General features: G+C 65.9%; 6 protein-coding genes and 1 pseudogene. All 7 read right to left on the bottom strand.

Annotation, left to right across the window (positions count from 1 at the left end; all coding sequences use genetic code 11):
• Positions 1–243: 243 nt before the first annotated feature.
• A complete protein-coding gene (locus EU800_RS20605) occupies positions 244–31,260 on the bottom strand; it encodes an LEPR-XLL domain-containing protein (RefSeq protein ID WP_165354775.1) in 31,017 nt (10,338 codons plus the stop codon).
• Between the two features lie 352 nt (positions 31,261–31,612).
• Positions 31,613–32,434: an efflux RND transporter periplasmic adaptor subunit gene (locus EU800_RS20600; RefSeq protein WP_129635284.1), complete on the bottom strand. Its 822-nt coding sequence runs from the start codon at positions 32,432–32,434 to the stop codon at positions 31,613–31,615.
• On the bottom strand, positions 32,431–34,416 hold the full coding sequence (locus tag EU800_RS20595) for a prepilin peptidase (RefSeq protein ID WP_129635282.1): 1,986 nt from the start codon (positions 34,414–34,416) through the stop codon (positions 32,431–32,433). Before EU800_RS20595 ends, EU800_RS20600 begins: the two co-directional genes overlap by 4 nt.
• Positions 34,417–34,428: 12 nt before the next feature.
• Positions 34,429–35,232, bottom strand: coding sequence for a SapC family protein (locus tag EU800_RS20590; RefSeq protein WP_129635280.1), 804 nt, complete (start codon positions 35,230–35,232; stop codon positions 34,429–34,431).
• A 39-nt stretch (positions 35,233–35,271) separates the two neighbouring features.
• Positions 35,272–37,443 carry an efflux RND transporter periplasmic adaptor subunit gene (locus tag EU800_RS20585; RefSeq protein WP_129635278.1) on the bottom strand — a complete coding sequence of 724 codons (2,172 nt, stop codon included), beginning with the start codon at positions 37,441–37,443 and terminating at the stop codon, positions 35,272–35,274.
• A 16-nt stretch (positions 37,444–37,459) separates the two neighbouring features.
• Positions 37,460–39,262 carry an HlyD family efflux transporter periplasmic adaptor subunit gene (locus tag EU800_RS20580; RefSeq protein ID WP_165354774.1) on the bottom strand — a complete coding sequence of 601 codons (1,803 nt, stop codon included), beginning with the start codon at positions 39,260–39,262 and terminating at the stop codon, positions 37,460–37,462.
• Positions 39,263–39,673: 411 nt separating this feature from the next.
• A pseudogene (locus EU800_RS20575) lies at positions 39,674–40,378 on the bottom strand (IS6 family transposase); the annotation flags it as partial.
• Positions 40,379–40,386: the final 8 nt, after the last annotated feature.

Below are 40,386 nucleotides of genomic sequence, written 5' to 3'. Positions count from 1 at the left end.
AGAGCATCACCGCCAGGCGGATGATCTCAGGGCTGGTCTTGAAGTATTTGAACGGGTCGCGTTTGGTCATCCGGGGACGCTACTCAGCCCCCTGCCCCATCTCAAGCCACGTTCTTCTGACACCACCCCCTGCCCCTCTCAAGTCGGGTACTTCTGAGAAGACCTCCGGGCGTGATGGGCCACCCCTCGCCTGTCGGCCGCGGCAGCCCATCGAATCTCCCTTCTCCCAACGGTCACCGCGAGTCAGGCCCTCCGCACCCATCTCGACAGGCGCGCCGCGAACCCTTCATTGGCAGCGTCCCGAACGACCTTCGGCGCCGATCCTGGCCGCCGGGGGGCCGCCCTGTTCGACGGCTGCGACGACAACCCGTTGCGTCCCAGTGCGGCGACGGAGGCAACGGCGACAGAGGCAATCGCCGGACGATGGTCGCGAACCCGCTCAAGCATTTCCGCTTCCCTGGCCGGGATCAGATCGCCCGACTCCGGATCGAAGACCAGGCCTTCGGCGGAAGCGAACGGTTTCGCCTGGCCATTGCCTTGGTGTCCGCTGCCCACGTCGCTGCCGTTATAGGTGGTCTCCGTCAGGACCACGTCACCTGACCCTTCGGCAGCGATTCTAACCAACTCGCTGTGCTCCTCCTCGAGGAGATCGCCGAGCTGCTGGTTCATCACCGACAGCGTCTCGGTATCGCTCGAAACGCTCTCGCTGCCGTCGATCGCCACGCGCACGCCGTCGTCGGCCTCGCTGCGCATCACACCGTCATCATCGTGGCCGAAGCCCAAAAGATGCCCGATCTCGTGCCTGAGGACGGTCAGCAGATCGATCCCGCTACCGATGTCATCATCGGTTTCCGGCGTCTCGTCGACGAACCATCCGAGCCCGGCGGCCGTCACGTCGAGAACGATGGTCGAGTCGTCCAGTGTCCGCGCCAACGTGTCGCTTTCGAGATCGGCCACCACCAAGGTGACTTCCGAAAGCGTGGCGATCTCGCTCTCGGACACCAGCCCGCTCTCGGCCCAGTCGGCCAGCGCGGCGTCGTAGAGCGCTTGGAGCGTTGACGCGTCGGCGTCGAGCGCCTCGGCCTCGCCGGTGACGTAGGCCTGGCTTTCGATCGACAGGCGCATATTCTCGGCAAAGGCGTCGTCGTTGGTCGCAACACGGAATTCGTCGAAAGTCGCTTCCCCATCGAAGACCGCGATGCCGAAGCCACCATCCACCAGCGCGGCGTTGAAGCCGTAGGTAGAGAGGGTGGCGCCATCCACCTTGATGGCAATCCCCGCCCCCTGCATCGTCACCTGCAAGTGATGCGCCGTGGCCGCGTCGAGATCCACCGAGATCCGGGCATCGACGACGATCCCGTCCTTGCCGGTCGCATGGCCGATGACCAACTCGCCGCTCGCCACGTCAAGCGCAGCAAACTTGTAGTTCTCTGCATCGTAGCGGTCGAAAACCAGCCCGGCCATGCCGCCGGTGGTGATGTCGACTTCCAGCTCAAGGATGGAGTTGGACCTCAGCTTGGCGCTGAGATCCACCGTCTGTACGGCGGGGCCACTGGCGTCGGCGGCACCGACCAGCCGGCCGGAACTTTCGATCCAGGCGCCGCTCGCCTCGAACCGCGGCACCTCGGCGACCGGCGGCATGAAGTCGTCGGTCACGTCGAGCGTCCAGTCAGGCGGCAGGATCTGCACGGTGAAATTGTCCACCGCGCCCTTCGAACCGTCCATTCCGACACCGACCAGGCCGCCGTTGAGCGGGATCGGGTCGCCGCGGGCGTCGAGCCGCGGAGTGTAGTCATAGGTGAACCAGTTCACCCCGGCCACCGCCACGGTAACGTTGTTGCCGTTGACGGCGACGGTCACGGTGTAATTTTCGCCCGGCTTGATCCGCACCGGCTTGTTCGACTGCTGGACGTAGTGCCAGCCGGTCTCGTCGACATAGCCCATCTCGATCTTGTTGGTCGACACGTTGATGCCGGCGAACTTGAAGTCGATATCGCTATAGTAGTCGAAGATCACATAACCGTTCGATTTCCAGCCGCCGGTCGGCTTCTCGAGGTTGAAGGTCGCCATCACCTCGAAGTAGCTCGGCAGGTAGTCATCGAGCATGAAGACCGCGGAAGCCGTTTCGCTCGAGGTCGCAGAGGAGACCTGCATCTTTCCGCCGGTGGGAGTGAAGTTGCCGCGGTCCGGCGCGAAGGCATCGAGCGAGCGATCGTCGAAATCGGCCGTGCGCAAGATGTCGCGGCGCCCGCCCGGGATGTTGCCGGCCTGCGGGTCGGTGGGCGGCCCGCTCTGATCCTGCCAGAAGCCATGATCGCCCTGCACCACCAGGCCAAGCTCGCCATAGGGCTCGCCCATCTGGTAGTGGACGTTGGAATACATCGACCGGGAGTTGTGGTTGCCGGTATCCGTCGTCCGCGTCAGGTCCACGCCGTCGCTGGCCGCCTGTGCCGTGAGGAAGTCCCAGAGCTGCGGCGGCACCTGCCGGCTGACCGTCGAGATGCCGAAGGGCGCGAAGGGCACGATGTAGGAGTTGAACTCGCCCAGGTGATCGATCAGCCGGTCTCCGCCGGTATTGCCGATCAGGATGTCGAGCCCGGCCCCGCCGAAGACGCGGTCCTCCCAGCTCAGGTGGGTTTCCGGCGTATTGTTGAGCGCGAAATCGCCGCCTTCGGCATCCGCAGAGCCGAAGGTGCCGTTGTCGTGGCTCATGCCCGGGCCGCCCAGAACGTCGTCGGCATTCATCAGGTCGTTGCCGAAACCGCCATAGATGTGGTCACGGCCCGTCCCGCCGACGATCCAGTCGTTGCCCATGTCGCCGAAGATCCGGTCGTCACCGTCGGATTCGACCGCCACCTCAACCCCGACCGGCGTGCCGTTCGGCTCGAACTCGACATAGCTCGAGACCGTCGGCCCCTCGTTGTCGAACTGGTTGAGGAAGAAGTGCTTGAGCGTCGTCGGATCGATGCTGTCATCCTTCCAGACGGATCCGTCATCGTGGAACAGGATCGTCCGCCGCGGGTCGTATTCATCGTAGAGATAGAATTCGCCCGTGCGCGACTGAACCGGCGTCGGCTCGTTCCAATGCGGCTCTCCGGTGTTGAAGAGCAGGATGTTGCCCGGGTTCCACGGACGCGTGAAGTCGGTCCGCACGAGGCCCGTAGGCTCGACGAGGTTGTTCTCGCTGTCCTGCGATTCCTCCGGCACGGCCGTGAAGAGCTGGATGTAGCTCTCCGGAAGCGCCTCGCCGCCGGCAATCGCATCGTCGCCGGACCCGCCGTGGAGGAAGTCGTCCCCCAGCCCGCCGAAGATCACGTCATCGGCGAACAGCGGGTTATGGGTGTTGGGGTCGGCGGAGTCGCCCGGCAGGAGCGACTGCCCCTCGACCACGTTGAACGGCGAGAGGTCGACAGATTTCAGCAGCTCGCCCTCGATGTTGGCGGTGGTCTGCTGGACGTTGCCCGGGGTCGCGATGACCTCGTTGAGCACGATACCCTGGCTGGTGCGAGTATCGGGATCCTCGTTGAGCAGGCTGTAGACCCCGTAGAGCGATTCCGCATACTCGGTGCCGTAGTTGCCCCAGGATTGCGTGTTGCCCTTCAGGCTGACGTTGCCATCGTCGCTCAGCCCGGTGTTGCGGCTGGTGAAGATGCGTCCGTCATCGCCGAGCACGCCGTCGATACCGGTGCCGCCGGAGATCCAGTCATTGCCCCAGCCGCCGATGATGTCGTCGTTCTGGGCGTCGCCGAAAGCGATGTCGTTGCCGCCACCGAGATAGATGGTGTCGTCATCGGTCTCGCCGTGGACCTCGTCATCGCCGCCGATATCAACGCTGGCACCCATGCCGAACATCTCGCGATACTCGCCGCCGGCCGCGTCGGAGAAGAGCCCGGACTGGTAGTCGGGTCCGCCCGGCGTGTAGTCGAGCAGGGTGACACCGCGGACGATGATCCGCTCCTCGCCGGCGAAGGTATCGTAGTCGTAGGAGAGGTAGAGGCCGTTCCGCGAGTTGTAGAGCGCCTCGTAGAGGTCCTTGTAGACCGGCACGCCGTCGTTGTCATAGAGCTCTGACTCGTCCGCCGCGCTTGGCTTGACGTCTGGGATGCCATCGCCATTGGTGTCCAGCAGTTCGACCTCGCCATCCTTGTCTGGATCGAGCAGATCGAAGCCGTTGATGCCGATAAGGCGAATGATGTTCGCGTTGTCGCCGGCGATCGTGTCGGAATCCCGCGCGTGGCTGTCGGCCAGGTCGTCGGGCTGCTGCAAGAGATTGCCATTGGCATCCACCGGAACGGTGTCGAGATCGTCGCCATCATTGCGGCCGATCCGCTCGCCGCTGCCACCGAAGATGGTGTCCTTGCTGTCGGGACGGTTGTCCGGGTCGACCAGGCTGAAGAAGCTCGACGAGCCACCCACCAGGTCGTCCTGGCCGAGGCCGCCGAAGATCACGTCGCAGCCGCCGCCGCCTTCGATGTAGTCGTTGCCGTCGCCCTCCGAGGAGGTCTCGTTGGCCGCGATCACCGTCAGCGGGCCGACCGGATCGGTCTCGTCGCCCGGATCCCGCGCGGCGCCGACATGGCGCAGCCCGTCCACGGCGCCCTGAATGGTGCCGTCGCCCTGGATGACGTCGTCGCCGAGTTGGCCGAAGATCTGGTCATTGCCCGCCCCGCCGGCAATGTAGTCATTGCCGAAGGAGCCGACGCCCTCTGCGCCGGAATCGTAGGCGAAGGTGTGCCAGGCGGCATAGTCGATCTGGTATTCGGCCCAGTAGCTTGGCCCGTTCGGGTCGCGGTAGTCGCGCGCGATCGGGTTGCCAAACTCATCGAGCGAGACCATGAGCACGCCGCTGGTGTCGGGCGTGATCTCCCAGACGCCCGGAGACGTCTCGACGCCGTACCCCTCCTCGGCCGGACGATCGGTGCGCGAATACATCAGCGCGCCCATCAGCGTCTGGAACCGCAGGCTGGCGATGTCGTCGAGCAGGTTGCCGTCGGAGCCGCCGGTGCGGGTCAGCACCACGTTGTCACCGAAGATCAGGTCGTCGCCCTCGCCGCCGTCCAGCATGTCGTTGCCGGCGCCGCCGATGATCACGTCGTCGATCTCGGAGCCCACAATCGTGTCGTCGCCGCCGGTCTGCGGGTTGATCGAGGTGATGACCAGCACGGTGTCGAGTAGCGTGGTCTGGATCTTCTGCTTCAGCCCGTTGGTGTCGTCATAGGGCAGGACCGGGTCCGGCAGGTTCGGGTTGACCACGTTCTGGATCACCTGGCCATGGTCGCCGAAGATGATGTCCGGCCGGCCGTCGGCGATGCCGCTGCCATTGCCGACGATCACGTCGTTGCCGGCACCGACTTCTGCCGTCTCGTCTCCGAGCGGGTCGGCCACGGGCGAGGCCACGGCCTGGAAAGTGCTTGCGGTCGCCGGGATCGAGTCATCCCCGGTCGGGAGCGGGCTGTTGTCGTTGGTCGCGATCAGCAGGGTCCGGGTTAGGATATCGACGTTGACGCCGCTGTCGCCATAGATGTGGTCGACGCCGCGCATACCGATGATCGTGTCGTTGCCGGAACCACCAGCGAGGTGGTCGCCGGTCTGCGAGCCGATGATGAGGTCATCGCCGACTCCGCCATAGGCGGTGATGCCGACCGAGCGGAAGATGCCCGCATCGGCCTCGTCAGCATAGAGCGCGCTGGCGTCGATGATGTCGTGGCCGTGATAGGCGAAGGGGTTCGCGAGCGGGAAGATCCACTCGTTGTCCTCGTTCTCCTCGTCGGTCAGGTGCGGGAAGGGATCGAACGGCTTGTCGCCGAATTCAAGTCCCAAAACGTCGTCGCTGTGGCCGGAATACCAGATGCCGTCCTGACTGGTGTCGCCATAGAGCACGAGCGGGCTGTCAGGCCCTGCCCCGCCGGTGACCACGAAGTGGTCGCCGCCGATGCGCTGGCCGTCCGAGGTGGTGATGTCGGTGCGGGTGATCGTCACCGTCACGCCCGGCTCGTCGCAGGGATCGAGCGCGGCGTCGAGCAGAGTAATCGTGTCGGCCGTGACCTCGGCGATGGTGAATCCACCGGCGATACCGTCGATGAAGATCACCTGGCCCTCGGCAAAGCCGTCTACGATCCAGCTGCCGCCATCGGCACGGATCAGCCGGTCGACGCGGATGTCCACGTCAGTGACCGTCACGGTCGTGACCTCGGGCTCCGCCACGTAGAGCGTGAACTCACCCTGCTGCTGGGCATAGGTCGCCCCTGCCCCGGCAAGCTGCTCGGAAAGCACGATCTGCGAATTGGTGCCTGCGGTCAGGAAGTCCGCCATTCCGGCATAGTCGGCCGGATCGACGCTGTTGATCGCGAGGATGACGCGGGTGTGGTCCTCGCCCGCGAGTTGCACGACCTGCCCGACTTCGAACCGGTCGTCATTGAGCGCCACGCTGGCGTCGAGCGCGAAGCTGCGGCCGTCGAGGCGGGTGAGAATGGTCTCGGTGCCCGGGTTCGGATCGACATCCTCGGAGACGATGTCAAAGAGCCCGGAGGAGGCCACCTGAAGGTTGCCGCCGCCGTGGACGACGGTCAGCGAACCATGCGGGCCCTGGACCCAGAAGAGCTCGGTCACGATGGAGCCGCCGCTCAGGTCGAAGGTCTCCTCGAGCGCCACGCCCTTCAGTTCCATAGTCAGGCCGTCTTCGGAGATTTCGACGACGCGGTATTCGGCCGCGGTCTCGTCGGTGTCGACAGAGATGATGCCGTTGACGCCGACATGGACAAGGTGGCCTTCGAGGAAGCCGCTATCGGACCAGCTGCCGATCGACCGGGACACGGTGCCGCCGGTGGCGGTGGAGACGACGTCGACCGTCACCTCTTCGATTACCAGTTTGTCGCGGGCGATGATCCTCTGCGCGACAGTCTCGTCGAGCCCGGCCGGGAAGTCCGGCCCAGAGAGCACGAGGATCGAGTTGTCGTTCGGGTCGCGATAGGGCAGCCCGGTTTCGGCATCGATCAGCGGATTGCCGAATTCGTCGTAGTAAGCGTTCGCATCCTCGATAGCGACCACGGTCCAGTTCCAGGTCTCGGGATCGAGCCCGTCGATCAGAATCGTCTGGCCGATAAGGAAGCCCTCGGCTTTCCAGTCGAACCCATCGCGGCGGATCGTCAAATCGCTTGCGAAGCGCTCATAGGCTTCGTTGCCTGCCGGCAGGCTGGCATCCGGGTCCTCGCCCGGGTTGTGGAAGTCGAAGACCTGTTCGGCGGAGACGAACTCGGCGGGGTTCAGCGTTCCCTCGATCAGCAGGAAGTCGTTGCCCTCGCCGAGCATCAGGTTGAGCACCTCAATGGTGCTCGCCGCGCCGTCGGTCGCCGCGCCGCCGGCGCCGAAGTTGATCTTACCGAAGCTGATGCCGCCCGGATAGATCAGGTCCTGCGGAATGGCGCTGTCCGCGCCCTCGCCATAGAGCGGGCCGGTCACGTCTGGGAAGACGAGATCCTCGGCCATGCCGAAGCCGCGCAGGGTGGTCTCGGTCATCACGCCTTCGCCGTCGGCCTTGGATCCGTCGTTGAAGATGTTCAGGACGTCGATCTGCTGGCTCTCCGGCGGCTGGGTGGCGATGGCGATCAGGAAGTCGTCCGCCTCGCCCGGCAGTTTGACGCCATTGGTGAGCGAGCGGTCGGCGCCGGTGGTGCCGCCCTCGACAGCCAGCGGGCCGCGCAGGTCGGACAGGCGATGCGCCTTGACCGGGAAGACCTTGACGCCTTCGCGGGTCGGAGGGACCTCGTAATAGGTGTCGGCGACCAGGTCGATGGTCTGTAGCTCATACCAGTTGGTCTCGTCGAAGACTGCCTGGATGGCGATGCGGCTGACCTCTACGGTGATCGGTCCGGCCGTCAGCCATGCCGGCAGGGTTCCGATCGTTTCCTGCGTGAATTGCAGCACGCTGTCCTTGGTGTCGTTGGTGCTTTCGCCGCCGGTGGCGCTGCCACGAATGAGGGCGATCTTAACGTCCACGGACTGCGCCGGGTTGGCGACATTGGTGATGCGCACGCGCTGGCCTTCGAGGAAGCCCTGCTTCAGCCAGCCCTCGGTGTCGCCGGAGATCGGCAATCCACCGTCGATCCGCACAAGGCGGTCCACATTCGCACCCAGGTCGTCGTCGAAATACGTCACGAGTTCGACTTCGCCGGTCCAGATGTCCTCTTCGGTCAGCTGTGACAGCACGATGTCATCTTCAACCTCGACCGGGCTCGACGGAAGGTCGGAGAAAGCCGCGGCGGTCAGGGTGATGGTCTGGTCGGTGACCGAAAGGATGACGAAGTCCTCCTCGGTAAAGTCGCCGTCGCCGTCAATATCGAAGCCGCTGTTGCCGATCCGGATCAAGTCGCCGGCTTCCCAGCCGTCGGTGAGGAAGCTGCCGAGCTCGGCGCCGGTGCCGCGGGTGATGGTGGCGTTGGAGCCGTCATCCCCGAAGATGATCGAGCCGAAGAACTTCTGCGTCGGCCGCAGCCCGCCGATCTTTTCGTAGGTCAGCGCGGTGTTGCCGTCGATCGCATAGACGTCGGCCAGCCCGTCGGTCAGGATCGCCACTTTGACTTCGCCATCGGGACGCTTGGTTAGCCGCAGGTCGTAGCCGTCGGTGTCCACGCCATCATTGATCAGCACGGTCTCGCCGCCCGATTCCAGCACGATGGAGCCGGCAGTCTCGTCATCGATCACCTCGATGTCGAGCGTGCCCGGACCCGAGCGCAGATTCGGGAAGACATAGTTCGGCTGTCCAACGGTCGACGGATCGCGCGAGAAGGTCAGAACGGCGGTCTGCGGGTCTTCCCGCATCCCGTCATCCTTGGCGATTACCGTCAGCAGGACCGGGATATACCAGTCGTCGCCGTTGAAGGTGATCGTGCCAGTTGCGGCGTCGAAGCGCGCATCGGCGCTGTCATAGGTGATGGCCGCGTCGGAGATCGCCGCGACGTTGTTGAAGACGACCGTGTCGTTGCCGGTGCCGATTACAAGATCGAACCGGTCGATCACGTCGTCGCCGTTCACGTCGAAACCGGTGATCAGCGACTGCAGTGCGGAAACGTAGGGAGCGTCCGCTTGTCCTGCGGCAAAGACATCGGCGAGATTGAGATTCTCGGCCGTCAGATTCGATGCGGAGGACAGCAGCCCGATGACGCTGGAAACCGTTCCGCCATTGGTGACAAGCTCGGTGTTCAGCGCGTTCAGAATGCGTTCTCCGGCGCGCACGTCATCGAAGGTCATCTCGCCATCGGCATTCCAGTCGAAATCGATGGTGGTTTCGCCGAAGTTCAGGTTGACCACGATCACATCGCTCAGCCCACCCGGATCCTTGGCCAACGAGACGAGGATCTCGTCCTGCAGGCCGGTGTCGATCGGATCGGTGCCCGGGTTGTTGTCATGATCGTAGAGGATGCCTTCGGCCACGAGTGTCCGGCCGTCCTCGACCCAGGTGTCAGGCGCGGTGTAGGAGCCGGCCTCGATTTCGACCACATAGACGCCAGGCGTGTCGTTGTCGCGGACTTCGACCTCGACATTGCGCACATCGATCGCGTCGAAATCGGCTGCGGTCGAGATCACCGAATGCTGGATCACATGCACCCGGTCGCCCTCGGAACGGGTGTCATCCGGCGCGTAGACATATACCGTCTGGAGTTTATCCCAGTTGCTGCTGTCGAAGCGCAGCACGACGGCGCGGTTGGCGAAGTAATGCGTCGTGCCGTCGATCTCGATGGCAAGGCTGTCGGTATAGGGCGTCATGCCCTTGATCTCGACCTCGCGCTGGAAGTCGCGGCGGATCAGGCCGTCGGCATCCGTCAGCGTGGTGTCATAGCCATACATCGGATCGAGCATGTCGCCATGATCCGTGGCCAGCCACATCGTGTCGCCCTCGCCATTGGGCAACGGCGCCGGGTTCACCAGCTTGTCGTTGCGCTCCTCTTCCGGGGAGCGGGCAGCGGAGACGGTGACATAAACCACTTCGCCCGCCAGCAACTCGCGGCCGAGCGTGACGGTGTAGCTGTCGACCTGCCGCTCGCCGCCTTCGCGCACTGCGGTGAAGCCGTCGGCGCCTTCGTCGATGACCACGAGGCCCTCGCCGTCACGGGCGACGTTGTAATCGAGCCCGTCGATGACCAGGCCGTCATAGAGCGCGTCCTCGGAGGAGACCAGGTGGTCCACCGCGCCGGAAACGCCTTCGAGCTCGCGGGTCACGATGTCCTCGGTGACGTCACCGCCGACATTGATCGTGTCAGAGCCGAGCCCGCCGATCACGCGATAGGCCACGCCGTAATCGGTCGACAGGACAAAGAACTCGTCGTCGCCCTCAAGGCCGTCGATTTCCACCACTTCAATGGTCGAGTAACGCACGTTGAGGCCGGCGCCGTAGATGCCGTCCTTGGTAATGGCGATGTCGTCGGCGAATTCGGTGCCGAGGATCACCAGCTTGTCGAAGCCGGTGCCGCCTTCGACCGAAACCGGAGCGTTGACGTTGTAGCGCACCTCGTCGATGCCACCGCCAGCGCGGATGTCCGGCGCCTGGGCGATCGAGAAGCCGAAACCGATCTGCGGCACGGCCACGCCGTCCTCGTCCAAGACGATTTCGTCGTCGGTGATGTCGTCCGGCGTAACGAAGAGGTCGAGGTAGTTGATATTGCCGTCGGAATTGGTGTCGAAGCTGGTGGCGAAGACGCCCAGCAGATCGAGCAGATGGTCGTTGCCCGGATTCGCCGTGGTATAGGCCGTGATCGCACCGTCGGTCGTGTCGCCGCCATCCACGAGCGCCTGCAGACTCTCAAGGATCGCCACGCCGGCATCGAGGTCCTCGGCATTGATATCGCCGTCACCGTTCCAGTCGAAATCGGTCGTCGCCGAGAGCGCAAAGGCGCGGACGATGAAGAGGTCGTTGTCGTCGTCGCCCTCGAGCCGGAGCTCGGCCTGGTTCGAATAGACGCGGAACTCGTCATTGCCGGTGCCGCCCTGCACCACCATCGGTGCCGAGATGCCCTGGCTCAGCCAGCCGCGGGTGGTCGCCACGAGATCGGGGAAGACGTCCTGCGGCAGCAGGTTGCCATCCTCGATGTTGCGCTTCTCGCCGAAGATCTGGCCGATCTGGAAGCTGTCGTCGCCCTCGCCGCCGTCAAGCGTGGTGATGACCGTTGCGTCGTCGGAGAAGAAGGCGTCGTTGCCGCCCTGCCCTTCGATGGTCAGCCGCCCGTTGAGCCCGGTGTCATAGGTTATGCGCTGGACCTCGAAGGAGCTCTCGTTGAACTGCAGCACGTCCTGGTAGGTTTCCACCTCGCCATGTAGCAGCGAGACGTAGCCCGGCCGGTCCGCGGTTTCGTTCGGCAGGTAGCTCGCCGCGCGCAGCAGGAAGATGTCGTCCGTCGGGAAACGCTCATAGCCGTTCTCGGTGAACGCGCCGCCATTGGTGTTCGGCGCCTGCTGGTCGAGCCCGAAGATCGTCGCCTCGTCGACGCCGTCGGTGTAATCGCCAGTGTCGAGGATGTTGATGATGTAGTTGCGGGTGTCGCCCTGCGAGCCGAGCGTGTGCACCTCGTAGGTGTCGGTGTCGGACTGGCCGTCGAGCGTCAGGGTGTGCTCGGCCAGCACCGAGAGCTCCACCGGGCTGCCATAGGCGACGCCGGTCTGTGCGTTGACGGGCACGTAGGTGATCGTGCTGAGCGCCGGCGAGGTCTGGGCTGCCGCATCCTGCAGGAAGTAGACGCGGAACAGGTCTTCGCCGCTGTCGGCGTCGTCGGCCGCGTTGTCCGTGGCGCCGCCATAGGCGCGTGTCCGCGAGCCGAGGAAGACATAGCCCGCATCGCCCCACGTCGTGCCGCCAGCACTGCCGCTCGTGTCACCGAACTGGATGAGGTCTACATCGCCGTTGCCGAATATCTGCGTCAGCGTGTCAACGTATCCGGCATCACCTGGCGCCAGCGTCTCTTCGCCCGCCGCCGGGCTGCTGCCGTCATTCTCCCCGCGCGGACGCGAGGTGCCGACCGGGTTGCCCCCGGTCATGCTGCCGGCCATCACCAGAACGGCGCCGGCTATGATCTTGCCTCGAACGAGGATGGTGGATCCGTAATCCGGGTCCAGGTCGCCGTAGTCGCCGCGCAGGATGATCCCCTTGCCGGCGACGATCTCGGCATTCTCGTCAAGCGTGATGTCGTCACCGACACGGATCTCGACCGAGCCCATCTCGGCATAGACCGAGCCATGCGCGAAGTCGCGATCGGCATCCGGGTGGTTACCCGGCAGCGTCGAGTCATCCTCGGCCAGCCGAGCCGAGCCGTGATCGACGAGTTGGAAGTTCTCGTCAGTGGAATCGGCGTCGGAGCTCTCTCGCACGGTCAGGCGGATGTTGCCCTGGTAGGTGTGGGCAAAGACCAGGCGCAGTTCGTTCTCGGTCTCGGTCAGCCAGATGTCGTCCGTGGCCTCGAGGCTCACGTCCTTGACCTCGGTGTTCAGGTCGTCAACCTGCACGAGGCCGGAACGGCTGTCGATCTCGAGGTCGTCGCCGAATTCGCCGATATCGGCTCCGGCGCCATTGGCGTCGAGGTCGACCATAAGGCCGATGATGTTGGGATCGTCGTCATCGCGCGCATCGATGATCGAGCCGTTCGTCGTCCGCAGGGACACGTCGCCCAGCGTCTCGACGGAATGAATCCGCATGTCGCCGAAGACTTCGTCCATGAAGATGCCGAGCGTCGAGCTGGCGGTGATGTCGAAGGCGCGCAGCACGCCGATGCCGGTGCCGGCATTGGTGCCTGCGATGTCGACATCCACTTCGAGGAAGTTGCCCGCAAGGCCGATTCCGCCCGTAAGGCCGCTCGACAGGTCGCTCGGGTTGGGATCGCCCACCCGCGTCTTGACGTCGATCGGGTCCGGATTGACGAAGCCGGCGGCCGCCACGAAGGTCAGATTCACGCCTGAGACGTCGGCCACGTCGCCGCCGCTCGTGTCGTTCTCGTCCCGCTCTGCGTCGATGAAGCGCTGCGGCGAGTAGAGCAGCACGTCGTCGTCGGTGGACATGATCGTGCCGATGCGGAAGTCGCCGCTGATCTCGGTCGCCGCGATCCAGCCATTGGTGAGAATCGAGGTGTGCCCGAGTGCCGGCGCCGCGGTCCCGGTCGTGTCGACCTCGACCAGCGCGAGCACGTTGATACGCGTGTCGGACGGAGTCGGCTCGGCGGCGGCCACGACGACATTGCCGTCATGGGTGAGAGCGCCGGATTGCAGCCCGGCAATGGTGCGGTCGCCCGACAGATCGAGGCCGCGGAAGTCGTAGGTCGTGTCGAGGTCGGCGACCCAGGCATCCGCATAGGCACCGCGGCTCACGCCCTTGAGGTTCCCGGTATCGGGGCGGAACTTGTTGAAATAGACGATGTCGGAATCGTCGGTGTCGACGACCGGCGGCTCCGGCGGATCGGCCGGAGGCGTGATCTTGTTCTCGTGTTTCACGATCACGCCGCCCGCGGCACCGCTGCCGCTCTGCTGTTCGGTGACCTGCAGCAACGTGTCCTGATCGTCGCCCGAAGCGATGCGGTCGATATTGATCACGTAGCCGTTGGCGATCTCGCCCGCAGTCAGGTCGCGGCGCACCAGGGTGCGCAGGTCGAGCCCGATGTCGTTGCCGGCGTCGACGGTGAAGACCTCCGCGCCAGTCAGCGTGTGGGTGTTGGTGAGCGCCCCGGCCTGGCCGATGTCGATGGCCTCGCCCGAAAGTGCAGCATTGTCAAAGAGTTCGACAGACTGGCCGTCGGAAGAGAGACGGACAAAGTAATAGCCGCCGTCGGTCAGCCCATCGAGCGCCGTCGAGTCGGCCTCGTATACGACCATCTGGCCGGTGAAGAACTTGTTGCCGAGGCCGAGCAGGATCCGGTCGGTCAGGCCGCTGACCTGCGCGGTCCGGAAGGAGAAGCTCTCCGGCACGCCGTCGCTGTCCACCAGGTCCACGTTCACCCGGCCAGTGACAGGATCGCCATAGGTGATCACGTCACCGACATTGTTGGTGGCGTCGATGTTGAGCGTGTGGGTGCGGATAAGCTGGGTGCCGCGCGACTGGGTGGCTTCCACCGAGCCGGCATTGGCGGCTTCCGGTGCGCCGCCGGTGTTGATGATACTGGTCACCCCGATCGGGTTGTTGATCACACCATTCAACTCGATGTCGCTCTCGCCGGTATTGGTGATCTCGATCAGCGTCGCGGCCACGTCGGCCAGGATGTTGAAGGTGAGCGTCAGGTTGGCCTGCTCATCGTCATCGGCCGGGTTTCCGAGCGGGTTGAGCTCGACCACCGGCTGGCGGTCGGCCATCACGTCGATGCCGTTGATGATGATGTCCTTGTCTGACTTGTTCAGGATCTCGACGCGCTGCAGCGATTCCCGGAAGGTCCAGGTGCCGCCCGAGCCAGAGATGTTCTTGGACATGAAGGCGACGTCGCCCGGGCCCGGGTTCACGATGTCGTTGACGAAGATCTTCGACGAGGTGATGTCGGTTCCTGCGGCGGAGATCGCCGCGCCGCCGGTGCCGCCGTAGCCCGCACCCTCGCTGTCGTTGATAGTGACGTTGACCGCTTCTTCGATCTCGGCGTCCGGGTTGATGGTCAGCTTCTTGACGATCAGCTCCGGCGAGCGGCCGGACAGGATCAGCACGTCGCTGGAGAAGGCGATGTCCTCGTCCTTGTCGTTCTCCTCGTCGGAATCATACTCGTCGGCGCCGCCGCTCGCGAGCGAGCGCTTGGAGGCAACGGCGTGATCCGGGCGCGTGTTGTTCTTGTTCTGCGCATCGACATAGAAGGCCAGCCGCTGCGGGTCGCCCGCCGGTTCTTCGAGATAGTCGAAGTCGACGAGGTTGCCGCCGGACGTGTCGCGCGGCCCCGCGGTGACCAGCGCGCCACCGGCGCCCTCCACCGAAGTGTCGAGGTCGTATTCGGAATAGGCGTCCGAATTGACGTGGCCGAAGAGGCCCGAGGAGCGCGAATAGGCGTCGGTCTTGATCTCGTTGTTGCGGGCAACCGCCACGAAGTCGACGCCCTCCCAGCCGGTGACCTTGGCCCCGGTCTGAAGCACGACCTTGGTGTCGGCCTTGAGGCTGGCGAGAGACTTGCCCTCGCCCTCGGAATAGAAGCCGCCGCCGCGGCCGTCGCTATCGGCATGGACCTTCACGCCGTTGGTATCGGCCTTGAGGCTGACCTCGTTGCCCTCAATCTGGGCATCCTCGCCGACCGTTACGGTGGCGTTCGTGCTCTCGACATAGAATTCGGAGCGCGCCTCGCCATCGCCGCCGAAGCCGATGCCCTTGGCGGTGGATTTCGCCAGGCCGTCGACATCGCCAATGGCCTGAACATTGGCGAGGCCGCCGACGATGATGACGGAATCGCTGTTAATGGTCGCATCCGAGCTGAAGTCGCCGTCGACCAGCGCATCTGCGTCGGCGACGCCGACAAAGCCGCCGGTCGTCGACTTCGCACTGACATTGATGTCGCCGTCCACGTTCGACTTCATCGTGAAGTTGTTTGTGGCGACGATCTGGGTGCTGTTCACCCCGTCGCCGACGATCGCGTCGGCGCGGATGCCGCTGCCGCCCGTGTCGGCGTCGATCTTGGCCTTGCCGACTGCCACGAGCCCGCCATTGCCGTTGGTCGCATAGCCCGACATTTCGATGTCTGCGTCGGCGTCGATGATGACACTGTCGCCGGCGATAACCAGCGCGGCCGAGATGTTTGCCTCGACATCGGGTGAGATCGTGATCGTGCCGTTATTGGTACCGACACTGACGATGCCGCCCGAGGAGCCCTTGACGGTCACCGAGGAGGTGCCATCGCCGGCCTGCGGTGCGATCACAGACAGCGAGACTCCGCCCGGCCCGTTAAGCGTGTCGACCCCGTTGATGCCGCTCTGGATGTCGATCCGGAGCTCGTAGGTCTGGTTCTCGTCGGCGCCTTCGAGCAGATCGATGGCAAGAATGCCGATCTGGTGGTTCGCCCCGTCAGAAGACGGCGCGGTAAAGTTAATCGCGGCGCCGCTCATCTCGGTCGAGAGCTGGATCTTCGTGTCGTCGCTACCGACGCCTTTGCCCACCACGTAATAGGTCTGACCGTCGGCCAGCCCGCCGATCGGTGCATTCTCGACCAGCGTCAGCGTGTGAATGCGGTCGTCCGCCTCGTCGTCGCCATCCCCGTCGGTGTCTTTGTCCGGAGTGAGCGAGAGCACTGGAGAATCGAAGCTGTCATTGGCCGGGTTCTGACGCTGCACGATGGCCGAGCCGTAGTAGTTCCCGCTGCCGCTCGTATAGGTCAGGTCGAGATAGAGAGTGCCGCCGCTGTCGCTGTCGATGCTCGCCGACAGACCACTATAAACGCCGAGGTTGACCAGTTCCACGGTCCCGCTGGTGAGACCGGCCTGCGACCAGGTCTGGCCCGCGCCGAGGGTCAGGGAGAGCTTGTCGGTGCCGCCGTCGTCCCAGATACCGAGTGTCATGCCGCGGTCGACACGGGTGATGGTGGAGAAGTTCTCCGCATCCACGATCGTCAGCGTGTCCCCGGAGATCGCCTTGATCTCGTATCCGTCGCCCGAGCTGTCGTTGCTGCCTGCGTTGGTGACGATGATCTTGTCGCCGACCTTGAACCCGGCACTCGCCCAGGAGAGGCCGTCGTCGCGCACGATCTGGTCCTCGCCGCTCGAGCTGCGGACGTAGTAGACATCCGTGCTGAAGGCGTCGGAATACTTGAGCTGGACCGAGTAGCTGTCGGAGTTGACCACACGGTAGGTGCGGTTGTGCTCCAGCCCGCCGATGGGCGTGGCGTCTGTCGACTCGTTGACCGAGATGTCGGCCGGAACATTCGGGTCAGGCTGGCTGGAAACGACGCTGTAGGAAGTCGTTTCCTCGGCCGTATAGACCACGAGGTCGCCGTCCGAGAAGCCGTGTGACTTCAGATTTCCATCTTCGTCGACGAAGTAGATACGGTCGTTGTCGGTCCCGTTCGACTCCTGGCTGAGGTCTATGTCGGCGCCGCCGGCGACGGCAATCAGGTCAGCCTCGGAAACGTCGACCTGCGACGTGCGGAAGGTCTGCCCGCCGGGGCTGTAATAGGTCACGACATCATCGACATCGTAGGCAGTCGTGCCCACGTCGATCCAGGTGCCGGAGACATCGCTCGGCAGGAAGGTGTCAAAATTGGTGTCGACGTAGTTGTCCTGCGTCTTGGCGAAGCTGTCGACAAGGCGGATCGTCGTGCCGTCGATCACCCGCACCCAGAAGGTGCTGCCGCTGGCGCTCTCGATGTCGGTCGCGGTGCCGTCCACCTGAGTCAGCACGACCTTGTCGCCGCTGAGGAAGTTATGCGCGGACTCGAAGGTGATCTCGTCGCGGGTCCAGTCGATGGCGGTGCCGTCGAACTGGCTGCCGAAGGCGACGACGTCCTCGGTGACGCGGATCACGTTGTAGCTGCGATCCTCAAAGCCGAGATCGGGCACTTCGACCTGCCCGGAAAGCCCGGTGATCGGGCTGCCATTCGCGGCATATTCCACGACGTCGCCGGTCTCCAGCCCGTGGCTGGCAACGGTCACGGTGTTGGCGCCCTGGTCGGTGGCAGTAATCTCGTAGGTGGGCACGGTGCCCGATTGCGGTTCGACATCGGCCTCGACGGTCACGGTGCCGGCGGCATCGATCACGGTGCCGGCACGGATGATCGAGGTGACCTTGGGCGTGATGTCCACGTCGGATTTCGACAGCGCAACGGAGATGCCGCCGCCGCCGACGCCCTTGGTGTAACCGTCGCCTTCGGGATCGGCGAAGGAACTCACCGAGATGTTGCCGCTCGACAGGATCGAGATGTTCTCGCCGATTCCGGCCTCGACCTCGGGATTGACGGTAGCGTCGGAATCGTTGTCCTGAACGGCGATCACGCCGCCGCCGGCGGCGTTGCTGCGCGCATTCGCCGTATCCTGCGAGGTTGCGGTGATGGTCAGGCTGCCGATGTCGTAATCCGGGTCGCCGATGGTGCCCTGGTTCAGGATCCGCGCCTTGGCCTTGCCGCTCGCCGTGGCGAAACTGTCGGTGATGCCGACCGCGGCGAGGATGCCGACATTCAGCCCCTCGGTCAGTGCCTCGGCCTTGTTGACGCCCTTGGCAGTGATGATCACGCCGGACGGCGCAGCAATATCGACGTCGCCGTCGATGAAGGCGTCGAGATCGGCGCTGGCGGTCGCGGTCGAGGTGTTGACCTGGGCGCCGATGCCGGACACGCCGGCCGCCTCGGCCTTTGCATAGGCCCGCTTGGCGGTGCCGAAGTTATGCGACGCGGTCACGGCAACCGAGGCCGCGCTGATGATGCCGCCAGCGATCTCGGCGTTGATGTCGGGCGTCATGGTCGAGGTCGCCTGGCCATAGCCGACGCTGCCGAGGCCGACCGAGACGGTGTCGGTCTGCGCGTCGGTTTCACCCTGCGAGTCCACATCAACGATGATCGCGCCGGTCACGGTGCCGCCATTGGCGAGGCGGGCGACGAGAGTCGGCGAGGCGCTCGAGGAAACGATGGCGCCCACGGCCGTCGCGAGGCCGCCGCCGCCGCCCTGAGCGTCAGACTCCGCCTCGTTCCGGGCGGTAGTGCGGATCGTCATGTTGCCGCCGCCGGTGACGTTTCCGGCCATTTCGGCGGTCGCGCTGCCGTCGGCATTGGCGGTGGCATACATGCCGCCGAGCCCCAGCAGACCCACCGAAACAGCGACGGTATCCGCCTTGGCGTAATTGCGCAGGTAGGTCGTGACGTTGATGTCACCGCTGCCTGCATCGATGGCGCCGCCGCTCCCGACGGTCGCGGCAAGGACCGCGTTGGCGTTTGCCAGGCCGATCGCGCCCTGGGCCGAGACAGCCCCGCCACCGCCGGCGATGGACTGGACGCGTGCACCGCGGCCGCTGTCGGACATGTTGTGAATGGCTTTCACGTCGAAGCCGACCATCGTGGCGTCGAAGCCGGTGCCAACGGAGGCGGTCACGATCGGGCTCACCCCGACCTCGGCATAGCTGACACCCACAGCGAGGGCACCGCCGTTCACGCCGATGAGCTTGGCGAAGCCGTCATGGCTGGTGGTCGCCAGCACGCTAACCTTGCCGGTGCTGTGGAGGGCGACATTGTTGCCTATCGAGGCGGTCACGCTCGGGTTGATGTAGATTTCGGCCGAGTTCACCGCGATGGCGGCGGCGCCGACGGCGACGCCGGTCGTAGTCGCCGTCGCATCGATGGTCGAGGTCGCGGAGACGGTGACAGCACCGACTTCCTTGCCCTCGGTCTGACCGATCTGGGCGGTGTTGCCGATCCGCGCATGAGTGTCGACGGTGCCACCGTCGTCATCGTCCATGTTCAGGCGGGTGACGTTCACGCCGGCCGCAATAGCGCCGCCCTGAACAGTGAAGGTGTCCGCCGTCGCGTCCTGGGTGTTGGTGGCGGTGACGGAGATCAAACTGGCGTCGTCGACCGAGGCGCCGTCGCTGATCTCGGCGAGTTGCCGGCTGTCGTCGTTGAGGATGCTCACGGCGGCGCCTGCCCCCACGAATCCGATCTGGACGCCGATGCTCAGCATGTCGGTGAGCCGCACGCCATTGGCGGATACCGTGACGTCGCCCGCGGCGTCGACATCACCACCCAGCACCGCCTTGACGTTGCTGGAGAGGTTGACGATGGAGATCCCGGCACCGATGGCGCCGAGGCCAATGCTTGCCGTGCCGGTCACCAGATCGGTGTCGATCCGTTCGTCGGCGGCAACCCCGACATCGCCGCCGGTGGTGATGGTTGCCCCGCCCTTGACGATGGCCCTCACGCCAGGCTCGTCCAGGTCGAGGTCGTTAAGGCGATCGTTGATCGCCGTGGTGTCGGTCGCGTTCGATCCGATCAGGGCGCCGGAGAGGCCGTCCGAAGCGCGCGAATCCGGCGAGTTGGTCACGCCGTCGCCGTTCGAGGCAATCGAGGAGAGGTTTTCGTCGGTCTGGCCCGCGACGCCGCTTGCGTTGTTGCCGGCCTCGTCCTTGGCGTTCCCCTCGCCCATTTCGAGCGCGTCGTCGGAACTGTTGGACCCGCCGTCCTGCTTTGCGCCACTGTCGCTGTAGCCATCGCTGAAGGCTTCGCCGATGGAGAAGACGGAGATCGACCCGCCGAGCGCACCGCCGCCGAGGGCACCGCTCATCGCGAAGCCGACGAGTTCCTTCTCGGAGAGCGCGTTCACTTCGACGACGTCGTCAGCCTTGACGTCGGCCCCGGTGCCGATCTCGGCAATGACGTCGTTGCGGATCGAGCCGAAATTGACCGAACCCGCGATTCCGACCAGACCGCCGCCGAGGCTTACCGTGGCAGCCGTCAGCTTGGAGCGGTTCGACGCACCGACCCAGACACCCTGGTTGCCCGAGACGGTCTGTGCTTGGTAATCGGCCCCGCCCGCAAGTGGATTCATGTTGATCTGGGCGTTGTCACCGATCGATGCGGTGGTGTCGCTGTCGATGATCGTGACGCCGACGGCGCCGGCGAAGCCGAGATAGAGCCCGACGCCGCCGGCAAAGGCGAGGTTGAGGAAGCTCTCGCTCGAATCCGCCTGGACGATGACGCCGTAAGCGGTGGTGGTGGCAAAATCGCCGTCGTTCTCGACAACCCCGGTCAGGATGTCGGAGCGACCAGAACCGTAGCCTTTCGCGTCGATCGTTGCGCTGTCGCCGATCGAGGCGTCGGTCGTCTTGTCGAAGACCACGACGCCGACCGAGGCGCCGAGTCCCGCGGCACCGATGCCGATCCCCACCCCGCCGGTGATGATCGCGGCCGAGGTGTCGTCCTCGGCCAGCACCGCGACGCTTCCGCCCGCCTTGACGGTGGCGCTGTCGCCGATTGTGGCGATAGTGGTGTTGGTCACGGTCAGCACGGCCACGCCGCCGCCGATCGCGAAGGTGCCCGATGCGGCGATGCCGGCAGCGACGACGAGGAAGGTTTCCTCGGCATCGGCTATGACCAGCACATCGCTCTCGGCATCGACCGCCGCGCTAACGCCGATGGACGCGGTTGTGGTCAGCCCGACCACCGAGACGTCGACGCCCGGGGCGCCGGCGCCGGTCCCGGCAACGGCCACACCGGCGCCGACGCCGACATGGCTGAAATCGCTGGACGCGGTCACGCGCACCGATTGCCCGCTATGGGCGTCGCCGGTGACGGCCTGGTTGATCTGGGCGCTGTCGCCGATGTTCGCGGTGGTGATCGATGTGGCGACGTTGACCGCGGCACCGGCCGACACCGCGGCGGTGCCGCCGCCGGAGAAGGCGAAGGCCAGAGATTCGATGTCGTCCTTCGCGGTTGCGGAGACGATAACGCCACGGAGATCGAGTTCCTCGGCCTGCGCAACGCGCTCGTTGCTGAGATCCGGATCCTCGATGTCGTCCGAGGTCGTCGCCGCGTCGTATTCTTCCTTGCTGTCGTAGAGGTTGGTCTCGGTGTCGACATCCGGAAGACCGATTTCGAGCGCCTCGTCATCCGGGCGTTTGCCCTCGTGCACGGCGAGCCCACCTTCGGCCACTCCGACCTTGGCGTCGCCATCGAGGATGTCGAACTTGCCGGTCCGGGCGAGGACCGTGCTGTGGCCCTCGCCGGTGACGCTGGCGCTGGCGGCGATGATCGCCTCGGTCGTCTTGTGGAACACCGCGACGCCGATGCCGGCGCCGATGCCGGCGGTTCCGCCGACGGCGACACCGCCCACCAGAAGGTCGGCTTCGGTGTCATCGGAGGCCTGGACGAGCACGCTGCCCTCGGCATGGACGCTTGCGGAGCTGCCGATCTTCGCCCGGGTCACCAGTGTCAGCACATAGACATCGGCGGCGACGGCGAGGCCGAGGCTGTTGCCCACGCCCGCGGCAACAGAGAATGTCTTCAGCACTTCCTCGTTGATCGCCTTGACCACGACGTTTCCGTCGGCCTCGACACTGGTCGACGCCCCGATGATCGCCTCGGTGGTCTTTCCGATCGTGTGGACGTTGACGCCCGCGCCGACGCCGGCCGAACCGGCCGAGAGGCCGAGCGCACCGGCCACGGACAGGACTTGGGTGTCACTGTCGGCCACGACATAGACGCTCGGATCGATGGTGTCGTCGTCGGCGCGCACCGCATCGATGTCACCATGGTCGCCGATCAACGCCTTGGTGTTCTCGGTCATCACCGTCACCAGGACGGAGCCACCAACTCCTACGGAACTGGCCGAGCCGGCCCCGGCCGCGGCGATATCGAGGATCTTCTCGTAGGAGGTCGCTGTAACCGACAGGCCAATTGGACCGCCAGTGTCGACATCGGCGTAGTCGCCGATCTCGGCGATCACGTCGTCCTCATGCACCAGCACGGTCGAGGCGATCCCGGCCGCGGCGCTGCCGAGGCTTATCGCAACTCCGCCAGCTAGGAAGAGCAAGTCGAAATCGCCGCTCGCCGAGACGGTCACGTCGCCCTCGAGGGCGCTGAGCGTCGATTTGTCGAGCTCGGTTCCGGATTCGACATAGGCCTTGGTTTCGGTGTCGATCACCAGCACCGCCACGGACAGTGCGGCCGCAACATCCTGGCTTGAAACGCCGAAGGTGGCAGCCACGGACGTGAAATCGTCGTCCGAGGAGGCGGTGACGAAGATGTCGCCGCTGGTCGTGGTGAGATCGGCCCGGTTGCCGATCCAGGCGAGCGTGCTGCGCTCGATGACGTTCACGTCAACTGCGACGCCGACCCCGACTCCGCCAAGCGAGAGCCCGATACCGCCGGCGGCGGTGAAGAGCTTCAGAACGTCATTGGCCGAAACGGTGATGTCGTTGCCCGCATTCACGGTGGTGCCGTCGTCAATATATGCATGGGTGTTGATCCCCATGACGTTCACGCTGGCCGATCCGCCGACGGCGTTGCCGTTGCCGGAGCCGGCAACGCCGGCAGCGAAGTTCGTCGCCTTGAGCTCGTAATTGTCCAGAGCCCCCGCGCCGGTATTGAGCCCCAGCGTTTCCTTCAGCGGCAGCAGCGAGGCGTCGGCGGTGACCGAGACCGCGCCACTGGTGGCGTTGAGCGTTCCGCCGGTGCCGACACTCGCCTTGGTGTCGAGATCGTTGACGATGTTGACCGAGACCGCGATGCCGACGCCGGTGCCCTGGGTGCTGAATGCACCGCCGCCGGAGAGGTTCTGAAGCTCGTTGTAATTGGTCGCCGCGACGGTGATGTCACCGCTGACCGCGGTGATCGATGCCGAATTGCCGACCTCGGCCTCGTAGGCCACGTCGATGTAGTTGATGCCGATCGAACCGCCCACGGCAGTCTTCTTGCCAACCGCGCCCGAAAGCGCGCGCACCTGGAAGGTGTTGTTCTGGTATTCGTCGCCGACCTTGGGCTGAACCGCGCGCACCGAGACGCTCGAGCCAGTCACGCTGGCCGAGGTACCAATCCGGGCGTTGGCGTCGAATTCGGTGATGTTGAGGCCGACCGCCGCCGCCACGCCGGTATCCGACGAGAGCTTGGCCGCCGTCGCGATGGCCAGCGCCTTGGCGGTGACCAGAGAGGTCGTTTCGACCTTGACCGCACCGGTTCCGGTGATCGTCACCGCATCGGCGATCTCGGCATCGACCTCGGCATTGAGGTAGTTGACGGACACCGTCGCCGCGACGGAGGTGCCGCCGCTCGAGTTGCCGCTGCTGCCGCCGCCCTGGCTCTTGAGCCCGGTGCCGGACTCGCCCGACGCCTCGCCGTCGCCCTGGTCGAACATGTCGGCGCCGGTGGTCGACCCGCCCGAAGTCGAAGTGGTGTCGTTCAGGCCGCCGCCCTTGTTCTGGGCCTGCGTGGTCTCGTCGGAAACCGCCGTGTCGGAATCCTTGCCGCCATCGCCGCTGGACTTGCCGCCCTTGGCGCTCGCCTTCGATTCAGTAATCGAGACAAGGATGGAATCGGCCGTCACCGTGACGTCGCCCGCGCCGGTGACCGACCGCGCGATCTTCGCGTCGGTGTCGTCGGTGCCGATGTTGAGCGCCAGCGAGACGCCGACGCCGACATTGCCGCCAGCCGCTTCGCCGTCGGCTTCGGTCCGGATGGTCGCCGAGTGGTCGGCAATCGCGCTGAGCGCACCGCCGGACAGCGTGAGCGTACCGGCGCCGGAGCCGATCAGCGCGTTCGTCGTGTTCTCGACATAGGTGACCGCGATGCCACCGCCGACCGAGGTGCCGCCCGAGGCGCCCGCCTCGGCCTTGTTGATCGGACCGTCGGTTTCCGTCGGCAGGAAGCTCGAGGTCGCCGTGACTTCCAGAGATGCCGCGTTGCCGGTAATCGACGTGCCGTTGTCGATCTTGGCGTTGGTGTTCTCGAAGGCGATCAGAAGCGCGATCGATGCGCCGACGCCGGTGCCGCTGCTGCCGGCCTGGCCGGTCGCATCCGCCAGCACCTCGTGCTGGGCATGGTTGGTCGCGGTGACCGCCATGGCGCCACCGCCGCTGTCCGGCAGGGTCAGGCTGGTGCCGGTGCCGCCGAAGATCGCGTCGGTGTCGGAATGCACCACGCTCAGCGCGAAGGAGCCGGCAACGCCGATATCGTTGGTGCCCGAGGCGCCAGAGGCCGCCTTGGCGACGTATTTGTGCTTCGTGTCGCCGCCGACATTGCGCATCGTGGCCGAGAGCACGAGGCCGCTGGCGACGACGGCCGAGCCGGTGCCGACCCGCGCTTCGTTGGTCATGTCGGCGACGTTGATCGCCACGCCGACGCCGACGGCGGTGCCGCCGGACCCGGTGGTCGCGGAAGAGCCGTCGGCAGTGGCCGTGGCGTCCATGTTGTTCGAGGTGATGAGCGAAAGCGCTCCGCCATTGGCAGTCACGTCGATGCCGTTGGCGATCGTCGCCTTCGCGGTCGAGGAGGAGACGTTGATCGCCAGTGCCGCCGCGACGGAGACGTTGCCGCCGCTGCCGCTTGCCGACTGGCCGGAGGATTTCGAGCTTGTGCCGGCGCCGGCCGACTTGTTATTGGCGAGGTTCGCCGTCTTGGTCTGCTGGTTGTCGGCGGTGGTGTTGCCCTTGGCCGACTCGTTGTTCTTGTCCGCACCCTTGGCGGAGGCCTTGGCCTCGGTGATCGAGGAGCCGTCGCCATGCGCGGTGAGGCTCACCGATCCGCCCGCGACGAGGTCATGTTCCAGCGATGCTTCGGCCGTGTCATCGACGAAGCCAAGCGCAATCGCGGCGCCGACCGCAGTACTGGCCTCGGCGGTGCCGTCAGCCTTGGTGGTCGTCGAGCCGTGATTGTCCGCCGTCAGGCTGAAGTTCCCGGCAATGTTCCATGGGCCGCTGCTGAGCGCACCGACCCGCGCCAGCGCGACCTGGTCGATGACGGAGATCGCGAAGGCCCCGCCGACGCCGGTCCCCTTGCCAGAGACTGCGCCACCGCTGGCTTCGGTCTCGTTCTCACCCCAGTTGGTCGCCGAGATCGCAACATTGTCGCCGCCGGTGACAGAGGCGCCGTCCTCGATCTCTGCCTCGACCAGAGAGTTGACCACGTTGATGGCGATCGAGACGCCCACGCCGGTACTGCCGGCCTCCGAAGAGGCAGTGGCACTGACATCCGCGGTGCTCTTGGAAGCCGTGGTGAGCGAGATGTCTTCGGCGTCGCCGGCGGTGCCGGCGTCGACGCTGGCCGTCGCGCCGATCCCGGCACGCGTGTCGGCGTCGACGATGCTGAGCGCAAAGGAGCCGGCTATCCCGGTGTCGCCGTCGGAGGCGCCGGATTCGGCAGTGGCACCGAACACATGCGTACCGGCGTCCTTCATCGTCGCCGAGGCTTCGAACCCGCCAGTGACCGAGCCGGAGATGAGCTCCGCCTGGTTGCTCATGGTCGCCGCATTGATGGCGATGCCGACACCCACGGCCGTGCCGGTGTTCGGGTCGGCGCTGCCGGCCGAGGCCGAGCCGTCGCCCGACGCGGCGGCGTCCATGTCGGCTTCCGTCGTCAGGCTGACGTCACCGATGACCGAGACGCCCTCGAGCGTCGCTGTCGCCGAGAGGCTGGAGACGTTGAGCGCCAGCGCCGCACCGACGCTGGTGTTGCCGCTGCCGTCGCTGGCCGAAGCCTCCGAGGAGGTCGAATCGCTGTCGCCGGACTTGTTGTTCGCCGTGCCGATGGCGCCGGCCTTCTGGGTCTCGCCGTCGGTGGACTCGCTCTCGTCCGCACCCGCCGCCGAAGCCGTCGCCGTGGCCGAGGAGGTGCCGCCGACGCTCGCCGTCAGCGCAACCGTGCCGCCCGCCGTCGCGTCGCGGTCGAGATCGGCCTCACCGGAATCGTCCACGAATGCCAGCGCGATGGAGGCGCCGATCGCCGCGTTGCCGCCGCTCACGTCGCTGCCCGCGGTGGTGGCGCTGCTGCCGGAATGCGTCGCCTCGATGGCGATCGCGCCACTGACGTTCAGCGCCGTGCCGGTACCGATCCGCGCCAGCGTCGAGCGGTCATGCACGTCGATCGCCAGCGCCCCGCCGACGCCGGTGCCGTCCTGCGCCGAGGCGCCGGATTCCGCATTCGTCGTCGAGCCATGTTCGCCGGACGCCGAGACCGTCAGGTCATTGCCGCCGGTCAGCAGCGCGCCGTCGGCCACTTCGGCGCTCGTCATCATGTCGGTGACGCTGATCGCGATGGACGCGCCGACGCCGGTCGAGCCGCCCTCCTGGCTCGCCTTAGCCTCCACTGCCGTGGCGGTCTCCGAACCCGCGGTCATCTGAAGGTCGCCGCCCGCCGCGAAGTCCAGCTCCGAGCCGGTCTCCATCGCCGCCCGCGTCGTCGCGGTGACGATGTTCAGCGCGAAGGAACCGGCAATCCCGGTGTCGCCTTCCGAGGCGCCGCTCTCGGCGCTGGCGCCGAAGCTGTGCACGGTGTCGCCATTGTTCTTCATCCCGGCCGAGATCGTGGCGTCGCCGCCGCCGGTGATCGTCGCCGCGCCGGTGCCCAGGAGCCCGGCGGTGTTCGTCATGTCGGCCACGTTGATCGCGATCGCCACGCCCACCGCGGTCCCGGTCCCGTCCCCGCCGGTCGAGGCGGAGCCGTCGGCATCCGCCGACCCGTCCATGTTGTTGCTACTCGAGAGCGTCAGCCCTGCCGCCGTCACGCTCGTGCCAAGCGTCGCCGTCGCCATCGAACTCGAAACGTTCAGCGCCAGCGCCGCGCCGACGCTGGTGTTGCCGCTATCGGTGCCCGCAGTAGCTTCCGAGGAGGTCGAATCGCCGTCTTTCGATTTCTGGTTGGCGAGCCCGATGGCACCGGCCTTTTGGCTCTCGCCGTCAGTGGACTCGCTCTCGTCCGCACCCGCCGCCGAAGCGGTCGCCGTGACCGTGGAGGCACCATTGACGGCTGCACTCAGCGTGACCGTGCCGCCCGCCGTCGCATCGCGGTCGAGATCGGCCTCGCCGGAATCGTCCACGAACGCCAGCGCGATCGCGGCGCCGATGCCGGTCGTCGCCGCGCCTTCGACTTCGCCATTCGCGGTGGTCTCCGAGGCGCCGGAATGGGTGGCCTCGGCTGAAAGGTTGCCGCTGACGTCGAGCGCGCCGCCAGTGCCGATCCGGGCGGTCGTGCCGCGGTCGTCCACCGAGATGGCGATGGCGCCGCTGATGGACGTGTCGCCGTCGGCCGCGCCGGCCTCGGCTGTGACCGTGGCGGTATGCACGCCGGTGGCCGAAAGGGTCACATCCGTGCCGCCGGAGAGGACAGCGCCGTCCGCGATCTCGGCCGTGGTGGTCATGTCGGTCACGCCGATGGCGACCGAGACGCCGACGCCGGTAGTATCGGCACCGTCCTGCGACGAGGTCGCCTCCACCTCGCTGGCAGTCGAGGAGGTGGCGCCGAGGGAGACCGCGTCATTCGTCTCGACGTCGGCGGTACCGGCGATGGAGGCCGTCGTCCCGGCGCCCACGATGGAGAGCGCAAAGGAGCCTGCGACACCGGTGGCACCCCCGGACGCGCCGGAGGTCGCCTCAGCCTTGAAACTGTGCTCCGTGTCGCCACCGACATCCTTCATCCCGGCCGAGAGAGAGATGCCGCCGGTCGTGGTGTTTACATCGGCGCCGTCGCCGATGAAGGCGGTGTTGGTCATGTCGGCGACGTTGATCGCAACGCCGAGACCGACCGAGGTGCCGTCGCCTGCAGAAGCAGAGCCGTCCGCCACAGCCTCGGCGCGCATATTGTTCTCGGCTTCCAGCGTCAGACCGGTCGCGTCGAGCGTAACCGCACCGACGCTCGCCTCCGCAGTCGCGGAGGAGACGTTGAGCGCCAGTGCCGCAGCGACGCTGACATTGCCCGAGGCGCCACCGCCGCTATCGGTATTGGCCGACGCCTCCGACGGAGTGCTGGCCGAAGTACCGCCGCGGGTATTTGCGAAATTCTTCTGTTCGGCGACCTGGCTGTCAGCGCCACCGGTGGATGGATCAGCCTCCTCCTCGGTGCCAGCCGCCGAGGCAGTTCCGGTGACGACCGAGGCGCCGTCTGCCCGTGCCGCCAGCGATACGCTGCCGGTAGCCGCGAGGTCGCGACGCAGCCGCGCCTGCGCGGTATTATCGACGAAGCCGAGCGCGATGGCCGCACCGATGGCGGTTGCTGCGCCGCTGGTATCGCCGCCCGCGGTCACTTCGCTGGAGCCCGTGTGCACGGCCTCGGCATCGACCGAGCCGCCAGAAGAAAGGCTGCCAGTGTCGCCAAGATCGGCTTCGGTCAGGTTCTCGACGACCGCAATGGCGATCGCTCCGCCGACCGCGGTGTCGGTGCCCGAGGCACCGCCCTCGGCGGTGGTCTCATCGGTATGCGCGCCGGTTGCCGAAAGCGTGAGGTTGCCGAGCGCCAGGTCGGCCGGGTCGACATAAAGCGCCGCGTCAAGCGCGTCGCCTTCCAGCGCAGCCCGTGTGGTGTGGCTGCCGACATAGAGCGCGACCGAGATGCCGATGCCAGTGGCGGCTCCGCCCTCGGTGCTGTTGTTCGGCGTCGCGCTGGTCGTCGTCGCGGTGGCGGAGTTGGCCGTCAGCGTGAGGTTGGCGCCGCCCAGTTCCAGAGTCGCACCGGTATTGACAACAGCTTCGACGGTCGTGGTCACAATGTGGATGGCGAGCCCGCCGGCGATGTTCATCTCCGAGGAGTCGCCCGCACCGGACACGGCGGTCAGGATATAGCTGGAATCCGCGTCGAGAGTCGCCGAGGCAGAGAGCGCCGGAGTGGTGTATTGCGTGCTTCCGCCGAACCAGGAACGCACGGTGCTGTCGACGACGCCGATGGCAACGGCAATGCCGACGCCCGTGGTCTCGCCGGCCGTGTTCAGGCCGCTGGCACTCGCGGTGACGGACTCGGTCGCCATGGAGGCCAGCGCAACCCCACCGGCGGCGATGGTGCCGGAAGTGTCGATATAGGTCTCGGTGACCGGGCTGTAATGAGAGACGACGACGGCGCCGGCGAAGGTCACGCTGCCACCGCTGGTGCTGGCGTCGTTGGCCGCGAGTTGCTCCGAGGACTCGCTGCTGCCGCCGGAATCCTGCGCGCCGCCGGCGGTCGAGGTCGCAGTGGTCACGACGACGGCGTTAAGCGTCGCCCCGAGGTCCACTGAAACCGGCGTTGTCGTGGCGCCGATAGAGGCGGAATCGGTCACGAAGGCCTTCGTCTCGGCCTGGATCTCGGTCACAGCGACGGTGGCGCCGGCGGTGCCGCCGGAGCCGTCGACCTCCGAGGTCACGTCGAGCGTGGTCGCCGCGTTCAGCGTCACCGTACCGCCGGCGTCGATGGCGGCGTCGTCATGGACGCCCACCACCGATTCCGTGAGCACCACCGACACTGCGATGGCGGCGTCGGTATTCGCGGCGTCGCCGGGATCCGCATCTTCCTTGGCCGTCATCGTCAGGTTGACGGCGGTGTCGACATCGACATTCCCGCTGGCCGAGACCACGCCTCCGCCAAGCAGACCGCCGTCCTTGCCGATATGCACCGTTGCCTTGGGCAGCGCGATGACCACTGCGCCGCTGAAGGCGACGCTGCCGCCGAAGCTGGCGGGATCGACCTCGAAGTTGGCGCTCGCGATGGCCGAGAGTGAAACGTTGCCGCCGGACGCGGCGACTGCGCCGAGAATGCCGATCTCTGCGGTCGGCACGGCGAGGTAGAAACCGTCCACGTTGTCTTCAAGCACTTCCGGAAGAACGCCGCTTCCATTCGCCTCTGCGTTGAAGGTGACTGATGTGCCGGAAACGGAGGCGCCGTAGGCAACTTCTATCTCTTCGGCGTTGAAGATGATCGCTCCGCCCGTGAGCGCACCGGTCACGTTTATGGCGTCCAGCCCTTCATCGCCGTTCACGGTCAGTGACGCGTCGCCGAGATCGACGGTCTGAATCTCCAGCCGGTCGCCCGAGGCCGCCGCTGCCAGGAGTTCGGCAAATTCGTTGACCGGCAGATCGTCCTCGAACTCGTCGATATTCGGGAAGAGGCCGGTGTCGTCGCCCATGTTGATCGTGAGGCTACCGGTCGGCGTCGCGAACGTGACCGACTCGAAGGTCGGCCCCAGCGGCGCCGCCGCGATGGTGATCATGCCACCCGACTGCGTCATGATCGCGTCGTCCGAAACCGCAGAGAGGTCGACCGTGACGTCGGCCGCGCCGTTCGACACCCAGACCGGCTCCAGTCCCGAGAATTCCAGCGAAACGCCGTCGCGGATGACCGTGCCCGAAGTCGGACCGCTCGCGATGTATTCGAAGCTGCCGATGTCTTCGCCTTCGAAAGCCATCGTGTCGAAGCCGCCGTCGCCGCCGTCAAGGATGCCTGAGAGCGTTGCATCGCCTTCGACGATGAAGGTGTCCTCATTGTCTGCCGCACCGGCGAGGTTCTCGACTTCCGCGAAACGCAGGCCCGACACGGTGCCTGTGTCGGTGCCATCGATCCGCCATTCGGCATTCCCCGAAGGACCGGCGACGGTATCACTGCCTGCACCGCCAGAGAAGATGATGCTGATGCCCGAGGGGAAGGCGCCAGCGATGTCAAGCGTCAGGCGGTCATCGCCGGCCGTGCCGGTGATCCTGATCTCGGAGGTCTCAGCCAGCGAGCGCTGGTCGACCAGCTCGCCCGAGTCGTCGTCATAGATCCGGAACGCCTGGGCTACGGCGTCGTATTGCAGCGTGTAGGAAGCGTCCATTCCGGCCATGTCGACCGACAGGGGCATGATATCCGCGGAGAGGAGGAAGCGCGGCTCGAGCGATTCGATTCGTACCGCAGAGACCCTGACCGGCACACGTCCTTCCCGAATCTCCTGGAGTGATCTTAAGAACCGGTGACGGGTCTGCCCGGAAAACCAGCGTCGCGTATTTGGCGTCGCGTCAACTCGGGTAGCGTTCTTGAAAAAAGACGTTGCACCGAACGGAAAAGCCATTCTCGCCCCCCAAAAATTTTGTTTTTTTGTATACGAATCCGGCCTGCCTTCTAGCGGCAGCGAAAAGGTCGACCAGCTACAAAAAAACGCGCTACATTTCCGGCCAATGGCCGGGTCCTTCCATGACCTTACGACAAGTTGCCAAAATCTCCTATACTGTGAAACAAATCTCATGCCGTTCGTTGGCTACGGCAATTCTGCTTCATCGTGCCGTTCAGGACTCGTCGACGAAGGCGAGTTCGCAGCGGTGCCCGGCCGGCAGCCGGCCCTCCGGATTGGGCAGTTCGAGCCGCACCACGAAGGTGCCGCTGGCAGCGTCGAAAACCCGGTCCACGACTGTTACCACAGCGTCGAAACTGCCGGAGAGCGGCGGCGCCGGGGTGATCAAGGCGCGGTCGCCGACCTTCACGCGGCCGAACATCTCCACTGGCACGAATCCCTCTACGCTCAACGGGTCGAGCCGTACGATTCGCAGCACGTAATCATCTTGGCCGACGAACTCGCCGCCGGTCAGCGCGCGCTCGGAGACGATGCCGGAGATCGGCGCGTGGATCTCGCGCAGCCCCAGCGCGGCGCGGGCGCGCACCAGCTCCTTGATCGCGATGTCGCGGTTGAGCTCGGCCTGCACCAGCAGGCTCTGGGCCGAGATCCGCTCCGCCTCGACCAGGTCCAGCGCCTCCTCGGTCGCCACGCCACGCTCGCGCAGCGCGCTGATGCGGTCATGGCGCCGCTCGATCATTGCCAGCTGCTCCCGTTGGGCGTCGATCACTGAGGTGGAATTGGCGCGAAGTTCCAGCAATTCGACAGTGCTCTCTTCCACCGAGGAATTGAGCCGCGCGACCAGTTGGCCCGCCTCGACCTCGTCGCCGCGCTGCACCAGCACCTCTTCGAGCAAACCAGTGACCGGCGAGCCAAGGTCGACGCTCTCCGAGGGATCCATCAGGCAATCGATCACCGATTGCGCGCGCGCCGTGCAGGGCGCCAGAAGCGCAAGCACCATGATCGTCCGGAGAGAGAGGGCAAAGGGAGCGGTCATTCCAGTCCTCCGGTAAAGGAAAGCAAAGTGTTGAGACGGCGGTCCTGGTAGACGAGGTCCTTGCGGGCGCGGGCATGGGCACGCTCGGTCCGGCGCTGCGCTCGGTCGAAGAGCCGGAGCCTGAGCCCGTAGGTGCCCCATGGAAACCGCGCCAGCCGCCGCCGGAGCGGCGATCGCAATAGGTCGATGAGCGGGTCGTCGAGCGACAGGATCGCCTCGACCGAGCCCGGCTCGCCCCGCCGCCCGGCGCGGCCGGCGAGCTGACGGTCGATCCGCCCCGCGTCGTGCCGCTCGGTGAGGATGACATGCAGCCCGCCTGCCTCGGCCACGCCGGGGGCCAGAGCGATGTCGACGCCGCGGCCCGCCATGTTGGTGGCCACCGTCACCCGCCCCCGCTCCCCCGCCTGAGCGATCACCGTCGCCTCCTCGGTGTCATTTTCAGCGTTCAGCACCTGGTGCTCGATCCCGGCCGCCGTCAGCGCCTCGCTGGCAGTGAGCGAGGCCGCGACCGACCGCGTACCGATCAGCACCGGACGCCCCTTTGCCAGCTCGCGCGCGGCGCTGCGTGCCACCTGTGCCCATTTGTCCTCGGCGTGCGACCGCACCTTTGAGCGCCAGAAGCGAAGCCGCGACGGCCGGTTCGGCGGGATACGCGCTACCCGGAGCCCATAGACCGACCAGAGTTCGCCGCGCACCTCCCGCGCCGTGCCGGTCATACCGGCGAGCATCCGGTAGCGGCGGAAAAAGCGCTGGTAGGTTATCCGCGCCATCGACAGATTCTGCCCCGTCACCTCCACGCCTTCCTTGGCCTCGATGAGTTGATGCAACCCGTCCGACCAGGAGCGGTCCGGCTGCAGGCGGCCGGTATATTCATCGACGATCTGCACCTTGCCATCGTGGATCAGGTAGTGGTCGCCGAGCTTGAAGATGTAGAGTGCGGAGAGCGCCTGGTGGATCACCTCCTCGCGCCGGATCGGACTGGCCCAGAGGCCGTCGAGCCGGGCGGTGCAGCGCGCCAGCGTCTCGCGCCCCTGGTCGGTCAGCCGCACCCGCCGTTCCTCGCCCAAAATCTTGTAGTCCACATCCGCCCGCAGGTTGCGCGCCAGGTCGAGCGCCTGCGAGGCCCAGACCGCCTCATCCTCAGGGTTGGACTGGCGGGAGATGATCAGCGGCGTGCGCGCCTCGTCGACCAGCACCGAATCCGCCTCGTCGACGATGGCGAAATGCAGCCCGCGCATCACCAGCCGCGCTTCCAGGTCCCGGTCCCCGGTCAGCCGCCGCAGCCGCCGCCGTAAGTCGTTGTGCCGGCCGCCGAAGACCAGCCGGTCGCGCAGGTAGTCGAAGGCGATCTCAGTGTTGGAGGCATAGCAGATGTCGGCATCATAGGCCGCCCGCCGTTCCGCCGGCTCCATCCCCTCCTCCACCACCGCCACGGTGAGCCCGAGGGCGCGGTAGACCGGCATCAGCGTCTCGCAGTCGCGCCGCGCAAGATAGCCATTCACAGTGACGATGTGGACTGGAATACCGGCCATCGCCGCCGTCGCCGCCGCCAACGCGGCGGTGATCGTCTTGCCTTCGCCAGTGTCCATCTCGGCAAGCTCGCCGCGGATCATCGCCAACCCGCCGAGGATCTGGACATCGTGATGCCGGAGGCCCAGCTCGCGGCGGCTGACCTCGCGCACCAGTGCGAAGCCGCGGCGGATATTGGCGGCTGTCAGCCCATGACGGCGCAGCGCGACCCGGGTCTCCCGAATCTGGCCCTCGAGCGCAGCGTCGTGCAGCCGCTCGAGACCGCGCCCGGCGCGGGCAATGCGCCGGAGCGTCACCCCGACAGCGGCCGGGCGGAGCGCCTGCGACGCTCCGCCGAGCCAGCCGGAGACCGCGCTCTCGACGCGGTACAGCCAGCCCTCCTCCCGGTCCTGCCTCTCCGGATAGAATTCCAGGCGCAGCGGCCGGAAGGCCGCTTCCGCAATCTGGTCCATCGGACCGCGCCCCTAGACCTCGGCCGCCTCGGGGCTCGCCTCTCCCGACTCGGCATCGTCGCCCGTATCGGCCGCGGCGGCCGAGGCCTCCGGCGCGCTATCGGCAAGCCGCTTCACCATGTCGTTGAAGTGGCGCAGGGAGTGAAGATGCAAGTAGGTGCATTCCAGCTCGTCGGTGTCGAACATCTGCCGCAAGGCATCGGTCTCGATCGCCTTCAGCTTTTCCCGGTCGACCACGAAGAAGCCGGAGACCGACCGCTCCTCGCCGCCGGCGATGCGGAACTGCGCCTGCATCGGCTGCAACAGGTCGAGATTCTTCAGGCGTTTGCAATAAGCTTGGGTGCGGGCGAACTGCCCTTGGTATTCCTGTAGGAAGCGCAGCAGGTTCTGAAGGTATTGCGTCCGCTCGCCCCCGGCGTCGAACAGCCGTTCGCCATGGCCGTCGCGGTTGCAGCCCTCGAAGGTCTCGTCGATATGCAGGATCAGCTGCTTGCCTTCGTCAGCGGCCGAGAAGACGAAGGGATAGCGGCGCACGAAGGCCGGGATGTAGCTTCCGGTCCAGCGCCCGTCGGCATCCACGAAAAGGTTCTCGTTCGCCCGCGCGCCGAGGATCACCGCCGGCATCACCGCAGTGTCGTCGCCGGCGAAGACGATCGGATAGGCAGCGGCAGCGGCGGAGAATTCCACCGCCGTCAGCGGCACCGAGTTGACCTTGCGCGCGAAACCGTAGGTTCCGCCAGTCCGCACCGAGAGGTCGCCGTGATCGCGGAACGTGACCGGAGCGGCCTTTTCGTAGAACAGCAGTTGGGTTGCCATAGTTCGTTTCCTTCCCTCTTGAAAATTTGAGTGTCGTGTTCACGCCCCCGACCGCCGGCCGTTGGCGAAGTATTTCAGGAACACCTGGCTCGCGCCACGGTAAAGACGCTCGGCGAGCGGGCTTTCACTGTGCGAAAACCGCACCAGGACCCGGTCGCCATAGGTCTCCACATCCACCGGCTCCTCGAGCCGGAGGTCGAGCTGGTAGAACCCGTTGAGCGCGCGCGGCTGCCCCTCGGGGCTTGCCGGGTCGAGCGCGATACGCCCGCCGCCGGCGGTCGAGAGCGCCAAGCTCGGCAACTCGCGGGTGAGCGTAGGAAAGACCCGGTCGACCCGCGTTCGCCAGACCCGCTCCGGGCGGGCGACGAAGCGCAGCTCGATGTCCCGCGTGTCGGCGCGCACAAGGTCAGCCCGGGTTTCCGGCACCGCCACATGCACCAGCGGGTCGGTGAAGTCAGCCACCACTGCGATCCGCTGGCCGCGCTGTGCGAAGCTTCCTTTCAGGTCGACCGCCGCCGGCAGGATCACGATGCCGTCCTTCCGCGCCGTCAGAGTCAGTTCGGCGATCCGGGCCTCCGTCAGTTCCAAGTCGGCGCGCGCCGCGGCAAGTTCTTCCTCCAGTATCTTCGCTGCGGTCCGGTCGAAGTGAATCTCGGCCGCCAGCCGCCGTTCGATCTCGATGACCCGCGCCGCGAGGAGCGCCCGGCGGGCCTCGATCAGCGGATCCTCCAGCCGCGCGATCGGCGCGCCCGCCGCCACCCGCTCGCCCGGCGACACGATCAACTCGGCGACCACCCCTTCGGAGGCGGCGTTGACCCACGCCTCGGCGTCTGGCTGCACGATCCCCTCGACCACGGTGGAATAGGGCAGCGGCACCATCATCAGCAGGGCCAGGATGCCGCCCAGTATGCCGCCGGTCACCGCAAAGGCCCGGCCGCGGTGACGCCGGAGCATCGGGCTTGTGAACAGGAACCAGACCATCTTGAGCACTGGGAGCAGCAGCATCAGGAACACTGCCCAGATCGCCAGGATCACGCCGATCACGAAGAATCGCGACACCACCAGGGTGACGATCGAGAAGGTGATGGTCAGCCGGTACAGAAAAGCGGCGACGGCGTAGAAAACGAACCAGCGCGACTCGCCCGGCGCGTTGGCCGGGTTCTCGACCCAGGTCATCCCGAAGCCGTGACGCTGCACCAAATAGGCAATGTAGCGGTTCGCTCTCTGGCCGAGATTGGGTATCTCGAGGATGTCGCAGAGCACGTAATAGCCATCGAAACGCAAGAGCGGGTTGCCGTTGAAGAGCAGTGTCGAGACCCCGCCGATCAGCATGACGTTGAAAGCGAAGGCGCGCACGATGCCCTCTTCCGCATTCGCCCAGACGATCATCGCCAGCGCCGCGAGGAAGATCTCCACCAGTATCCCCGCCGCACCGACCAGCGCGCGGCGCCACTTCTCCCGGAAGGCGATGGAATCGGAGGCGTCGACATAGGGCACCGGCATGAAGACGAGTAACATGATCCCAATCTCGTGGACCGAGCCGCCCCATCGCTTGAGCGTCCAGGCGTGGCCAAGCTCGTGCAGCGCCTTGACCGCCGGGTAGGCGATAAGGATCAGCACCAGGTTCTCGGTGGCCAGCACCCGGTCGACGACGTTCTCGGTCAGCGGCCCCCAGTTGAGCGCCACCAGCACGACGCCATAGATCACCACTGAAAAATAGAAGAGCACGCCAGACCACGAGAAGAGCGGCCGCACCAGAGGCATCGTCGCCTCGAGGAAATCGTCGGGGTCGAGCAGCGGCATCCGCAGTGCCAACGGGTTCAACACCGAGCGAAGCACCTTCTGGCGGCGGATCCGCCGGCCGCGGTCGGAGAGTTCGGCGATGTCGGGCGGCACGTCGCCCTGGAGCACGTCGGCGCTGTAGAGTTGGCCAACCAGCCGCACCAGCTCCTCCTGTGTCACAGCGTCGATCCGCAGATGCGTGCAGGCGTCCTCCCAGATCTCCTCCAGCGTCCGTGTCCCGTCCATCATCGCGATGAGCCGATAGGCATCCGGCGTGAAGCGGTGGAAGCGCCCGGAGGCCCGGTCCTGAAGCACGTACCAGAGCTCGCCACGGTAGCGGTGGCGATAGATGCGCGCATGCCCTCGGAGGCGTGGGCGAAAACCCGACACGCGATACCACGAGCCGCTCGACCAGGACCGGTTCGTCATCTCCACCACACCCCGATCATGGCGCCCATTTCCACGCGGTGAGCCGGAGCCAGTCAACAAGATCGTCGGTAAGGCTGACGATCAGTAGCCGCAAGCCAATCTCGGTTCGTGCGACCCCCTCCATGCCGGGGCGCAGCTTGTCGCTGCCCTCGAGCAGCGCCGCCTCGACCCGGAAGAAGTTCCGCCCGTCCGCCTGCTGCGCCAGCGGCGTCACCCGTTGGACCCGGTAGGCGAGCGGCACTTCCGGAAACGCCGAGACCCGGAGCGTCCCTTCCTGGCCAGGCGCGATTTCCGGGATGTCGCGCTCATCGATCTCGAGGACAACCCGGAAACTGGACAGCGGGGCGACACGGAACAGCGTCTCCCCGCGTTCGATTGAGGCGCCCACGCGCTGGCTAAGGTCGCCCTCGACAATGTAACCCGCAAAGGGAGCACGGATGCGGGTGCGGGCAAGCTGCTCGTCCACCAGCGCCAGCTGCGCCTCGTTCTGGTCGAGCTGGGCGCGGATGATGTTGGCCTGCGCCCGCTCGCGGTTGGCGATCGCCCGGTCGAGCTCGCTGGTTCGCTGCTGCCGCTCGGTGATCAGCCGCAGCCGCTCCAGTGACAGGTCCTTCTGGTCGAGAACGGCGACGATCTGGTCCGCGGCCACCACGTCGCCGGCGCGCACGTTCTGCCCCGCCAGGTAGCCGTTGAAGGGGGCGACGACCGAGCGCTGCACCGTCCCCTCCAGCCGCGCCGGAGAGGAGACGTCATAATTCGCTTGTGCGTAATAGAAGAAGGCGACAACACCGGCCAGCGCCACCGTTGAAAGCTTGGCGCCGAAATGCGACGGGCCCAGCAGCCGGGCGAGCTGCCGCCCGACCGATTCAACAATTTTCACCGGCAGCAGCCGGTCGTTGGCGCGCTTCTCGTCCAGCACCGGCCCGGCGACACAGGCCACTGCATCGCAGACTTCCACGTCGGCGGCCGAGAACCGGTCGCCCTGCGGCCGTTCGAAACAGAGCGCGCCGACGATCTCGTCGCGCGCCTGCAGCGGAATGGTCAGAACAGCGCCCACCGCGTGGCTGCGCGCCAGCTCGTCATGGGCACGGGTGACGCGGAACTCCCAGTCCGCCGGCGCCGGCCAGAGAACGACCGCCCGCTGGTCCGCCGCCTCGTCCATGGCAAGCGCAATCTCCCGGATCAGGTTCGACCGCCTCGCGAAAGAGGAGGCGCTGGACACCGAGCGGACGCGCATACCGCCGCGTTTCAGAAACCCGACGCTCACTGTCTCGCAGTCGAGCCGTCGGGCGAGATCTGTCACGAGCGCGTTGCAGGCATCGTCGAAATCGGAATGCTCCAGCACCGTTGCCAGCATGTCGAAGGCTACGGAGACCCGCTCGCGCAGCTCGCCATCCTGCAGTTCCTGCTCCCGTCGCAGAAGCAACTCCACCCAGGCCGAGCCCCAGTGCAGCCGGCGGAAGAGCTCCGGCGTCGGAACGGTATTCTCGCCGACGAAGACCACGACCGCCCCGAAGAGCTGCTCGAAAACCTCCAGCGGCCAGGCCAAGCTCCGCCCCGCGCCGCCCTCGCCGAGCACCACGCCGCTGCGGCGGGACAGTGCCTGTTCGCCGGCCTCGAGGAGCTCCGGCGCGGGGGCCTGGCCGATAGGCCAAGACGCCACCGGCGAGAACGGCCCTTGGTCCGGCGCCTCCCCAACCAGCATGACGCCTGTGGACCCGTCCGGCATCTGCCGCATCAGGAGAGCGAACCAGCTCTCGAGGAAATCCTCCGAGGTAGCGGCCTGCTGGAACCGAGACCAGAGAGATTGGTCCAGCATTGCATAGCTGACCGGCGCCTCCCCGGTTCGCGAGGCATCCTCATCAGTCCTTTTTACAATCTGCGACATCAATCTGGGCTCGCGCTAACGTAGAAAACTATCTGCGCCAGAAAACGGCAAACGGGAAATTCCCCCGACCTTAGCACCCTATCCAGCTTTCGCACCGAGTTTTTTTGATTTCTCATCTCCCCGGCTCAGATAGGCTGTACAGGAGACGACCAACATTCGCCTCGCCGGGCACGGATGCGGAAGAAGACCATGGTCTCTCCCCCGCGGGGCGCGTTTGGGACCGCAAGACGCGAACTTGCGACCTACGGCAAAGATGACATCCGGACAGATGAAGCGGTCGTTCGGTGGTGCTGCCAGACCAATTCGAACCGGTCTGGCCAAGGGCAGGATGGCTATCCCATATGCCGCGCAGAGACCGCGCCACTCGGCGAGAGCAGCGGCGCGGTTCTTCTTGAAGTTGGCTCTGGAGTAGAAGCTGCGCTCCGAGTTGAAATGGTTGAAGACCGAGGCGTGAACGGCGGCGAACATCTGCAGACTCCGCATCCGCCGGAAGCGTTGCATCGCCCGCTCCCGTCGTCGGAAAGGCAGGTGCGAGTTTTCTGCTCTGTTGTTGAGACAGCGGCCAGTTTCCTGCCGGTCCGCCGCGCCGACCTCCCGTGACGCGGCACCGTACGACCGAAGCTTGTCCGTGACGAAAATGTGCGGCCGACCGTATCGCTTCATTGTTTTCTTGAGGAATTTCAATGCCGCCTTCTTATCCCGCGTCTTTGTCACGAAGCTTTCGAGGACCTCGCCCTCCTGATCGACGGCCCGCCACAAGTAGTGCTGCTCGCCGTTGATCTTCACGCACATTTCGTCGAGGTGCCATTGCCACTGCGGACCGGAACGCAGCCGCTCGGCTTGTTTCTTGCGGATCTCCGAGGCAAACATCGGGCCAAACCGGTTCCACCAAAACCGGACGGCTTCATGGCTGATGTCGATGCCGCGCTCGTGCAGCAGGTCTTCAACGTTCCGCAACGAAAGGGGAAACCGGACATACATCATCACCGCGAGGCGGATGACTTCCCGGCTGGTCTTGAAATACTTGAACGGGTCGCGTTTCGTCATCCGAAGAC

The sequence above is a fragment of the Tropicimonas sp. IMCC6043 genome, assembly GCF_004146235.1.
In the GTDB taxonomy this organism is placed as follows: domain Bacteria; phylum Pseudomonadota; class Alphaproteobacteria; order Rhodobacterales; family Rhodobacteraceae; genus Tropicimonas.
Note: the sequence above shows the minus strand (reverse complement) of the source record. Positions and strands in the feature narration are given on the sequence as shown.

Excerpts from the sequence above, each read along its gene's own strand:
- EU800_RS20580 (WP_165354774.1), bottom strand. The coding sequence starts at position 39,262 with ATGCTGGACCAATCTCTCTGGTCTCGGTTCCAGCAGGCCGCTACCTCG.
- EU800_RS20600 (WP_129635284.1), bottom strand. The coding sequence starts at position 32,434 with ATGACCGCTCCCTTTGCCCTCTCTCTCCGGACGATCATGGTGCTTGCG.
- EU800_RS20585 (WP_129635278.1), bottom strand. The coding sequence starts at position 37,443 with ATGACGAACCGGTCCTGGTCGAGCGGCTCGTGGTATCGCGTGTCGGGT.
- EU800_RS20595 (WP_129635282.1), bottom strand. The coding sequence starts at position 34,416 with ATGGACCAGATTGCGGAAGCGGCCTTCCGGCCGCTGCGCCTGGAATTC.
- EU800_RS20590 (WP_129635280.1), bottom strand. The coding sequence starts at position 35,232 with ATGGCAACCCAACTGCTGTTCTACGAAAAGGCCGCTCCGGTCACGTTC.